Annotated in this window: 63 protein-coding genes and 3 tRNA genes; 34 read left to right on the forward strand and 32 right to left on the reverse strand. The window is 41.2% G+C overall.

Features of this window, described 5'->3' with window-relative positions:
* Positions 1-471 precede the first annotated feature (471 nt).
* Together guaA and CI957_RS02990 are read left to right on the forward strand one after the other, a co-directional pair.
* Positions 472-1,386 (forward strand): glutamine-hydrolyzing GMP synthase, encoded by a 915-nt coding sequence (gene guaA / locus CI957_RS02985; RefSeq protein WP_096711675.1) that lies wholly within the window; start codon positions 472-474, stop codon positions 1,384-1,386.
* On the forward strand, positions 1,383-2,423 hold the full coding sequence (locus CI957_RS02990) for an archaeosine biosynthesis radical SAM protein RaSEA (protein ID WP_128754192.1): 1,041 nt from the start codon (positions 1,383-1,385) through the stop codon (positions 2,421-2,423). The genes guaA and CI957_RS02990 overlap by 4 nt, the downstream gene beginning before the upstream one ends.
* A 4-nt stretch (positions 2,424-2,427) precedes the next feature.
* On the opposite strand, the gene argB is transcribed toward CI957_RS02990, so the two are convergent.
* Together argB and CI957_RS03000 are read right to left on the reverse strand one after the other, a co-directional pair.
* Positions 2,428-3,315, reverse strand: a complete 888-nt coding sequence (gene argB, locus CI957_RS02995) for an acetylglutamate kinase (RefSeq protein WP_096711677.1) — start codon at positions 3,313-3,315, stop codon at positions 2,428-2,430.
* Positions 3,316-3,418: 103 nt separating this feature from the next.
* Positions 3,419-3,721, reverse strand: a complete 303-nt coding sequence (locus CI957_RS03000; RefSeq protein ID WP_096711678.1) for a non-histone chromosomal MC1 family protein — start codon at positions 3,719-3,721, stop codon at positions 3,419-3,421.
* 242 nt (positions 3,722-3,963) lie between these two features.
* Here CI957_RS03000 and mptA point away from each other — a divergent pair, with 242 nt between their 5' ends.
* The gene (mptA, locus tag CI957_RS03005) at positions 3,964-4,917 is read left to right on the forward strand and encodes a GTP cyclohydrolase MptA (RefSeq protein ID WP_096711679.1); all 954 of its coding nucleotides are present in this window, start codon (positions 3,964-3,966) and stop codon (positions 4,915-4,917) included.
* A 14-nt stretch (positions 4,918-4,931) separates the two neighbouring features.
* Positions 4,932-5,243: a DUF2098 domain-containing protein gene (locus tag CI957_RS03010; protein WP_096711680.1), complete on the forward strand. Its 312-nt coding sequence runs from the start codon at positions 4,932-4,934 to the stop codon at positions 5,241-5,243.
* Here CI957_RS03010 and CI957_RS03015 read toward each other — a convergent pair whose 3' ends face one another.
* From CI957_RS03015 to CI957_RS11205, 6 genes are all read right to left on the reverse strand, one after another.
* The gene (locus tag CI957_RS03015; RefSeq protein WP_096711681.1) at positions 5,244-6,185 is read right to left on the reverse strand and encodes a DNA polymerase subunit beta; all 942 of its coding nucleotides are present in this window, start codon (positions 6,183-6,185) and stop codon (positions 5,244-5,246) included.
* Between the two features lie 48 nt (positions 6,186-6,233).
* A complete protein-coding gene (locus CI957_RS03020; RefSeq protein WP_164909025.1) occupies positions 6,234-6,683 on the reverse strand; it encodes an N-acetyltransferase in 450 nt (149 codons plus the stop codon).
* A gap of 175 nt (positions 6,684-6,858) precedes the next feature.
* Positions 6,859-7,134, reverse strand: coding sequence for a DUF1699 family protein (locus CI957_RS03025; protein WP_096711683.1), 276 nt, complete (start codon positions 7,132-7,134; stop codon positions 6,859-6,861).
* 167 nt (positions 7,135-7,301) lie between these two features.
* Positions 7,302-7,379: transfer RNA gene (locus CI957_RS03030), tRNA-Arg, on the reverse strand.
* Positions 7,380-7,449: 70 nt separating this feature from the next.
* Complete coding sequence (gene tsaA / locus CI957_RS03035) at positions 7,450-7,842, reverse strand: tRNA (N6-threonylcarbamoyladenosine(37)-N6)-methyltransferase TrmO (protein WP_128754194.1); 393 nt, start codon at positions 7,840-7,842, stop codon at positions 7,450-7,452.
* A 76-nt stretch (positions 7,843-7,918) separates the two neighbouring features.
* Positions 7,919-7,996: a 4Fe-4S binding protein gene (locus CI957_RS11205; RefSeq protein ID WP_096711911.1), complete on the reverse strand. Its 78-nt coding sequence runs from the start codon at positions 7,994-7,996 to the stop codon at positions 7,919-7,921.
* Positions 7,997-8,177: 181 nt separating this feature from the next.
* Between CI957_RS11205 and CI957_RS03045 the strand changes: the two genes are divergently transcribed.
* The 4 genes from CI957_RS03045 to CI957_RS03060 all read left to right on the forward strand — a co-directional run bounded on the left by CI957_RS03045 (position 8,178) and on the right by CI957_RS03060 (position 11,950).
* Positions 8,178-9,224: a radical SAM protein gene (locus CI957_RS03045; RefSeq protein ID WP_096711912.1), complete on the forward strand. Its 1,047-nt coding sequence runs from the start codon at positions 8,178-8,180 to the stop codon at positions 9,222-9,224.
* A gap of 204 nt (positions 9,225-9,428) precedes the next feature.
* Positions 9,429-9,740 carry a DUF2551 domain-containing protein gene (locus CI957_RS03050; protein ID WP_181079131.1) on the forward strand — a complete coding sequence of 104 codons (312 nt, stop codon included), beginning with the start codon at positions 9,429-9,431 and terminating at the stop codon, positions 9,738-9,740.
* 44 nt (positions 9,741-9,784) lie between these two features.
* Positions 9,785-10,651 carry a polyprenyl diphosphate synthase gene (uppS, locus tag CI957_RS03055; RefSeq protein WP_241645862.1) on the forward strand — a complete coding sequence of 289 codons (867 nt, stop codon included), beginning with the start codon at positions 9,785-9,787 and terminating at the stop codon, positions 10,649-10,651.
* A 303-nt stretch (positions 10,652-10,954) separates the two neighbouring features.
* Positions 10,955-11,950, forward strand: a complete 996-nt coding sequence (locus CI957_RS03060; protein ID WP_128754195.1) for a site-specific DNA-methyltransferase — start codon at positions 10,955-10,957, stop codon at positions 11,948-11,950.
* A 41-nt stretch (positions 11,951-11,991) separates the two neighbouring features.
* Here the strand turns inward: CI957_RS03060 and CI957_RS03065 are convergent, their stop codons facing one another.
* From CI957_RS03065 to CI957_RS03095, 7 genes are all read right to left on the reverse strand, one after another.
* Positions 11,992-12,963 (reverse strand): hypothetical protein, encoded by a 972-nt coding sequence (locus CI957_RS03065; protein WP_128754196.1) that lies wholly within the window; start codon positions 12,961-12,963, stop codon positions 11,992-11,994.
* Between the two features lie 147 nt (positions 12,964-13,110).
* Positions 13,111-13,470, reverse strand: a complete 360-nt coding sequence (locus tag CI957_RS03070; protein WP_096711687.1) for a hypothetical protein — start codon at positions 13,468-13,470, stop codon at positions 13,111-13,113.
* A gap of 526 nt (positions 13,471-13,996) precedes the next feature.
* Positions 13,997-14,084 (reverse strand) — tRNA-Leu (locus CI957_RS03075).
* Positions 14,085-14,222: 138 nt separating this feature from the next.
* Entirely contained in the window at positions 14,223-15,023 is an 801-nt protein-coding gene (locus tag CI957_RS03080) for a DNA-directed RNA polymerase subunit D (RefSeq protein ID WP_096711688.1), read from the reverse strand.
* Positions 15,024-15,074: 51 nt separating this feature from the next.
* Entirely contained in the window at positions 15,075-15,455 is a 381-nt protein-coding gene (locus CI957_RS03085; protein ID WP_013037689.1) for a 30S ribosomal protein S11, read from the reverse strand.
* Between the two features lie 14 nt (positions 15,456-15,469).
* Positions 15,470-16,024 carry a 30S ribosomal protein S4 gene (locus CI957_RS03090; RefSeq protein ID WP_105460023.1) on the reverse strand — a complete coding sequence of 185 codons (555 nt, stop codon included), beginning with the start codon at positions 16,022-16,024 and terminating at the stop codon, positions 15,470-15,472.
* A 12-nt stretch (positions 16,025-16,036) separates the two neighbouring features.
* Entirely contained in the window at positions 16,037-16,483 is a 447-nt protein-coding gene (locus tag CI957_RS03095) for a 30S ribosomal protein S13 (RefSeq protein WP_128754197.1), read from the reverse strand.
* Between the two features lie 314 nt (positions 16,484-16,797).
* On the opposite strand from CI957_RS03095, the gene CI957_RS03100 reads away from it, so the two are divergent.
* The 4 genes from CI957_RS03100 (at position 16,798) to CI957_RS03120 (ending at position 20,169) form a co-directional block, all read left to right on the forward strand.
* Complete coding sequence (locus CI957_RS03100; RefSeq protein ID WP_128754198.1) at positions 16,798-18,696, forward strand: PAS domain S-box protein; 1,899 nt, start codon at positions 16,798-16,800, stop codon at positions 18,694-18,696.
* Positions 18,693-18,944, forward strand: coding sequence for a hypothetical protein (locus tag CI957_RS03105; RefSeq protein WP_128754199.1), 252 nt, complete (start codon positions 18,693-18,695; stop codon positions 18,942-18,944). The genes CI957_RS03100 and CI957_RS03105 overlap by 4 nt, the downstream gene beginning before the upstream one ends.
* Positions 18,944-19,306: a response regulator gene (locus CI957_RS03110; protein WP_096711692.1), complete on the forward strand. Its 363-nt coding sequence runs from the start codon at positions 18,944-18,946 to the stop codon at positions 19,304-19,306. The genes CI957_RS03105 and CI957_RS03110 overlap by 1 nt, the downstream gene beginning before the upstream one ends.
* A gap of 335 nt (positions 19,307-19,641) precedes the next feature.
* Positions 19,642-20,169 (forward strand): DJ-1/PfpI/YhbO family deglycase/protease, encoded by a 528-nt coding sequence (locus tag CI957_RS03120; protein WP_096711693.1) that lies wholly within the window; start codon positions 19,642-19,644, stop codon positions 20,167-20,169.
* 39 nt (positions 20,170-20,208) lie between these two features.
* On the opposite strand, the gene CI957_RS03125 is transcribed toward CI957_RS03120, so the two are convergent.
* Positions 20,209-20,293, reverse strand: a tRNA-Ser gene (locus tag CI957_RS03125).
* 63 nt (positions 20,294-20,356) lie between these two features.
* The gene (locus CI957_RS03130) at positions 20,357-21,082 is read right to left on the reverse strand and encodes a peptidylprolyl isomerase (protein WP_096711694.1); all 726 of its coding nucleotides are present in this window, start codon (positions 21,080-21,082) and stop codon (positions 20,357-20,359) included.
* A 273-nt stretch (positions 21,083-21,355) separates the two neighbouring features.
* Between CI957_RS03130 and CI957_RS03135 the strand changes: the two genes are divergently transcribed.
* Together CI957_RS03135 and CI957_RS03140 are read left to right on the forward strand one after the other, a co-directional pair.
* Complete coding sequence (locus CI957_RS03135; protein ID WP_123151341.1) at positions 21,356-21,526, forward strand: HAMP domain-containing histidine kinase; 171 nt, start codon at positions 21,356-21,358, stop codon at positions 21,524-21,526.
* Positions 21,527-21,543: 17 nt separating this feature from the next.
* The gene (locus CI957_RS03140) at positions 21,544-21,753 is read left to right on the forward strand and encodes an ATP-binding protein (protein WP_096711695.1); all 210 of its coding nucleotides are present in this window, start codon (positions 21,544-21,546) and stop codon (positions 21,751-21,753) included.
* Between the two features lie 68 nt (positions 21,754-21,821).
* Here CI957_RS03140 and CI957_RS03145 read toward each other — a convergent pair whose 3' ends face one another.
* The gene (locus CI957_RS03145; protein ID WP_128754200.1) at positions 21,822-24,593 is read right to left on the reverse strand and encodes a PAS domain S-box protein; all 2,772 of its coding nucleotides are present in this window, start codon (positions 24,591-24,593) and stop codon (positions 21,822-21,824) included.
* Between the two features lie 128 nt (positions 24,594-24,721).
* Here CI957_RS03145 and CI957_RS03150 point away from each other — a divergent pair, with 128 nt between their 5' ends.
* The 9 genes from CI957_RS03150 (at position 24,722) to CI957_RS03190 (ending at position 33,053) form a co-directional block, all read left to right on the forward strand.
* Positions 24,722-26,224, forward strand: a complete 1,503-nt coding sequence (locus tag CI957_RS03150; RefSeq protein WP_128754272.1) for a homocysteine biosynthesis protein — start codon at positions 24,722-24,724, stop codon at positions 26,222-26,224.
* 2 nt (positions 26,225-26,226) lie between these two features.
* Entirely contained in the window at positions 26,227-26,613 is a 387-nt protein-coding gene (locus CI957_RS03155; RefSeq protein ID WP_096711699.1) for a 4Fe-4S dicluster domain-containing protein, read from the forward strand.
* 14 nt (positions 26,614-26,627) lie between these two features.
* Complete coding sequence (locus CI957_RS03160) at positions 26,628-27,341, forward strand: UPF0280 family protein (protein WP_096711700.1); 714 nt, start codon at positions 26,628-26,630, stop codon at positions 27,339-27,341.
* A 356-nt stretch (positions 27,342-27,697) separates the two neighbouring features.
* Positions 27,698-28,858, forward strand: coding sequence for a cell division protein FtsZ (gene ftsZ / locus CI957_RS03165; protein WP_096711915.1), 1,161 nt, complete (start codon positions 27,698-27,700; stop codon positions 28,856-28,858).
* 69 nt (positions 28,859-28,927) lie between these two features.
* Entirely contained in the window at positions 28,928-30,406 is a 1,479-nt protein-coding gene (locus CI957_RS03170; protein ID WP_128754201.1) for a dihydropteroate synthase-like protein, read from the forward strand.
* A gap of 11 nt (positions 30,407-30,417) precedes the next feature.
* Positions 30,418-30,870 (forward strand): hypothetical protein, encoded by a 453-nt coding sequence (locus tag CI957_RS03175; protein WP_128754202.1) that lies wholly within the window; start codon positions 30,418-30,420, stop codon positions 30,868-30,870.
* A gap of 46 nt (positions 30,871-30,916) precedes the next feature.
* On the forward strand, positions 30,917-32,107 hold the full coding sequence (locus CI957_RS03180; protein WP_128754203.1) for an NAD(P)/FAD-dependent oxidoreductase: 1,191 nt from the start codon (positions 30,917-30,919) through the stop codon (positions 32,105-32,107).
* Positions 32,108-32,109: 2 nt separating this feature from the next.
* Positions 32,110-32,457, forward strand: a complete 348-nt coding sequence (locus tag CI957_RS03185) for a gamma-glutamylcyclotransferase (RefSeq protein WP_128754204.1) — start codon at positions 32,110-32,112, stop codon at positions 32,455-32,457.
* Complete coding sequence (locus tag CI957_RS03190) at positions 32,454-33,053, forward strand: TatD family nuclease-associated radical SAM protein (RefSeq protein WP_096711705.1); 600 nt, start codon at positions 32,454-32,456, stop codon at positions 33,051-33,053. Before CI957_RS03185 ends, CI957_RS03190 begins: the two co-directional genes overlap by 4 nt.
* A 13-nt stretch (positions 33,054-33,066) precedes the next feature.
* Here CI957_RS03190 and engB read toward each other — a convergent pair whose 3' ends face one another.
* The 3 genes from engB to CI957_RS03205 all read right to left on the reverse strand — a co-directional run bounded on the left by engB (position 33,067) and on the right by CI957_RS03205 (position 36,618).
* Entirely contained in the window at positions 33,067-33,690 is a 624-nt protein-coding gene (engB, locus tag CI957_RS03195) for a GTP-binding protein EngB (RefSeq protein ID WP_096711706.1), read from the reverse strand.
* On the reverse strand, positions 33,687-34,664 hold the full coding sequence (locus tag CI957_RS03200) for a DHH family phosphoesterase (RefSeq protein WP_096711707.1): 978 nt from the start codon (positions 34,662-34,664) through the stop codon (positions 33,687-33,689). The genes engB and CI957_RS03200 overlap by 4 nt, the downstream gene beginning before the upstream one ends.
* Positions 34,665-35,142: 478 nt before the next feature.
* Positions 35,143-36,618 carry a BatD family protein gene (locus CI957_RS03205; RefSeq protein ID WP_128754205.1) on the reverse strand — a complete coding sequence of 492 codons (1,476 nt, stop codon included), beginning with the start codon at positions 36,616-36,618 and terminating at the stop codon, positions 35,143-35,145.
* A 309-nt stretch (positions 36,619-36,927) separates the two neighbouring features.
* Here CI957_RS03205 and CI957_RS03210 point away from each other — a divergent pair, with 309 nt between their 5' ends.
* The 8 genes from CI957_RS03210 (at position 36,928) to CI957_RS03245 (ending at position 46,541) form a co-directional block, all read left to right on the forward strand.
* Positions 36,928-39,675, forward strand: coding sequence for a UPF0182 family protein (locus CI957_RS03210; protein WP_096711709.1), 2,748 nt, complete (start codon positions 36,928-36,930; stop codon positions 39,673-39,675).
* A 182-nt stretch (positions 39,676-39,857) separates the two neighbouring features.
* Complete coding sequence (locus tag CI957_RS03215) at positions 39,858-40,469, forward strand: FmdE family protein (protein WP_096711710.1); 612 nt, start codon at positions 39,858-39,860, stop codon at positions 40,467-40,469.
* Positions 40,462-41,487 carry a 4Fe-4S binding protein gene (locus tag CI957_RS03220; RefSeq protein ID WP_128754206.1) on the forward strand — a complete coding sequence of 342 codons (1,026 nt, stop codon included), beginning with the start codon at positions 40,462-40,464 and terminating at the stop codon, positions 41,485-41,487. The genes CI957_RS03215 and CI957_RS03220 overlap by 8 nt, the downstream gene beginning before the upstream one ends.
* A 1-nt stretch (position 41,488) precedes the next feature.
* Positions 41,489-43,246 carry a formylmethanofuran dehydrogenase subunit A gene (locus tag CI957_RS03225; protein ID WP_096711712.1) on the forward strand — a complete coding sequence of 586 codons (1,758 nt, stop codon included), beginning with the start codon at positions 41,489-41,491 and terminating at the stop codon, positions 43,244-43,246.
* Between the two features lie 4 nt (positions 43,247-43,250).
* Positions 43,251-44,060, forward strand: a complete 810-nt coding sequence (locus CI957_RS03230; protein ID WP_096711713.1) for a formylmethanofuran dehydrogenase subunit C — start codon at positions 43,251-43,253, stop codon at positions 44,058-44,060.
* A gap of 9 nt (positions 44,061-44,069) precedes the next feature.
* Complete coding sequence (locus CI957_RS03235; protein WP_096711714.1) at positions 44,070-44,459, forward strand: molybdopterin dinucleotide binding domain-containing protein; 390 nt, start codon at positions 44,070-44,072, stop codon at positions 44,457-44,459.
* Position 44,460: 1 nt separating this feature from the next.
* On the forward strand, positions 44,461-45,768 hold the full coding sequence (locus CI957_RS03240) for a formylmethanofuran dehydrogenase subunit B (protein ID WP_128754207.1): 1,308 nt from the start codon (positions 44,461-44,463) through the stop codon (positions 45,766-45,768).
* Between the two features lie 2 nt (positions 45,769-45,770).
* On the forward strand, positions 45,771-46,541 hold the full coding sequence (locus tag CI957_RS03245; RefSeq protein WP_128754208.1) for a formate dehydrogenase accessory sulfurtransferase FdhD: 771 nt from the start codon (positions 45,771-45,773) through the stop codon (positions 46,539-46,541).
* Positions 46,542-46,550: 9 nt separating this feature from the next.
* Here the strand turns inward: CI957_RS03245 and CI957_RS03250 are convergent, their stop codons facing one another.
* Positions 46,551-47,324: a DUF364 domain-containing protein gene (locus tag CI957_RS03250; RefSeq protein WP_096711716.1), complete on the reverse strand. Its 774-nt coding sequence runs from the start codon at positions 47,322-47,324 to the stop codon at positions 46,551-46,553.
* Between the two features lie 9 nt (positions 47,325-47,333).
* Entirely contained in the window at positions 47,334-48,125 is a 792-nt protein-coding gene (locus CI957_RS03255) for a nicotinate-nucleotide pyrophosphorylase (RefSeq protein WP_096711717.1), read from the reverse strand.
* Between the two features lie 305 nt (positions 48,126-48,430).
* Here CI957_RS03255 and CI957_RS03260 point away from each other — a divergent pair, with 305 nt between their 5' ends.
* Together CI957_RS03260 and CI957_RS10585 are read left to right on the forward strand one after the other, a co-directional pair.
* The gene (locus tag CI957_RS03260) at positions 48,431-49,171 is read left to right on the forward strand and encodes a Nif3-like dinuclear metal center hexameric protein (protein WP_128754209.1); all 741 of its coding nucleotides are present in this window, start codon (positions 48,431-48,433) and stop codon (positions 49,169-49,171) included.
* Between the two features lie 9 nt (positions 49,172-49,180).
* A complete protein-coding gene (locus tag CI957_RS10585) occupies positions 49,181-49,330 on the forward strand; it encodes a hypothetical protein (protein WP_164909016.1) in 150 nt (49 codons plus the stop codon).
* Between the two features lies 1 nt (position 49,331).
* On the opposite strand, the gene CI957_RS03265 is transcribed toward CI957_RS10585, so the two are convergent.
* Both CI957_RS03265 and CI957_RS03270 read right to left on the reverse strand, forming a co-directional pair.
* Complete coding sequence (locus CI957_RS03265) at positions 49,332-49,859, reverse strand: tRNA (cytidine(56)-2'-O)-methyltransferase (RefSeq protein WP_096711917.1); 528 nt, start codon at positions 49,857-49,859, stop codon at positions 49,332-49,334.
* Between the two features lie 42 nt (positions 49,860-49,901).
* Positions 49,902-51,422, reverse strand: a complete 1,521-nt coding sequence (locus tag CI957_RS03270; RefSeq protein WP_128754210.1) for an AMP phosphorylase — start codon at positions 51,420-51,422, stop codon at positions 49,902-49,904.
* Between the two features lie 537 nt (positions 51,423-51,959).
* Here CI957_RS03270 and CI957_RS11040 point away from each other — a divergent pair.
* Positions 51,960-52,088 carry a hypothetical protein gene (locus tag CI957_RS11040; RefSeq protein ID WP_277749682.1) on the forward strand — a complete coding sequence of 43 codons (129 nt, stop codon included), beginning with the start codon at positions 51,960-51,962 and terminating at the stop codon, positions 52,086-52,088.
* Position 52,089: 1 nt separating this feature from the next.
* Here CI957_RS11040 and CI957_RS03275 read toward each other — a convergent pair whose 3' ends face one another.
* The 7 genes from CI957_RS03275 to CI957_RS03300 all read right to left on the reverse strand — a co-directional run bounded on the left by CI957_RS03275 (position 52,090) and on the right by CI957_RS03300 (position 57,417).
* Entirely contained in the window at positions 52,090-53,253 is a 1,164-nt protein-coding gene (locus tag CI957_RS03275) for an MFS transporter (RefSeq protein WP_241645864.1), read from the reverse strand.
* 225 nt (positions 53,254-53,478) lie between these two features.
* Entirely contained in the window at positions 53,479-53,604 is a 126-nt protein-coding gene (locus CI957_RS11045; RefSeq protein ID WP_277749683.1) for a hypothetical protein, read from the reverse strand.
* 23 nt (positions 53,605-53,627) lie between these two features.
* Complete coding sequence (locus tag CI957_RS03280; protein ID WP_096711722.1) at positions 53,628-54,203, reverse strand: FumA C-terminus/TtdB family hydratase beta subunit; 576 nt, start codon at positions 54,201-54,203, stop codon at positions 53,628-53,630.
* Complete coding sequence (locus CI957_RS03285) at positions 54,188-55,042, reverse strand: fumarate hydratase (protein WP_096711723.1); 855 nt, start codon at positions 55,040-55,042, stop codon at positions 54,188-54,190. The genes CI957_RS03280 and CI957_RS03285 overlap by 16 nt, the downstream gene beginning before the upstream one ends.
* 66 nt (positions 55,043-55,108) lie before the next feature.
* The gene (arsB, locus tag CI957_RS03290) at positions 55,109-56,164 is read right to left on the reverse strand and encodes an ACR3 family arsenite efflux transporter (protein ID WP_128754211.1); all 1,056 of its coding nucleotides are present in this window, start codon (positions 56,162-56,164) and stop codon (positions 55,109-55,111) included.
* A gap of 5 nt (positions 56,165-56,169) precedes the next feature.
* The gene (locus CI957_RS03295) at positions 56,170-57,024 is read right to left on the reverse strand and encodes a universal stress protein (protein ID WP_096711725.1); all 855 of its coding nucleotides are present in this window, start codon (positions 57,022-57,024) and stop codon (positions 56,170-56,172) included.
* 78 nt (positions 57,025-57,102) lie between these two features.
* Complete coding sequence (locus CI957_RS03300; protein ID WP_096711726.1) at positions 57,103-57,417, reverse strand: DUF6951 family protein; 315 nt, start codon at positions 57,415-57,417, stop codon at positions 57,103-57,105.
* Positions 57,418-57,671: the final 254 nt, after the last annotated feature.

Consider the following 57,671-nt stretch of genomic DNA (forward strand, 5'->3'; position numbering starts at 1 on the left):
GATATATCCTACAAGGAACCACTTAACTACGAAATCTTTCTTTAAGGATTTGAAACGAATATATGGAGAAATGCCAAAGAGGGCAGTTGTGGATGGGGGCCATGGTACACTGCTACAGCGAAACCCGGGATTCAGAGAACTGTAATATCCGGGGATATCAGAAATTATATCGAGCGATGGTCAAATCTTTTAAAAGGAGGATTAAGATGTTCGATAAATATTTCCCACATAAAGAGGGACTTGTTCAGCATATTAATAACTGGATACAGATGTTTAATCATAATTACATCAGAAATTATCAAAATCTAAACTCATATACGCCTTATCAATGGGAAAGATGCTTTTACTGAACAGTACCAAGTTACCGACCGGAAAACATATCTATATAAATTAAAAATTGCATCGGTACGATTAAGTCATACAAATCCCTAGTAAGCACAAATCATCATAAACCATATGGAGTTTCCTTTCATGGTAAAAACCGAAAAATTCATTCCAAAAGCAATCGAGAAAATAAAAGCCAAAGCGCAGGGCAAAACGATCATCGCCCTCTCGGGAGGTGTTGACAGTTCCGTATGTGCAATCCTTGCACACCGTGCAATTGGTGATAATCTGATACCGATCTATATAGACACGGGTCTTATGAGAAAAGGTGAAACCGAACGAATAAAGGGAATATTCGGTGACATGAATCTCCAAATCATCGATGCAAAGGATCGTTTCCTTGACAGCCTGGTGGGAATCAAGGACCCAGAAGAAAAAAGAAAAGCTGTCGGTGAGACTTTCATTCGTGTCTTTGAAGAAGAAGCACTCGGTGTTGAGGCAGAATGTCTGATCCAGGGGACCATATACCCGGATAAGATTGAATCCGATGGTGGTATCAAGTCTCATCACAACGTAGGCGGCCTGCCCGAACATATCAATTTCAAACATATTATAGAACCTATTGATGACCTCTACAAGGACGAGGTAAGGGAAGTCGCTCATGCGCTCGAACTGCCAGAAGAAATCTGTGAAAGAATGCCTTTCCCGGGACCGGGACTTTCAGTAAGGATAATCGGAGAAGTTACAAGAGAAAAGATCGAAGTTGTCAGAGAAGCAAATGCGATTGTGGAAGAAGAACTGCTTGAACAGTTCTTCCCCTGGCAAACATTCGCGGCAGTTTTGGGCAAAGGGACCGGCGTAAAAGGCGACCTAAGGGTACATGGCTGGATCGTTGCAGTGCGCGCAGTAGGTTCAAGAGATGGTATGACCGCAGAGGCCCTGGATTTACCCTGGGATACCCTCAGAAAAATCAGCTCGCGCATAACCGGGGAAATCCCCACAGCAGCAAGAGTTGTCTATGACATAACACCAAAACCACCTGCTACTATCGAGTTCGAATGAATCTTAATGATAGAATACTGGAAATTAGACAGCAGCAACGCATAAAAAAGGCTCCAAACAATGAGCCTGCTGCTGTCTGGACAGGCAAAGATCTTCTTCAAGGAGAAATAACAGATACCCTAACCCTTATTTTCAAGACCTGTGGATGCTGGTGGGGGATAAAAGGAGGGTGTACAATGTGTGGTTTTGTTTATGACAGAGCCTCCACACCTCCATCAGCTGAAGACCTATTGCAGCAGTACGAAAAAGCACTTGAGCGTTCTTCCGGATTGCAGGAATTCATAGTAAAAATATTCACATCCGGCAGTTTCCTGGATGAAAAGGAAATTGATGCACAAGTCAGAGAAACCCTACTGAATAAAATGGAAGTAGACGAAAGGATCAAGAAAGTAATTGTAGAAACCCGGCCCGAATTTGTAACAGAAGATACCCTTGCTTCCTGCACAGAAGTGCTAAAAAACACCGGATTTGAAATCGCTATTGGTCTTGAGACAAGCAGTGATTTAATACGCAAACGTTCCATAAACAAGGGTTTTACCTATGCAGGTTTTTCCCGTGCGGCACAACTTGCTCATGAGAAAGGTGTTACTGTTAAGGCATACCTGCTTCTCAAACCACCCTTTTTGTCAGAAATCGAAGGAATGAACGACATTATAGATACGATAAATGATATTGCCGGCCTGGTTGACACGGTCTCCATAAACCTGTGTAATGTCCAGAGAGGAACTTTTGTGGAACGCCTATGGGAAAGAAACCAATACAGACCGCCCTGGCTATGGAGTGTTGTCCGGATACTCATGGAGTCCAAAAAGAATCACCCTGATCTTGTAATCACATCGGATCCCGTCGGAGCCGGCTCAAAGCGTGGACCTCATAACTGCAGGGAATGCAGCCACATGGTTGCCGATACGATCAGGGAATATTCCCTCACACAGGATATCGCGATATTGGAAGACCTCAACTGTGATTGCAAGGAAGAATGGGAAAAAGTACTGGAACTTGACGGGTTAACCTTTGGCTGCCCCATCAAATCCTGAAAACTTAAAATACCATAGTGCCTATCCCGCCATCTGTAAACAGTTCCAGAAGGATGGAATGGGGCACACTTCCATTTATTATATGCACCCTTTCTACACCGTTTTCTACACTTGTGGATGCACTGCGCATTTTGGGGATCATACCGCCACCAATAATTCCCTCATCAATCAGATCCTCTACCTGAGGTGCAAGCACCCGTGAAATCCTTGTCGTAGTGTCTGAAGGATCCCTCATAAGTCCTGCCACATCAGTCATTAGAATGAGTTTTTTGGCCTGCAGGGATTTGGCAATATCTCCGGCAACCGTATCTGCATTGATATTCAGGGCATTGCCCTCATTATCCACAGCAATCGGAGAGATCACAGGTATGTAGCCCTGATTTGTCACTATATGGATCAATTCCGTATTGATTATTTCGGTATCTCCAACCCACCCCAGGTCCACACTGTGCTCTATATCCTCTATCATAACCCTCTGGGCAGGTTTTTTGCGAGCCATTATCATTTTCCCGTCTTTTCCGGAAAGACCCACACCTTTTGCACCGTGCTGACCAATCAGGGACACAATTTTCGTATTGATGCTGCCTACAAGGACCATACGGGCAATTTCCATGGTCTCGTCATCAGTAATACGCAAGCCGCCTACAAATTCGGGTTTCTTGCCCATCTGCTCCATTTTTTCAGTAATTTCAGGTCCGCCGCCATGTACGATTACCGGATGTATTCCCACGAATCTGAGAAGCACAATGTCCTCAACAATTGCACTCATTATTTCGGGGTCTACCATTGCGTGCCCTCCAACCTTTATCACCATAAATGAATCATAGAATTCACGAATGTAGGGAAGGGCTTCAATCAATATATTTTCCTTCTTATACGAGCCTTCTGACATAAAGGCTACATAGGAAAACAATGCTTTAAACTTTTTGTAAAGAAAAATAGATAAACAAGGGGATAACCCCTATATGAGTATAATAAGAAAGTAATAGAAATAATCAGACTTGCTCAAGTTTGATTATGCCTGGTTTTTCTTTTCTTACAAAAGGCTTGTTGATTTTGTCAGGCATCCAGTCTGGTTTGTTCTTGGGAGCATCAACTTCCTCTTTCCAACCATAGAAAACATGGACTTTCTTGGTCCCCCTTTCACGGAGCATAATTTTTTCAGGGTTTTTCTTGGTGCCTTTACCACGGTTTGCAACTTTAAGAGCTGCCTGTCTTGGTTGCTTTCCTGTAAATACTCCATGTTCGTTTCCTTTTTCATCCCTTAATACAAAATTTCTCGGTTCTGACTTAGACATTTAATCACCTTGTCCACCGTTACCGGTTATTGATTAGTTGTAATGTTGTTGTATATATAATTAACTTTTAATGTTGCCTTTTGATAATGATTTGAATGAAAACCGACCAAAAGGGTTAATGCACAGTAGTAAACACATACAATAAATTCGTCAACAAAACATTTACATGCGATGAATAAGTTTCAATTATAGTTTCAATTACAATCAATTTATTTTACTTAACCCGTTTAGAGGTCATTTAAATGGAACTCCCAGTATTAGAATTACCAGATGTTCAGGCAAATAAACCAAAAATACCGATAAACCTCACCAGAGTCGGTGTAACCGACGTGAAAAAACTGGTCGAGATCAAGAGAAAAGATAAAAGACCAATAGTCCTTATATCTACTTTCGATATTTTTGTTGATCTGCCTTCCGACAGGAAAGGAGCAAACCTTTCACGTAATTTTGAAGCTATAGATGAGGTTCTCGAAAAGGCAGTCAATATGCCTGTTTATGAGATAGAAGAACTTTGCGGAGATGTTGCACAAAATCTTCTCACAAGACATGAATATGCCACTCAGGCAGAAGTGATCATGAAAAGTGAGTACGTGATCAAACGTGAAGCGCCTGTGAATAAAATGCAATGTCAGGAAGTTGTCGATATATTCGCAGAATCCTTTGCAACCCGTGATGAAGAAAACAACATCGAAGTCAAGAAACTTATTGGTTCAGAAGTTGTAGGAATGACCGCATGCCCCTGTGCACAGGAAATTATGCGGGATAAGGCCATGAAAGAGCTTACAGAACTTGGAGTGAATGAGAAGACCATATCCCTTTTCCTCAAAAGGATGCCAATGCCCACCCACAACCAGCGAGGCAGGGGTATAATTTCTATCCAGACAAAGTGTGATGTCGAAGTGTCTCTGGAAGAGATAATAAAGGTTATCGAAAACTCCATGAGTTCAAATGTCTTCGAATTATTGAAGCGCCAGGACGAAGCTTTTGTGGTAGAAACCGCTCACAGAAATCCAAAATTCGTGGAAGACTGTGTGAGAACAATGGCACAGAAAGTTGTAGAAAAGTTCCCCCACCTACCCGATGATGCTGTAATAACTATTAAACAGATAAATGAGGAAAGCATACACAGGCATAATGCATTTGCCGAAAGGGTTGCGGATTTCAGTGATCTCAAAAATGAGATTGCAAATAGTTAAAGAAGGCAATATAAATGGAACAAATACAAACATCTGACATCGACGGTCACCCCCTTGAAAAAGGCATGGTGGTGAGATATCTCAATACTGGAACTCTGGGAGAAATCGTCGATATAAAGGAAGATGATGAAGGCACATGGGCCCTGATGAATACCACAGACCTTTACTACAGGGTCGATACCTTGAAAGTATCAGACGAAAAAGTAGGAAAAAGGGGAGAAAAAGAATACAGTGCAAGCGATGTAAAGGATTACCTGCTCAGCCAGGACGAGGAAGCCTCTTCAGGAAATCTGGAGAATGTATATCAGTCCACTGGAGGGGGCTGATTACAATAAACCCTCTTTCTCAAGCAACGTAAGGGAGCGCATCCATTCACCCCGGGGCTCCCTTGAAGTACCTACTACAAGCCTTTTTTTATGTCCCAGCTCCTCAACCACTCCCCTTGCTTCTATTCTTTCTCCTGTTAATGCCTGACCCGAATAGGTGTGCGTGTATGAAAGGATATGGTCTATCTCCTCATGATCAATTTTATACAACGCAGGATTATCAAAAGCAAATGTCGCATCTGTAACAGTAGCTTTTATTTGTATATGCTTGGTATCTGTCCCCCTTTCCAGGGGCTGATGTATCTGATCCCAATCTCTTGTGAAGAGGAGATCAAAATAGGTACCATTTACCATTCCACGATTTCCTTTTCTCAATTCATGCAGAAGAAACTCATCATATGAAATTTCAGGAGAGCGTTTTCTGTAAATACGTTGCCACATATTCTCATCGATTGCCTCAATAAGGGAACTGGATAGTTTTGCCCTGTTTATGGCATCACGTGCCTTAAACCAGTCCGGCCCGTAAATCACAAAATCAATATCAGACATGTCATTTTGTAAACCAGGGAGGATTGAACCGGTAACTCCCTGTTTGCTCATAGGTATACCAGCATCAGAAAGAACCGTAACAATTGTTTTGATTTGTTCATCCGAGTCAACTACTTCAGGCACCCGATCTACAGGGCTGAGAATTTCTGAAATCCGTTCCTGTGGAATTATATGTACATCAGCTATCCAATCCGGGTGATGCTTGCGCATGTAATCAAAAGAATCGGCGAAATCGTATTTCCTGTACTTCATTCCGTTTGCAAATCGATTCCCCTCCTCATCCGGAGCATACCTTAGTATTCCCCTTATACCGTCGGGGTGGAAATAATCGACTACCGAAAAAAAACAGTCTTCATCTGTACGTACAAAATCCCTTAATCTGGTCCTGATCATCCATAGCCTTCCTTTATTAAATGCAAGAGTGAAATCATGATAAATAAATTACAAATACCTGAGCAAGGCAATTTCATTGCAATCCGGGAATTTTGGACATTTTATGCAACCTACCCATACCTTATGCGGCAGTGATGCCTTTTCAACTTTTGAAAAACCCTGTCTTTCAAAAAATTCCGGCACGTAAGTAAGGGTAAATGCTCTTTTCACCCCGATGTTTTTCCCCTCTTCGATACTGGTATCCAGTAGCATCGACCCAATGCCCATTCCAGTGTGTTCGGGTTTAACAGCAAAAGACAGGATTTCGGCCAGATCTTCCCATACAACCTGAAGAGCACAGCAACCAATCACTTCACCATTTTCCTCATAAACATAAAAATTCCTTATGTTTTCATATAGTTCCCCCACAGAGCGGGGTAACATAATCTCTTTTTTCGCATAGCTGTTTATGAGGTCTTTCATGGGAGTTACATCCTCAATTACAGCCTTACGAATTATACCCGGTAACTGCTTATGGATATTAGATTCCTCCGAAATAATAGCATGAATGGTACGAATGAACAAAAGATAAATAAAAATATCGAGTCAAAATTGTAATAACCCTGTCTGGAAGTTGCAGGTGACAGGGCTAAAGAATATAAAAATTGCAAATAATACTTATAAAAAACTATAATCACTCTTCAGAATCGATTTCCTTATACATTGAGATACCAGTACTTTTCAGGTCACCTTCAAGTAACTCAACATCTTCCATTTCAAGGAATTTAATTGCCACATCTGACAGAGTTTTCCTGTAGGATGAAGGCAATTGCAGAGCCCTTAAACCCTTGCATCTGGTGATAATCTGCATAATATCCGTATTGCTCGGCCTGAAAGAAAGATGTACAACTTCTTCATCTTCTTTAAGAGTTTCAATCTCATATTTGGAATTCAACATCCTTATTCTCATCAACTCACCTCTATGAATTAATCGATATTGCGCAAATACATATAGTATTCTTTGTATAACAATATATAATTCGTACTTCATAGTATTTAATTGCAATAGAGAATAGAAGAATTTACAAACTTAGGTATAAAAAGAAATACAATATAATAAATTACATAATAAGAAAATGGCGGGCGTGAAGGGAGTTGAACCCCTGACTTACAGCTTAGGAGGCTGCCGCCATATCCTGGCTAGGCCACACGCCCGCTTGACACATGCTGAATGTAAAAACAATCATTTATACTTATTGGTAAAACTGAATCCCAGAAAATTCTTTCAGTCAAATTTGATGGTATACGGTTTAATGTCAAGTACAGGAGTGCCATCTATGGCGTCCAGGCCTTCCACTTCCAGGGTTAATCCGTCGACTGAAAGAAGGTTTACCGTTGTTATCCCTATACTATTTGGCCTATGGGGACTGCGGGTGGCAAATACCCCCACCAATTTACCATCGGTTCGACGCTTTTGCTTTAATTTATAGCCTTGACTTTTGTCAAACTGAAACAATATCTGGATTTTCTTAAATTCATCAACTCCATCCAGGGCTTCTCCAAAATCAGGATAGATTTCAATAAAGGAAATTGATGAATACATTTTTTCATCAAATACAGGTTCCTTAAAGGTACTTTTCACATAACCAACAGATTCCGGAAAACATATGTTTTTCATGTCTCAATCATACCTGCTATCAAATAAAAATATAACGGAAACATTTTTGAGATTTACCTGCAGGATTTATGGCTGCTTAATCCATCAACAAAAGAGCCTTATTTGGACAATGAGAAACACATTGCTCACAAGCATTACACTTTTGTATGTCTATTTGAACGCATCCGGAACTATAAAATTTGCATTCTCAATGCAAATAGATATACATTTTCTACAGCCTTTGCAGCCGAATACGGCTACATGTGACCCAGGTACCATGAAATGATGACTGATTTCATATTAGTTAATCGATGGGTAAAGAAAAAGTTATATACTTATATATTCATGCAAAAGCAATGGCAAATATCCAGCAAGCAGAAGCAGGCTCTTTTTACAGTTATCTTTCAACCGGTTGCAAAATGTGCCGCGATGGTGCAAAAATGGTATTGTACATAACCGGTCGTTGCGGTAAGAATTGTTTCTATTGTCCGCTATCAGAAGAGAGAAAAGGCGATGCCGCATATGCCAATGAAAGGAAAGTGCAATGCGATGATGAAGTAATAGAAGAAAGCATGCGTATGCAGGCCCTGGGAACAGGAATTACGGGTGGTGAACCACTCCTTGAAATGGGAAAGGTCCTGCATTACATCCATCTACTGAAAAGCACATTCGGACAAAAGTACCATATTCATCTCTATACTGCCTTACCCGTAGATGAAAAAGCAATTAATAATCTTGTTGAAGCAGGACTGGACGAGATACGTTTTCACCCTCCTCTGCAGGAATGGGAGAATATTAAAAAAAGTAAATTTAAGACGGCAATTCTCAATTGTAAACAAGCAGAGCTGGAAACAGGAATCGAAGTGCCTGCCATAGAAGGTATTGGAAAGTTTGCTGATTTGTGTGATAACGTTGATTGTTACATCAATTTCAATGAACTGGAATTTACAGATACAAATTACAGGGAATTGCATCGCAGAGGGTACCGGTTAAAGGATGATATATCAAATGCGGTAGCAGGTTCACGAGATAGTGCATTAAAAGTCATAAAACTTTTTAGAAGGGGGCATTTCTGCTCATCTGCATATAAAGACGCTATACAGTTAAGGAAACGTCTTATTAGGATTGCAGAAAATACCTCTCGCTCATTTGACGAAATAACCGATGATGGAACAATCATATTTGGAATAATACATACCAAAAATACTGCTAAAATACTTGAGCAATTGCAGGAATTTGAAGTTCCTGAAGAAATGTATGAAATAAAGGAAAATATAATTGAGATCGCATCCTGGATACTTGAAGATATTGCAGATGATATCCGCGACATTAGTGATAAAATTGAAATTATTGAAAGATACCCTACCTCAGATGGCCTGATTGTGGAAAGCATGCCTGTTTAAAGTGCAAAAATACCCTTGAACTTAAAATAAAACAATATGTTTTTATGTTAAAATGAATAATAAGGGGCAGTTCAAACCTTAAAAGGCAGGCAAACAGGTATCCCGCATCAGAAAAATAAAAGGTCTTGAGATTGTTTCTTTTCTGGGATACATATTACAAGTTAGCATAAATATATATGCAAAAATAACATAGTTTAGATAGAGGTGTTCGTGCTGGAAACCATTGAAAACCGGGTAAGATCAAGGCTGATAAAATATCTTGGCCGGGATGAAACAGGGATACGCAAAGTGGTGCTTAAACTGTTCCTTGACGGCGGGAAATATACCACCAATGATATCTATAAATACCTTCATGAAAAGAATTTTGATATCAGTTACAGGGGAGTTTCAGCTATGGTTGGGCTCATGAACACACGCCTGGGAATCCTGAGTATTGATGTAACCGGCGATCACAATATCTATTTATTAAAAAATGATTACAGGGATATCGTACGTTCAGTACTTGACAATTATTAACATCACCTGTAGCTCTGATAATGATGTGGCGGATATTACCTGAAATGTTGTATAAAGGATATGAATTTTTTCTGGAAAAAAATATCCGTAATTCTAAATTACCGCAGCATATAGCTATTATAATGGATGGAAACCGCAGATATGCCAAAAAACTTGGTAAATTCACCTCATACGGCCATGCCCGGGGAGCCAATATTACTGAAAAAGTCATTGAATGGTCCTATGAAAGCGGCATCAAGGAATTGACAATATATGCTTTTTCTACTGAGAATTTCAACAGGAAAAAAGATGAGAAGAAAAGTATACTAAAACTTATAGGAACCAGACTTGAAGAGATGTGTGTTGATGAAAGGACACATAAAAGACGCCTAAAAGTACGTGTAATTGGAGACAGAACCCTTTTGCCAGGGGACCTCTTGCAGAGTATTGATAAAGTCGAGATGGCAACAAAGGACTACGACAGGCTAAAACTTAACATTGCAATTGCTTATGGCGGAAGACAGGATATCATACAGGCCATACGTGAAGTTGCCAGGAAGATAAAAACAGGGAATATCAAAACGGGTGAAATAACTGAAAAAACCATATCCAGACACCTATATCCGGAAGAAAATTCAGCCGTATCAAATGTTGATCTCATAATTCGCACAGGGGGAAATGAAAGGGTTTCGAATTTCCTCCCCTGGCAAGCATGTGGAAATGAATGTGCAGCCTATTTCTGCGCCCCATACTGGCCGGAATTCAGGAAAATTGATTTCCTTCGATCCATCCGTACATACCAGCAGAGACAGGAAGAGAGAAGCAGAACACTTTCCAACAGGACAATGCATTTTATCCATAATATAGAGAGAAAACTGGATGTAAGAGATGTTGATGCTCAACCAAAAAAAATACCTGAAAAAAACAGATAAAATTCATAAAAGGCCGGTATCATCAGAAACCATGACGGGAGGGTGATGAAGACCGGCCAGCCTTTTTATTGTTAATTGTTCCTACAGTGGTCCAGTTTTTCATAGCGTTTGGTTCTCTCGATAAGTCCTTTGAAGAATTCATCCATACTTATCACCTCAATAAGAAATAAGAATATAAGCTATTTTAAGGACCTCCAAGCAAGGTGAAAGTAATATAAATGACTCAAAAACAGCCATTTTTTAGACAATATTTATTTATTCTTCCAGATAGGTTATGAAAATACCTGGCGTAAGGAGTTGAAAATGAAGCCCGCTGAAATTTATGGGAATGTATTTTACAATGAGGATTGCATTACAGGAGCTGCAACTCATATCCCCGATGGATCGGTAGATCTGATAATTACCGATCCTCCATATGGGATAAAAGGGGACAAATTACACCAGCATTACAATAGGAATGAAAAATTTGTAATTGATGGATATGTAGAAATCCCGGAAGATAAATATGCAGATTTCAGTCTGACCTGGATTAAAGAAGCAGAAAGAATTCTAAAACCGGGTGGCTCCATCTACATTGTCTCCGGATACACAAATCTCTATCATATCCTCCATGCTCTGTACCAGACAAATCTGGAGGAGATCAATCACATAATATGGAAATACAATTTTGGTGTTTACACAAAAACAAAATACGTATCCTCCCATTATCATATTTTATACTACCAAAAACCCGGCAAAAGGCGCACCTTTAATCTGGAATCAAGATACGGAACCTGTGAAAAAACAGAAGATGGGAGGTCACTGAATTACAGGGACAGGGAAGATGTCTGGATAATTAACAGGGAGTACAAACCCGGCAAAATTAAAAATAAGAATGAATTGCCCTACAAACTCCTGAAGAAAATTATACAATACAGTAGCAATGAAGGCGACCTTGTTTGTGACATGTTCCTGGGCGGATTTTCAACTGCAACCGTTGCAATCGGCCTGAATAGGCGTTGTACTGGCTTTGAAATATCCGAAACGATGTTTAGAGCAAAAACCCGGGAAATTGGACAAAGCAGTGTCATTAAACCTGGATTTATGATCCCGGAATTACGCAAACCTATCATCAAGAATCTGGAAAACCAGGGAAACTCCTGGACTTCACAGGAGGAAGACTACCTATTTACAAGATACAGGGAATTGCGCCAAAGTGGACAAAACAAAAAAGATATTATAGAGATAATTGGCGAAGAATTGGGCAGAGGTAGATGGAGTATCGAGAAAGCAATTAAGAAAATGGAAAAAAAAGATTAAAACAGACATCCACAATAAAACCAATCTGGACTTAACCCGGATCACAATTTAATTCCTGTTGTATAATTAATTGATTTTGACGTAGGAAATACAAAAGAAAACACATTATTTTTTAGCAGAAAAGAATCCAGATTAGTACTATCTTTAAAAATATCGCTTAGAACAATACTCCTGCGAACACCTTTTATTTCGATAAATTTACGCGGGAATGTAGGGGCATGCCAACCTGTAATATGTTCTATCAGTTCAAGCATCGCAAGAATACAGGCTCTTTCTTTTTCAGTAGATGTCCACTGGCATTGATAACCGGAAAGACCCAGATGATAAGACCTAACCTGACCCCTTGAGATATTCAACCCGGTTTCCTTAAGGAGAGGAAACAGCCAGTCGGATAATAAATATTCAAACTTATACGTATCAATTAATTCGAAAGAATCCAGAAATGCCGGTGAACTGAAAAAATTCATCACCCATTCATGAACATTCGACCTGAATCTGTGACGCTGTCCATTTACATAAGAGGAATCCGCAAGCCATACAAGACTTCTGGTCTTTATACCCAGACCCGCTTCTGATTCAAACAGCCAGAGAAGAAAGTGAATGGTACTTAACGGATACTTTCTCCTGTAACTTTGGAGATGGATGCCCCTTAGAAGATTTGGATTCAGTGAACTGGAATGACCTTCAAGGCAGTCCTGACAGCTGGATCCTATTATGTGATGCCCAATGGAGAAGATACATGGATGATATATGTCCAGATCCACAGCAATATATTTTCCTTCAAGCAACTTATTATGGAAATTTTCTACAGTAGATGAAAAACTTAATGTTTCATAGTCATAGACACCAACTATGTCCCATCCAAATTTTGTTTTAAGAAAAGAGGCGCTCAGAAGGGAGTCAAGATCGTTGCCAATAATCATACCCTCAACGTTCTGCGGATTATAGAATGGATAAAAATTTCTAACAATAGTAGAAGGGACATTGCATCCCGTATCCCTCAAAACAGACATATAAATCTCCTTTCCATCATATAAATCAAAAACTTACGCCCATAAATAAATCAATTCTCGATTATTGAATATATAAAGTGAGTTCAAGCACTAATACTTTATCAATTTATTGCCGATTATTGGGAGTTATGCAAAGAAAAGATGAAATCAGGGTGAAAGATTACAAACTTCGGCTGGTTCGCAATAATCCATATTTGCACAAAAATCCGGTTTTAAATCCAGACCTAACAGGAAAGTTCCCATAGAGTTGTTCGATTCAATACCCATCCTGGATTTGATATAGGAATCACTTAACCTTGAGGGTAATGCAACCATAGCTTCTGAAACACAGGAGATATTCTCAACTTCAGGGAAAGGTTTTGCCTGAATTAACATTTCAAGTCCTAAACCCGGTGATTTGAGGGCTTTGAACCTATCATTATAAAACACTATGTTACCCATCACACAGCAATCCTTGCATTTTTCAAGTCGTGCAAGCTCCAGAGGATCACTGATATCTTCACCCACAATTTCATCCCCGTATATGAGTTTCAGATTATTTTCTGGCCAATCATATTCCTGGTTTGTCAGGAAAGAGACAAGAATCTGTGAGCCAAGTGTTTTTTTTACCCCGGTATTATTTTTAATTCCAAGGCTGGCGGAGGATTTCTTTTCATCAGAAACCTCAAGCCCAAAAATATAATACCTGTCAGCCTGATTCAGTAAAAGAGTTTCTTCGATGCCTTTTATTGACTTTAGTGTATTCTCTATTTTACCCCAGATATTCTTTATTGAAATGAATAAATCCCCCTTTGACTATAGAGCGATATTTAATCAACTAATTTTGTAATAACTCAATTCTATTTAACTATTGTGCAAAACGCAGACCTATCAAAACCACACCAAAAGATAAAGGAGGGTTTAAGTTGGCCTGCAGTAAACCCTAAACTTATCGTTAAAATAACACAGTTAAGGAGCGCCTATGTAATATTATGGGAAATAAAAATCAAGAAAGGTGAATATGCAAATGTTTTTAATGGCTTAAAAAAGTATTTGGTGCGAGGGAAGGGATTCGAACCCTCGAACTCCTACGAGACTAGGCCCTCAACCTAGCGCCTTTGGCCTGGCTGGGCAACCCTCGCACGCTGTTGTTTTTCGCCATAAATGGGTCAATGCTATATATACTTTGCCCATATGGATGGCCAACAAAAATTCCAATTATGAACTTTTGCTTCTGCTATTAGATCCTATAAAAGGATAATAGGAAAAGATGTCTCCTATTACAATTCACCCAGGATGTCATCAAGGGTTGAAGCTTTCGTCCTGATAGTATTAACTGCATTCATAATTAACTCTTTTGCACTATATGAACCATCGGATTCAAGAGTGAAAATAAAAGATGTATCATTCTCACGAACCGAGATTGCATCAATCCCACAGACTTCTACACACTGCTTGCAGAGAGAGCAATTCAATAGCCTATCATTCACAACTTCTGCAGATTCCTCACCAAGGGCCAATATATCGCGAGGACAGGCCTCAACACACTTTTCGCAGAGATCACAATCCTCAATTTTGATCACTGGCACATTTTTGTAACCACAGGCAACTCCTGCCTGCCATTTAGCGTGGTCGTGACCGTAACCCATCTTTGCAATCGCTTCAAGGACAAGTTGCTGCCCGCCTTTAAGCTTAACAACAGGGATGTTGGAATCAGCAGCTTTTACTTTAGGATCTGCGGATACAAGGTCCCCTGAATAAACAGTCTTTTCCTCACCCATTGGTGCTTCTACACTCAATGTGAGGGAAACCGTACAGGCCGGACACCCCTCTTCACAGGAACACTCTTCATGAGGAGTAAACTCATCGAAACTTGTCACAAGAGGTACCAGGGCCAGTCTCAAAGCTATCTGTTCATCATAAAGGACTGAAGTATTGTTGTAAATATTGACTTCATCGATTGCGAGAGTGGGGACATCGGCAAGCATAGCCCGCCTCAATCCGTTCGCAAAAGCTGCATCCACATCCGACAAAATAAATCTGGCAGATCTATCAGACAGCTCAAGTATATCGATTTCCATTTTCGGGAACCTCGTGAAATTACAAACCTGTCTATATGTGTTACACTGCAATTAGACGCGCCTGCCGCCTATTGGACGGGTACCGTCATGTGGCACAGGCGTTACATCCTCAATACGTCCAATCCTGATACCTGCACGTGCGAAAGCCCTAATGGCTGCCTGTGCACCTGGACCGGGACTTCTCTGCTTGTTACCACCGGGAGCACGGACACGAATGTGTACACCTTCGACACCTTTATCCCTGAGAGTATCTGCAAGCTGGCCGGCCATCTGCATAGCAGTATAAGGAGAACTTTCATCCCTTGCAGCTTTGACTACCATCCCACCGGATGATTTTGCTATTGTTTCAGCACCGGTTATATCGGTAACTGTGATTATAGTATTGTTAAATGAACATTTGATGTGAGCAACAGCCCATATTCCATTTGCCATAATTCAAACCTCCTTCATTCCTCCACAAGGGAAGATGCAACCTGAGCGGGTCTTTCCGGGTGTGACTCGGTTGTCATAGGTGATGTATCGTAGTAATCGATCATCATCTCATCCTGCTTAGACACCAGCATACCAGGAACTGTCAACTTCTTACCACCAATTGCAATATGACCATGGGTAATAAACTGTCTTGCCTGCTTGGGGGTTCTGGCCAAACCAAGTCTATGGACAAGGGTCTGAAGCCTTCTTTCAAGGATAGCTTCTGTGTTTAATGCCAGAATGTCATCAATCTCGGCATCGCCTTTGATCATGGAATAACGAATTAATTTAGATAGAATCTGGTCTGCTTCAGTCTTTGCATGACCGGTAAGTTCAGCTTCTGCAGAATCAGCAAGCAATCTACGGGCATCTGCCCTGTAACGTCTGAGAATACTGTGTGCCTTCCAGAGTTCTTTTTTATTCCTGAGGCCGTATTTTTTAATCAGGTCAACCTCATTTGCCATACGGGAAGCTTGCCAGGGGTGCTTCGGGGTGTCATAACTTTTTCTTTTCTTTCCGGGATAAACCATATCAAATCACCTTCATCTTGTTTTGCTGACACCTATTGTGGACCCACCGCGTCCTGCGGATTTGGTTCTCTGTCCACGTACCTTCAAACCTCTTTCATGGCGTATACCACGATAAGCACGAATCTTTTTGAGATCGTTCAAATCTTCCCTTATGGTCAGGTCAATATCCTGTCCGAGAAGATGTTTATTTTCGCCTGTCAACAAGTCCTTTTGCCTATTAAGCATCCACACAGGAAGGTGGCTTTCAAATGTTTCGATAGCTTCATTAAGCCTGGCAATACCCTCATCAGAAAGATAACCAATGGTTTCTGATGGATCTACTTCTGCACTTTCTGCAATAAGTCTCGCAGTCCTTCTGCCAATCCCCTTGATACCAGTGAGTGCATAAAGGACCTTCTGCTTACCCTGCAAGTCAGTATTCATTATACGTACAAGATGTCTTATTTCTTCGTCTGCCATTATAAACCTCCTTAAGGACACATTCTTGCGTCCCGTAGCCCTGGAACTAAGGTCCAGCACTGCCCTTTTACAGGCTGTGTAAAAACCTATGATACAGACTTACTCGGCCCACTATGACTTTCTCTTATATAATGTTAATGTCTGGAATGATATCAGGATAGAGGTCAGATCGATGTTAGACAATATTTGTGTTAATGGGCCTTCCACATAAAAATAGGTTGTGATCAAAAATAGTAGATGTCCATTTATTATAAGTGATAATTATAAATAAAAAACAAACAAACTATTTGTATATACAGAAGGAATCGATAGCCATGACCACCAAAAAACATACTGATACTAAATCTGAAAAAGATAGTGGCCTCCAGATATTGGAATGTCTTGACAGTTTTTACGATATCCTGGTATATTCAGAGAATACGGACAAGCTGATAAAAGATATTACCGAACTCCTGGCAGGTAACTGTGATGGAAATCGATATTCTGCACGTATAACTTTTGAAGACAGAATATTTACAAGTGCCAATTTCCTTGAGGCCGACCTAAAATTTGAGCACACCATCAAAGTCAATGGAAATACAAAAGGCAAACTGGAGTATTTCAAAAACAAACCATCAGGTGATACAGGCTTTCGGGATGAAGAAAAAAAACTGGTGGAATTGGTTACAAAGGGTTTAGGCAAGGCTATAAAGAGCAGGAATGTGGAGAAACAACTCATCCGTTGCGAAAAAAAATTCCATACCTTTTTTGACAACGCAGCTGATGCAATTTTTATCCATGATCTGGAGGGCAATTTTCTGGAGATAAATGAAATTGCCTGCAAAAGACTGGGATACACCCGGGGAGAATTACTAAACCTGACACCCATGGATATTGATATTCAATCAAATGCCAAAGAAGTACCCGAAAAAACAGACAAAATTCTGAAAAAAGGTTCATTGATATTTGAAACTGTCCACCTGACCAGAGACGGCAAAAAAATTCCCACGGAGATAAGCAGCAAAGCCATTGATTATCATGGAGAAAGAGTGATACTCAGTATTGCACGGGACATCTCCAGAAGGAAAGAAGCAGAAAAACAGATTGGAAAATTACAACACAGACTGCAGAATGCAATGAAAGAAGGTAAACTCAGCTGGTGGGAAATGGATATTCCCAGTGGCAAAGTAAACTTTGACCCAGGTAAAGTTACCAGACTGGGATATTCCCTGGATGAATTTAAGGATGCACATTATACTGATTTCATGAAACTTCTGCATCCCCGGGACAGAGAAATTGCAATGGAAGCAATGCGTTGCCATATGGAAGGAAAATGTCCCACGTATGAAGTGGACTACCGGATAAGAACAAAGGATGGTAAATGGAAATGGTATCATGACAGGGGTGCAATTACAGAAAGGGACAAACACGGAAATCCGGTTATCGTAAGTGGTATTGTAGTAGACATCACAAAACGTAAAAATACAGAAATAGAGATGGAAAATGCAAAAATAGAAGCTGAAACTGCCAACCGCACAAAAAGTGAATTCCTTGCGACAATGAGTCATGAATTGCGCACCCCACTTAATTCCATAATCGGATTTTCGGATATACTACTGGATCAGGTTTTTGGGGAACTGAACGAAGAACAAACCAAGTATGTGGGAAATGTGCTTAAAAGTGGCAAACATTTGCTCGAGCTCATTAACAGCATCCTTGACATATCGAAGGTAGAAGCAGGAAAAATTGAACTCCATTACGAGATGTTCTATTTGGATGATGTTTTCAGAGAAGTTAAAACAATCATTTCACCACAGGCAGCCAAGAAATCCATAAACCTACAGATAGACCCAGCCGAAAACATTCCAAAAATAAGAGCAGATAAAGGAAAGATTAAGCAGATTCTTTATAACCTGCTAAGTAATGCGATAAAATTTACCCCGGAGGGAGGCAACGTGAGAATTATTCCTTCCACATCTGAAGACATGGTGCATGTAGCTGTAGAGGATACAGGCATAGGCATTGCTGAAAGTGATCGGGACAAATTGTTCAAACCCTTTGTCCAGCTTGATTCCACGTCAAATAGGGAATATGAAGGTACGGGGCTTGGGCTTGCACTTATAAATAAGTTCATAGAACTTCACAGCGGATCACTTGAAGTGGAAAGTGAAGAAGGAAAAGGCAGCACATTTACTTTTTCCATACCTGTTGATCCTCCGGAAAAAACGAATTGATACCGGAAGACAAAGTTGAAAAGAAACTGCCTGAACCGAAAGTTGACGAGGAAAGCTTTGTCGCTACACCCCACAATCCTAAAGGAGATGGTCCATTAGTGGTGGTTGCTGAAGATGATCCAAAATCAAGAGAACTTATGCTTGCGATGCTGAGTTCGAAAGGATACCATGCAATCGGAGTGGAAAGAGGAGATCAGGTAATAAAAATATCAAGGAACTCAAACCACTTGCCTTCACCCTTGATATAATGATGCCCGGTCAGGACGGCTGGAACGTACTTGATAAACTCAAAAAGGACAGCCATACACGGGACATACCTGTTATCATAACATCTATACTGGACAAGGGCAAAATCGACAGCATGTGGGCAGTTGAAGATTATTTTGTTAAACCTCTTGACAAAACCGATCTTATCGAAACACTTGAAAGAGTCAGGAAAAGCATGAAACCAGAAGAGACAACGATTCTTGTGATAGATGATGAGGAAAAAGATAGAGAACTTATCCATTCCATGCTGGATTCGGAAGGTTTCGGGATACTGGATGCTTCCGGAGGAAAAGAAGCAATAGAAATTATCCAAAAAAAGCAACCTGACATTAGTACTGTTTGACCTGATGATGCCAGAATTCAGTGGCTATGATGTTATTGAATATATCCAAAACCATGATCCTATTTCGAAGAGTCCATTATTGTCTGTACTGCACAGGAACTTACCAACAAAAGCAGAAAAATGCTTGATGATAATGTTGCCTGCATTATGCATAAAGGAATGTTCCGGCGCCAGGAACTCGTACAACTGATTAATAATCTCAAACATAGAGATAATTAATTCGCCAGATTTGCAGAAACCAGAACTAACTGAGAAGTCGAGGATATTTGTTGCATTGGTATTGTAATCGGTAATACCAAATAGGATACAGCAGATATCGTAATACGGTGATCGATATGGATAATAAAAAGAAAATATTAATGGTAATCGCCCAGAAAAATTTCCGTGATGAAGAATTCCTTCAACCCAGAGAGATCTTTGAAAATGCGGGATTTGATATAACCGTTGCAACAAATCAAAATAAAGTTGCCAAAGGTATGCTTGGAGGTAAAGTCAAACCCGACACGACCATTTCCTCTGAAAAGGCCGATAGTTATGATGCCATTGTCATTTCAGGAGGCGGGGGGGCAAAGCAATATCTATGGGATAACAAGGAACTGCACGAAATTGTCCAGGATGCCTACAAACAGGACAAATTGATCGCTGCTATCTGTGTATCACCGGTAGTGCTGGCAAAAGCAGGAATACTGAAAGGTAAAAAGAGCACCGTATTCAGCGATCCGGAAAGTGTAAAACAGATCAAAAGGGGAGGAGCTGACTATAAGGACAAAGAGGTTATCAGAGATGGCCATATAATCACTGCCAGAGATCCAAAAGCTGCTCGCTCATTCGGCAAAACTGTCACGGAATTCCTGAAAGAATAATCTACCTTCCTTTTTTTGATTGTTAAAAAAATAAAAAGACGCTGAGGGGGAGATTCGAACTCCCGGGGCGCAGAGCACCACCGGTTTTCAAGACCGGCGCCGTAGGCCGCTTGGCTACCTCAGCACAATGAAAAACAATCACAAGCATCGGGTGAACAGCGCTTATGATATAAAAGATTGGCGAAGATTACTCTTCACCTGATTCATAATCTTCGCTTTCTGCTTCTTCCTCTTCTGCAGATGCAGGGGATCCTACCGGATAAGTCTCGACAAATTTGACTTGTTCCATTCCGATGTTTTCGATTATCTCAGAAGCAATCCTGTTCTTTGACATGAGCCAGCGCTGGTTGAAACTCAGTGCAACAGGGATGTTGATAATGGCAGTCTTATCCTCAACTTCAACTTCGATTTCTGGTACACCTGTGTAAAGAGAAAGCAAACCATTTATTTTGTCAACATCACCTTCGAGTTTCTCATCAATAGTGTATTCATAGGTTACTTCTTTGCCTGCAAGGGGATGATTGAAGTCAACACGTGCACGTCTTCCGATGACCTTGGTGACCACACCACGTTTTCCTTCTATTTCTACACCCATCCCAGGAGTTGCTTTACGGTCCTCGAACTTATTCAGGGAAATGGTCTCGACCTGCTTGGGGTCATGTTCTCCAAATCCTTTTTCAGGAGGAATGACAAGTTCTCCCTTGTATCCAACATCCTTGCCAACAAAATCCTCGTCAAGCCCTTTAATGGTATGACCGGCACCTACAACTACCACATCACCGCCATATACTCCACGTGGATTGAATATCTGGTTTTCCTTGGCCAGTTCCTCATCGGTAGTGTCAAAAATCAGACCGCCTTCGAATTTACCAGTATATGATACTTTTATGAAATCTCCGTTCTCGATTGCCAATATAATCAACTCTGAATTTAGCTTTTAATATGATATGTTAAAGGTCTGTCCCGTATAGCCTTCTGCCTTTATATAACTTTTTGGAAACTAGACGACAGGATGGACGGGTAATACGACTATATGGGTCATTTATGCAAGAATATTGCAACAAAACATACTATATATATTTCACTCATAAAGATGGCGAAAAAGACATACATTGAAAATAAAAATAATATAACCATTATAATATGTGTGGACTAGGTTGATGTTGGTGAAATCATAACGGATGCTATGGATAAAATGAAAGTCCACACAGAAGGAAAAGATGTCGATATAGGCATTGATATTCAAATTAAATCATCCCTTCTCTATGGCGACAGGAACTGGTTAACATACGTTTTCCTGAATATACTGGACAATGCCTCAAAATTCACACAGGATCCGGTAGAAAAATTACCCTGAAAGAGGAAGAAGAATATATGCACATAAAGATAAAGGATAATGGTATAGGCATACCAAAAGAAAAACTTCCGCGTATTTTTGACATATTTTACCAGATAGCTGGGTCCACAACCCGCATCTATAATGGTGTTGGCCTGGGATTCCATATATGCAAAAGGGTAATCATATTCATAACGGAAGTATATAGGCAAGGAGTATGGAAAGATTGGGTACTACAGTTTATGTGAAATTACCCAAAACATGAATTTCTATTGTGTTCAGGGTCTTTTTTTATATATGCCCAGAAAACACTACCCTACCCTTGTGGGTTATCTTCCACTCCAACACTGCCACCATGCAAATCTACAATTCTTTTTACTATTGCAAGTCCAAGACCTGTACCCTTTATGCTTCCTTTTTGTGCCCTGTTAAACCTGTTAAATATGTATGTTTTATCATCATCAGCAATCCCAGACCCCCTATCCTTAATCATTACTTTAAATGAAGAGTCGTTTTCCTGCACCCCTATATGAATTGAACTTTCCGAAGGGCTATATTTGATTGCATTTGAAAGCAGATTGATAAAAACCTCCTTGATTATAGGATTGGCTTTTAGAGGATATGGCTGTTGCAGATCGTATATTATATCCATATTTTCATTTTCAGCCAGAGGGGACATCTCTGAAATGCAGGAAGTTAGAATTTGACCCAGGTCCATCTTTTGCAGTTCAAGGGTTTCAGTAGATTCAAGTTTGGACAGGTAAGCTGTGTTTTCGATCATATCGATCAAGCGTTCTGTGCTATCCCTGATCTTTGATAGGAAATGAATCTTTTTTTCTTCCTTTTCTTTCTTAATGAGTATGTCTGTGAAACCTTTAACGATATTTGCAGGATTTAAAAGATCATGGCGCATTATATCGGTAAAAAGGTCCTTCATTTCATTAGATTTCTCCAATTGGTCTGCGTAATCCTTAAGGGCGATTTCAGCCTGTTTTCTGCGTGTAATGTCCTGTGCAGTAAAGATTACTTTTTGAGGAGAATCTTTCAAACCCAGTGGCTGGGAATTGAACTGTATACAGATGTGTTTTTTATTGCATACCCAGTGCAATTCTGTGGAAAATTGTTTTTCAAGAATACCTGCTCCTAGGTCCTTATCAAGATACTTCGAAGATCCTTCGGTACATATGGAAAATAGAGATTTACCAACAATATTTTCTCTCGAAATACCAGTAAGTTCGTTCATGCCTTTATTAATATCAATCAATTCCAGATCTTTATTAAGCACACCGATACCTATAGGAGCATTGTCATAGAGGGCAGAGACCCAGGAATTGGCAGTTTGGAGTTCGGAGGTACGTTGGTCCACAAGTTCTTCCAGATGTTTGCGATAATTTTCCAGTTCCAGTTCGTACTTTTTACGTTCGGTAATATCTCTTACTATGCTGAGCATGATATTATTTTCTTTATCAAGTACAGAAGAACTGATCTCAACATCAATAACTGAATCATCCATGTGTTTCATTTTCGATTCGAAACGTGTGGATCCTTCATTCAATGTATTCTGGATTGCTGATTTTGACTGTGCCATATATTTAGATTCCTGAGGATAAAGATCAGCAAATTTCATCGATAACATATCAGAATGGGAACAGCCAATTATTTTGCAGGCACTTCTATTGGCATCTATTATGGCACCCTCAGAAGAGTGGATTAAGATAGCATCATTTGATCTGTCAAAAAGAGAACGGTAAAGGTGCATTGTATTATCAAGCATCATATAGGTCTTACCACGTTCCTTTGCATTGAATATGGAATCAAACAATATCCTGAGGAGACCATCACTATAGGATGGCCAATTTTTGTTTTTTGTGGCCGAAACTACACCGATAAATCCTACTAACTGATTTTCGACATGTACAGGCATAATCTGAGCCGATTCAATATCCAATGTTGTCAAGAGTCCTTTCAGATTTTTTTCAGAATCTGGAAGTTGCTCTATAGAATTCACGTAATAGGGCTCATTTTTCTGGAATTTCTCAATTACAGTCGGGAATTGTGCAGTTGACAGTGAGCTTAATTTATCCATTGCCAGTTCGCATCTTCCTTTTAAGGGTGGCACACAAGTGTAATGTGTTAGATGCATATTATTTTCGCTATGGTTTAGTTCATATATAAAAATTGAATCTGCATCAAGAATTTCCCTGATCTTTTCCAGAATTGGTTCTATAAGCAGATCAATATCTTCAAAAAATGGGTCTACCAACTGATTACACGCTCTTGCTAGGAAACGAAACGCATTGGACTGTTTCTGAGAATGGATTTCCGCCTCTTTCCTCCTGTTTATATCATTAGCTATACCATTAATTCCCAAAAAGTTTCCCATTTCATCATATATTGGATCTATACGGTTCTGGAACCAATGCAATTCTTTATTGCCATTCTGGATACGTATCTGTGCTTTAAGGGGTAAATTATCCACTGATTTTATTTTGTTAAATATATTCAACCACTCATCCCTATCACCCAGACATACATAATCTGCAAATGGCCGGGAAAGCATTTGTTCAGGATGCAAACCGTATTCTTGAACCTTGGGTGAAACATAGACAATTTTTCCTTCACTGTTAAGGGAATATGGAATTTCATTTGTACTGCCCAGAAGGAAATCATAATCATAACGGGCTCTTTTCACTTCGATTTCCTTATCAATAAATATAGATAAAATCTTTGCAATGAAATCAAGTTTTTGTTTTTCATCAGAAGTGAAAGGTTCGTAATTATTTTTCAATGAAAGATCCTTATAAAATAACTCCAGCCATAACGCATGGCTTTTCTCTTCATTTTTGGGTATATTTGAAGAGGAGATTTGATATTTACCCTGCTTAAAACCAGGAGACTTATAAGAATAAGGACCAAATAATATCCTTGCAGACGCCTTCTCCGGATATCGAAGTATTTGAGGAAGGACTTTTGCAATTTCTTCCATCTTTTGGTCAAATGACATATCCTCTGCCAGGATTTCATAGAACATATTGTCAAATAATGAATTATGTACGCTAGTACCCCTTAACACCATACCAACTCCCATTTGCCATATATTTCATCAAATATAATAACTCTTTGATTCACAAAAACAAAAAAGAGCTATATCCAATAACCAGAAGTAATATATAGGTACTCTAATATTACCAAATGATATTAACAGAGGTAGATTTCATGGTAGAAAAATCCATAGAGGAGATAAACAGGAGAATAAAAGAGGGTAATGTCAATGTTGTGACGGCTGAGGAAATGGTAGGTATAGTAGGAGAACTGGGCACAAAAGAGGCTGCTAAGGAAGTTGATGTAGTTACCACAGGTACATTTGGAGCAATGTGCTCCTCAGGAGTCTGGCTCAATTTCGGTCATTCAGAACCACCAATGAAAATGAATAAGGTTTTTTTGAACGGTGTGGAAGCCTATTCAGGCGTAGCTGCAGTAGATGCCTTTATAGGCGCAGGACAACTTTCCGAAACTGAAGGTTTCGATTATGGAGGGGCCCATGTAATTGAAGACCTGATACGTGGGAAATCCATTGATCTTCATGCCACATCTTATGGTACCGATTGTTATCCCAGAAAAACACTTGACACTACACTCAACATATATGACCTGAACCAGGCAATCATGATCAACCCCCGTAACGGATATCAGAAATACAATGTTGCTACTAACGGCATAAACAGAACGATTTACACATATATGGGTTCGTTACTTCCCAACTATGGAAATGTAACCTATTCCGGCGCTGGTGTACTATCACCATTATCCAATGATCCTGATTACCAGACAATAGGAGTTGGCACCCCTATCTTCCTTGGTGGGGCAAAAGGACATATTATTGGGGAAGGAACACAGCACAGCCCGGAAACTAATTTTGGTACATTGATGCTTAGGGGTGACCTGAAAGATATGAGTGCCGATTATATTCGTGCGGCAAATTTCCATGAATACGGCACTTCCCTCTACGTTGGGATGGGCATACCTATACCTATCCTGAATGAACAACTTGCACAATCAACCGCAGTTACAGATAAAGATGTAGTGACAAACGTACTGGATTACGGGGTGCCAAGTCGGGACAGGCCTGTTATCAGAAAGGTCAATTATGAAGAACTACGCTCCGGTAGCATCGAAATAAACGGCAAAGATACACCCACCTCCTCTATGTCAAGTTTCAAAAAATCACGTGAGATTGCAGAGGAACTGAAAAAATGGGTCGCAGCTGGAGATTTTTTTGTAAACACCCCCTCCCAGAGACTTCCTGCAAAAGCCACATGCAAACCGATGAGACAAACAACGAGAAACCCTCTGGTACAGGATATAATGGCAAAGGATGTAGTAGTCATCGATGAGAATGCAACTTTCCATGAAGCAGCTAAAATGATCATGGAAAATACTTTTAGCCATTTGCCTGTTGTTTCAGAGGATGGAAAACTGGTAGGTATTGTGACTGCATGGGACATATCCAAAGCTGTTGCTGAAACGGGATGTAATTATGTGAAGGATATAATGACAAAAAAGGTCCTCACCTCCAATGCCACCGATCCCATAGATATTGCAGCACGCAATCTGGACATGAAAGAAGTATCAGCAATGCCTGTGATAGATAAGGACAGATATGTAATCGGTATAATCACGAGTAATGATATCAGCAAACTGTTTGCCAGGAGGCGGTGAGGATGATGATAAAGATCAGCATTTCGTCCAATGTCATAGGTGAGCCCATACTTGCAGAATCAATAATTGAAACCAGAACTGCCCTGAACATTTCGCAGGCACATTTCGATTCCACATACGGAGAGATAATTGCCGAGGTAGAAACTGATGATTTCAAGGCTATAAGAAAAGCACTGGAATCAAAGGGTGCTGAAGTAACAGTTCTAGACCATCCGATAGTCAGGGATGAGGAAGAATGTGTAGAATGTGGAGCCTGTATATCGGTTTGTCCCGGACATGTATTTTCCTTTGATGAGGAATGGGGTATTGTCCAGGACATAGAAAAATGTATACAGTGTGGCACCTGTATCAAAATGTGTCCGCATCGGGCCCTGAGCCTTGAGAAATAATTATCTTGCAAAACATGAAAGAACATTATCGTCTCAAGGAAACTATAGTTAGCATCCATGCAGATGATGTCAGCCATGTGGAAGCAGCCAAAGAAGCTATTGGCTTCCACAGGTCACTGCTTGAGAATTATATTCGAAGGGACCCTTATTTTCAGATTACACTGGAACCCCATTCATGCCCCAAAGATGCTCCTGAAATAGTCAGAAGAATGACAGATGCTTCATCTACAATGGGACTTGGTCCTATGAGTGCCGTGGCAGGCACGATTGCTTCACTTGCTGTTGAAGCAATGGTAGATGCAGGAGCAAGTTTTGCACTGGTCGATAATGGAGGAGACATAGCCTATGTAACAGACCGGCAGATTGTCGTAGGTATATATGCAGGAGAATCCGCCGTAAAGGATATTGGTTTTGTGCTTGAACCAGTTGACAATGTGACAGGTGTATGCACGTCATCGGGTACTGTCGGTCCATCGATTAGTTTTGGGATGGCAGATGCTGCAGTTGTTTTTTCCGAAGATGTATCCCTTGCTGACTCTGCTGCAACCGCTCTTTCAAATGCAACCGATCCTGGCAGGGAAGCTGTGGAAAAAGCATTTAAAGTTTTAGAAGGGATTGAGAGTATAAATGGTGCCCTTGTTGTTCAGGGTGAATATGTTGGTATGTGGGGAAACCTACCCAGGTTTAAAAAAACCCGTGTAAATTACGATTGTATCACAAAAGGGTGATATAAATGAATACCCTTATATACAACTATTTATAAATAATGAATCAGACAAAATGTAAGGATTCAGTCAGACCAAAAGTGGATGCTTGGCCGCTGAAAGTCGGACTTTATTCAAGCAAGTGTCGAACGCCTCAGGGCTACAATAACGAAAAAGATACAGTTCAATTTCCAAAGAACAGTTGGTACTGATCATTCACATGTAGCTTGGCGAAATCCCCGTCCGTAATTGAAATATGCGGACGGCATGAGAGAATAAATCGGAGATAGAGGTAAAGGTTTCTTCGCATATCGGGGATGCTGGATACCTTGTCATTACTTAGGAGATCGTAAAATCACGAATCATCAGAGGGGATGAATGTGCAGTCCATAGTGCAAGATGCATTGAAACTATCAGAACAGGAAAGAGAGTATCGCCAGAACTTTGAAGATGAAGAAGATTTTGAATTCGGGCTTCCCAGGATAACCATTGTTGGTTGCGGAGGCGCCGGAAACAACACCGTCAACCGTCTGTATAATATCGGTATCGAAGGTGCCGAAACTATTGCAATAAATACGGACAAACAACATCTTGATCACATACGTGCTGACAAGAAGATCCTTGTGGGTAAAACCTTAACTCGTGGACTTGGTGCGGGTGGCTTCCCGGAAGTCGGTGCCAAAGCAGCAGATCTTGCCCGTGGAACCCTTGAAGAAGTATTCAAGGAAAGTGACCTTGTTTTTGTAACTGCAGGTATGGGAGGAGGTACCGGTACCGGTGTTGCCCCCGTTGTGGCTGACATAGCAAAGGAACAGGGAGCAATTGTAGTAGGCATGGTCTCCAGTCCTTTCAGGGTAGAAAGGGCACGTGCTGTAAAAGCTGAAGAGGGAATAGAGGATTTCCGCCACGCAGCAGATACTGTTATTGTACTTGACAACAACAGGCTTCTCAACTATGTACCAAACCTCCCTATAGAGCAGGCATTTTCAGTAATGGACCAGCTAATCGCTGAAACCGTAAAGGGTATCACTGAAACGATCACACAACCATCTCTTATCAATCTGGACTATGCAGACATCCGTGCTATTATGGGATGTGGTGGCGTGGCCGTAATGCTTGTCGGGGAAAGTAAGAATCAGGATAAGAGTGAAGATGTAGTCAGGGCAGCTTTGAATCACCCACTTCTTGATGTCGATTACCGCGGCGCCACGGGTAGCCTTGTACATATTACCGGAGGACCGGATCTAAGTCTCAAGGAAGCTGAAGAAGTTGCAGCATCCCTGACATATGAATTGTCCTCAAATGCAAATGTAATCTGGGGAGCCAGAATTCGCGATGACTATGAAGGAAAGATTCGTGTAATGGCCATTATGACCGGAGTGCAGTCAGCACAGGTACTTGGACCTCAATATCAGGCCGATATTGTAGAAAAGAATACCGAATCACGTTATAAAAAGGTTCCAAACGGAAGCCGTCAGGTAGTCGAACCAATGAATCGATCTTCTGACAATGGCGGTTCTATTATAGACATAATTAATTAAAATCTGGAAAGATGCCTCAAAAGCATCTTTCACAGATACTTATTTTTAATATCCAACCGATTATTCCCCATGAAAATTCTTGTAGCTACAGGTCAGCTGGCGGAAAACACAGTTCGTCATGCGGTTGGTTCTGAGACAAGTGTACTTATTGTGGATACGGAAATAGCTGCTTTCATTACCCCACAAAGGTTAATTCATTCCTATGAAAACAATAATTTTAAACCCGGGCAATTTGATATGATCCTTATTCCTGGTCTTGTCCCCGGTGATTTCACAGAAGTTGCAAACAAAATGGGCTGCCCTGTCTACTTAGGTCCGAAACACGCCTATGACCTGGGTTACGCAATACGGTTTGCCGGAGATGTGCAATTTTCAGATAAAATCCCTGCATGTGAATTACTCAAAGATATACGCCAACAGGAAGCATACAAAAAATTGAACCAGATGGAAAAGAGTGCTTTTGCTCCTTTAATATTCAATGGTACGAAAATAGGGGGCAATTCCCAAATGAAAGTCATGGGCGAAATCGTTGATGCGGGAAATATGGATTGTGACCTTCTTCAGAGTAAAGTGGCAGAATTCACCCGTAAAGGTGTTGATATCATCGATCTGGGCATGGCCATTGATACACCCACTGAAAGTGTCCATGAGGCCATTTTCAATGCAAGAAAAATGACCGGACTGCCACTAAGTGTGGATACCCTGGACCCTGCCCATATATGTAGTGCAATTGAAGCCGGTATTGATATCGTCCTCAGCCTCAATGATACAAATATTGATGAGCTGGGAGACGAGATCGCTGCAAAGGGATGTGCTGTTGTGATTATCCCGGGCAGTGGCAATAAATATGATACATTGATGCAGAATATCAAACGAGCAAAGGAATTCGGAATTGAAAACATAATTGCAGACCCTGTGCTTGATCCAATTGGCCACGGATTTACATCTTCTGTAGAAAGGTACAGAAAATTCCGTGATACTTACCCGGACATCCCTCTTTTCTTTGGAGCTGGCAATGTTACTGAACTCATGGATGCTGATTCAATAGGTATAAATGCAACACTGTGCGGAATAGCACATGAGGTCGGCGCAGCCATTCTTTTCACACCCGAATATAGTGATAAAACCCAGGGTTCCATTGCCGAACTAAAAACAGCCTCTTCAATGATGAAACTGGCAGAGGAAAGGCACAGTTCCCCAAAGGACCTGGGAATTGACATGTTCATGATCAAAGAAAAACGAAAGCGACCGGATATTGATATGCCCGATAATGCAACTGCTGCAAAGAGTAGCCCCAACTGGCAACTGGATCCAGCCGGAGCATTCCATATAGGAATTGCACATATAAATGATGGAAAAAGGTACATCGTCGCAGAACATGCAAAGGAAACTATCATCGGTAAAAATGCTGCAGAAATACTGGACATGATAATAGATAAAGGACTTGTCACAAGCCTTGAGCATGCTGGTTATCTTGGAAGGGAACTGGAAAAAGCTGAAATTGCGATTGAATTTGACAGGAGTTATGTACAGGACGATGATTTTTAACAGGTGATATTATGAAACTTGATTCAAAAGATAAAAAGGAAATTGCTGACATATTGGCCGGGAAATACTTTTCGCAGAATGAATGGAAATGGGTAAACCTTGCAAAGGACATGCCCAGAATACAGAAAGCCTATGAAGAAATTAAGGATCAGTATGATTCCTACCCCTACATGAGCAAGGATTGGTATGTAGAAAATTCTTCTACGAAAAGCCTGCACATGTGTAGTCGCTGGGATGAACTCAGGGATATGGTTGATTTTTTGAATGCTTATGTAGAACAATTTGATTTTTTGGTCGGAGCAAACCACAAGATGCTGTGCATAAGTTCTACTGAAGAATTAAGCGACAGACAAAAGACAGCTATCTCCGAGGCCAGGAAACTCAGGTATACTGTTTTTGTATTCATTGCAAGAGTCCCCGATGAAATGGAATTCGAGCTGTCCCAGATAGGGGGCGGCATGTGATTGATGAAATAGGTTTATAAGCAATACCAAAGTAGCAATTATTCCCATGCATCCCGATGAAATATATGATGTGGTAGTTGTCGGAGCTGGTCCGGCGGGCACCACAGCTGCAATGTATGCCGCACAGGGCGGTGCATCCGTTTTACTGGTTGACAGGAAAAAAGACATAGGTGTACCCCTCCAATGCGGCGGGTTTATGCCCCATGCCGATACCCTGCAGGAACTTGTGCCCGATGCACACCTTCCCCACACCCTGCTTGATTATCCGAAAAATTGTGTACATTCCACCAGCACCTATCAGCGTTTTATTGCACCGGATGGCTATTCAAAGGGGTTTGAAGTAAAAGCCGATTCTATTGACAGGAGAAGGTTTGACAGATTCCTGGCATCCCGGGCAGCTGAGGAAGGCGCCGAGTTGATGGTGGGAACCAATGTAACAGATGTTAACGGAAATGCAATTGAAGTGGACGGGGTCTTTGGACCATCGACAATCAGGGGCAAAGTCCTGATAGGTGCAGACGGTCCAAATTCTATTGTTGCAAGAGCCCACGGTATGAAACGGGAACATGATCCAATGGGAATCGGAACTGCTTTTGAATATGAACTTGCAAACACCGCAGCGGACAGAGATGCCGTAGAGATGTATTTCGGAAAAAACTACGTTCCAGGTGGATATGCCTGGATTATTTCGCAGGGAGGAAACACTGCAAACATCGGTGTGGGTATCCGGGAAGTGCTTTTCGAGAAGAATATGTGTGCCCGGGATTATCTGGAAAAGTTCATGTACAAACATCCCATTGCCAGCGATAAACTGCAGGATGCAAGGATACTTTCCGTGGTTTCCGGAGTGGTGCCGGTAGGGGGTGCTCCCGAGAAAACTGTCTCAAACAATGCAATGCTTGCCGGTGATGCTGCAGGTCAGTTGATCGCTACCAACGGAGGGGGAATTCCCACGGCGATGATAGGGGGAAAACTAGCAGGAGAAACGGCTATAGAATATATTGCAGGTAAATGTGAACTCTCCATTTATGAAAGGAGATGGAGGGAGCAAATGGGACTGGAGATAAGAACTGCTGTTTATATCCGGAAAATGATGGACAACCTGATGAGATCTGACAGATTGATGTCAAAGGCCATACGGACGATCTCACCACAACACATGAAAGCAATACAGTGTGGCAAACTTCCCGATCCTGTGAAAAAAACACTCACAAAACTGAATTTCGGATTGGGTTAATCATGGATATTTTTGTGTATGGGACTCTTAAAAAAGGATTCTCCAATAATCATATAATCAGGGATTCTGTATTTATTGGAAAAGATATTACAGCTGATCAATATTGCATGTTCGATCTGGGTAGTTTTCCAGCTGTTGTGAACAATGGTAATTGTTGTAATATCAAGGGAGAAGTATATTGTATTGACAGAAATATGTTAAATAGCCTTGATATACTTGAAGGCAAGTTTTTCACAAGAAAAAAAGTAAAACTGGAAAGCAACAGAGAAGCCTGGATGTATTTTCTTGATAATTCTGCATGTAATACCTCTAACTTTCCTCTTATTCCCGATGGAGCTTGGAATAAATGAAAACTGATAAACCCTCTATATGCTATGAGGCCCATGGTAACCTGTACCTGAACATAACCAATCAATGCAGTGCAGACTGTTATTTTTGTATTCGCAACCAGGGAGAAAGATTATACGGATATAACCTGTGGCTTAAAAAAGACCCTTCCGAAAAAGAGATAATTGCAGAACTGGAAAAGCATGATCTGAAAAAGTATAAAGAGATCGTTTTCACAGGATTCGGAGAGCCTACAGCCCGTTTTGACGTGCTGCTTGCTGTCACCCGCTGGTTGAAAGCAAAGGGAACATATGTAAGACTGGATACCAATGGACACGGCCAGCTTATAAATCCCGGCATCAATGTGGTTGATTGTCTTGTGGATGCCGGATTGGATGCAGTTTCAGTCAGCCTCAATGCAGAATCCGCAGAAGTTTATGACAGGATTTGTAAACCATTCTACCAAAACTCTTATGCTGCTCTGCTGAAATTTGCGGAAGAATCAAAAAAAGCAGGCCTTTATGTACGTTTCAGCGTGGTAGATGTTCCTGAAATTGATACTGATAAATGCAGCCAGATAGCCAGGGACATGGGTGTGGATTTCCGCATAAGGGGCTAACAATACCCTATTTTCAGATATATTTTAGCAAGGAATCCCTTTTAGCCGAATGGATGCGCTTCCTTATAATAGAATTTAAGGCCTGCAAATCTCCTTTTTTAACACTTATCGGTGCTACCCTGTCAATCCACTGCCTCCATGGTGGGAAAAGCCCCAATCTTTCAATAATAGCATCGAGGACCCTATCTTTATCCTCTTCCCTGATCTTATCCATTTTATTTACAACTATCAGGGGTTCAAGATCCATTTCTGTAAAAAAATCGAATATTTCTATATCAATGGGAAGCTCGCCCCGTTGATCCCAGCGATCCACAACCTCAACAAAAGAACCTGCATCAACTACTATAGCAGCGATGTTAATCCGCTGATTTCCTTCTTCTATATAACGTACGATCTTATCCTTTACGATATCCTGTTTGCGCTCTTTTACACCATTCATAAATCCAAAGCCGGGAAGATCTGTAATCACTAATTCCCCTTTCTTCACATGAGTGGGTTTCAGGGTGACACCAGGTCTTTTGCCGACCTTTACTTTGCGTCCTGAAAGGGCTTTTACAATAGAAGATTTGCCTACATTGGAGCGACCGGCAAATACAATTTCAAAATCATTGTTTTTGGGAACTGCAGTAGGTTTCATAAATCTCCCTGCTTTGTCTCAGCCATATTAACTCTCCGGTCAAATTCCTGAAGGAATGCATCAAGTTTTTCTTCCGGAATACGGGCCCCGGCAGCCATTGGGTGGCCGCCGCCACTACCGCCATACTGGGGTGCAATATCTCGCAAAAGGAGGTTGATATCCACACTGCTGTTACGGGAGCGCAAGCTTAGATCATAAGCAGCTTTATTATTCCTGTGTTCGGCTGCAATCCCTATTCCTTTTCTTCCATAGGAGGCTGCATAGATTGCGGATTTGGAAAGGTAACCTTCGGGATCAAGTACATAAGCTACCGAATGAAGCGGATGGACCAACTCCTTTACACGTATCCTCAACTCTTCTTCAATTCTTGATGCTTTTTTTGCATAGGGGATGAGATTGGGTATTTCAGAAGGAATTAAATCAGTAGAAAGAGGGTCAATGATTTCTCTTTTAAAATCATAGTTTCTACCAACATATTGCAATGCCTGGATCAATGTTCCTGCCTGGAAATAGAGACTTCTTTTGTCCCAGTCCCTTGTCCATTTCTTAATTTCAGGAGTATTATCCCTGTAATCACCTATGGCACCATACACAGCAATCCTGCGGATATCCCTTTCCAAACGAGATTTAAAAACCTTGTATGTAAGTTCTGCGGCACATGTGTTCAGGTCATGGTGAAACCAGGGTTCATCCCAGCACATCCTTGGAAGAGGATGATGATCAATATAGGTAATATCTGTATGACTGGCAATATCATTAATCTTATTGTAGAGATTTACACATGAGCGTTCATCCACGGCTATGTCGCAGATAATGATATTATCATAATCTTCAGCCATATCAAGTCTATTATGCAGACTCACTGGACTGGTAAAATAGACCCTGGCATCAGGGTATGCACTTTTGGCTATGGCTCCCGAACATACTCCATCCGAATCACCATGTGTGAATATAATTGTATCAGTTTTTTTCATGTCTGTCCATATCAATATCACTACAATTATTAAAAATTGAGGGAATCATATATGATTTCCATTGTTACATTCACAAAATCTTTTATTAACCTCACCGAACCAAAGGAAGAAGTATTATTTGCCCCATTGATGGATTCGTAATCTGGTTTTACTGGTTCATTTATTTTGCAAGGCCATTGAAAACTTTCATGAAAGGATAACCGATTGATTAGTACCCAAACAGCAGTCCAGCTATAGGACTATTTGATTTTATTGTATAACCACTAACATTAACCTCTTCACCCCAATCGAGAGTATCTTCCTCCGGGTCTTTCTGATCGATATACTCTGCAGAAACTGCCATTGCAGCTATATTTACTGCAAGAAGGAAAACCAGAAAAAAGAAAAATCCTGAAAGACAAGGATGTGAAGTTGCGCTCCATACTATTCCTTCAATTTTTAGAGCAGGAGTCTCCTTCCGTAAGGGAGGGTAGTTGACTTATCGCTTTATCCCAAATACATATATTCCTGTTAATACGAAAATTACCATCAATGCACCAAATCCGGGTTGGACTTTGGTGTTTTCATTCGTTTCACCGGAACCGCCATTTGATTCGTCATCACTGAAAATACTATTATCGTCTCCACTATCATCGGATATTTGTGAATCAGCCTTGTTTGACGCATCAGTTGCTGCATCCTGGGTTGAAGTGTTGATGATATCAAATTGCAGGATATTGGAGACCCTTTCTCCTTTGTAATTTTCCATGTCGATAAAAGAAGCTCTAGCAGCTGGTACTGTGAAATTACCCTCATTTCCTGCACGAATAATATAATTGTAACTTTTTGATTTACCTTCTGGAATAACCTGATCCAGACTGGTTTCTCCTCTTACAAAGGTAACATCATCAGGTATTTCAGATACTGCCTTCACACTCGCATCCCTGTTACCTTTATTGCTTACCTTAACGGTAACTTTCACCTCATCAGAGGGTCTGATTGTTGAACTCTCCGTACTCTGCGTAATTGTTATTACTGGACCATCAACCTGAATTTCAGGTTGGTTAGATTCATATTCATAGATTTTCCCGTTAGATGCTTTGAAAGAAGCAATTGTAGCAGGCGCTTTGAATTCTCCTGATTTGGTGGGTTTCATTGAGTATTCGAAAATTTTAATGGTTTCTCCTGCATCAAGAGAAATATTCTTATTAAAAACTACATCATCAAGCAGTTCCATATGATCGATGATTTTATCTTTTACAGTAATATTACTCACTTCATAAAGACCATTATTACGTATTGAAACTAAAACCCGGGCCGTTTCATCCATATATATTTCTTCAGGTATGGATTTGGTTATCATTAACTCAACCTTAGGAGCAATTGTTACAGTTTCGATCTCCTCATTTTTATGCAAATCCCCGTTGATATCATATCCTTCTACTGTAGCAACAATATCTAAATCCGTTTCCTCCCACAGATGAGGAACCTTTAGAGTTAACTCGTATTCCTCTGTAGTTTCATCGATCTCAAGCGAAGATATGCTTTCTGTAAGGTCCCCTTCAACAACATCCATCCCTGCCGGGTCAACACTAAGCTGAACATCTTCAGCTTTCGCTGAACCATCATTTTTGATTTTCAATATAACTTCTATTTCGGCCTTGGAAGTTATACGGGGGTCGTATTCATCCCTATCTGTTTCGATACTAATGTCAAACTCAGGTTTCCCTCTATTATAGATACTAATTTCAGCGGTGGGATCTTCCATATTTCCAGTCCACTCATCAATATTAACCTTTACTTCATTCGCATGAACCCGTATATCTTTTCCCTCTTCAGTATCCCTGTATTCAAGATTATCGCCAACAAGCAGTGCTCCATGTTTCAAGGCTTGGCCATTTTTTGATATGCAGATATAGACGTATCCATTCTTTTGAAAATCCTCAGCAGTAATAGTATAACCATTATTCTCCACGGAATCTCCCCAATGAAGGGTTGCAGAATCGATACTTTTGTCCCACTCGATATCATCAAGTGTGTAAGCAGATGCTGTAGTGGCCCCAGCACATATTAACAGGAGGGATAAGAAAATTCTTGAATACATGGATATACCTCTTTATTTGTGGGAATGTATATAAGGCAGATTATATTTACTTTGTGTATTGGCTAAATGTACCAATATTCATATAATTATCCCAATTATGTGGGAAAAAAGGTTTATAAACATGCAACTTCTTCTCTAAATGAGACTTTTATATGAGTCAGGTTACTCATGGGGTTTATTATGAAAGATATGAAAATTATATTCCTGTTAATTCTGGCATTATTTTTGGGGATAAGTCCCCTGGTAGGAATTTACACGGATTACCTATGGTTTGATATGATAGGATATACATCCGTATTTACAACAATATTACAATGGAAATTAATTGCAATAATTCCCGGTTTTATAATTGCATTCTTATTTCTTTATATAAATGCAAAATTTGCAAGAGATTCGATTGATAAGATCCTTACAGAGAAGAACATTACATCAGAAAAAGTAGATTCCCAGATAATCCTGGTGTCAATTGTGGCTGTATCATTTATTTTTGGCCTCATATTCAGTGGAAACTGGAAAACTATACTGTTATATTTTAACAGTACATCTTTCGGATTAGAAGACCCCATTCTTATGAATGACATCGGGTTTTACGTATTCCAGCTACCTTTCCTTCATATGATAAGAGGCGTTTTTCTCGGTCTGACAATTCTTTCTCTAATACTGGTACTGGCTCTTTATTTTTACAGGCTTGAACCTTTATTCAGCTCCGACAAAATTGAAATAGAAGATTCTGAAGAACCTTATTTTTTGAATCAATCAATTGATTTAAAGCAAATTATGGATAAATTGCCTACAAAAGTTCTTGTCCATATTTCTGCAATACTTGCATTCCTGTTTGCATTAATTGCTTTTGGATTTTTCCTTGAAAGATATGAAATATTATTCTCCCAGCAGGGGGTTGTCGCAGGCGCCGGGTATACCGCTGTCAATGTAAGCTTGCCGATTTTCACCATTCTGACTGTATTGTCAGTGCTGACCTCAATTGCTTTACTGGCCAACGTCAAATTGAAAAACATAAAAATACCTTTTGTGGCTATAGCTCTTATAGCACTCTTTATAGTGGCCAGCTCTTTTGTACCGGGTGTTTATCAGCAATTCAAGGTCGAACCGACTGAAATCCAGCTTGAAGAACCCTATCTGGAATACAATATAAATTATACAAGAACTGCTTACGGACTTTCTGATATTGAAGAAAAGCCGTTCAAAGCCAATATGAATTTGACTTCATCAGAGCTGGAAGACAATTCAGAGGTAATTGATAATATAAGGATATGGGATCGGCGTGCCCTGGAGCAGACCTATAAACAGCTTCAGCAGATCCGAACCTATTATACTTTCAACGATGTTGATACAGACCGCTATCATGTTGAAGATGGATACAAGCAGTATATGATATCGGCCAGGGAACTGGATACCTCTCGCCTATCCCCTGAAGCCAAGACATGGGTCAATGAAAAATTGGTATATACCCATGGTTACGGGATGGTTATGAATCCGGTCAGTACAAAAACCGAAGATGGCAGACCTGAATTGGTCTTACAGGACATTCCTCCAAGAGGAGAATTTGAAGTTGATAGTCCAGGGATATATTACGGGGAAATCAACAGGGATTACAATATAGTAAATACCGGAAAGGATGAATTTGATTATCCAAAACAAGGGCAGAATGTATTTACACAATATGAAGGTAAAAGTGGAATACTACTGGATTCATTTGTAAAACAGCTGATATTCGCATATACCTTTAGTGAACCGAATTTTATCCTGAGCCAGTATATCGATGATGAATCCCGCTTGTTGTACCGTCAACAGATTGAGGACAGGGCACAGGAAATAGCACCATTCCTCGAATATGACAATGACCCGTATCCGGTAATCCATGAAGGCAAGGTCTACTGGATAATGGATGCTTACACTACGGCTAACAAGTATCCTTATTCTGAAACCTATTACGGAGCACAGTTTAACGGTATTAATTACATCAGAAATTCAGTGAAAGTTGTTGTAGATGCCTATGATGGAACGGTTGATTTCTATATGATAGAGGACGAACCGGTCGTAAATACCTACTCTAAGATTTTCCCGGATTTGTTTAAGTCATTTGATGAAATGCCGCAAGGCCTGCAAAAACATATCCGCTATCCCAAGAATTTCTTTAAGGTCCAGATGGACTTATACGAAAATTACCACATGAAATCTGCCCAAGAATTCTACAATAAAGAGGATTCCTGGCAAATACCAAGGGAAGTTTACAGGGGAAGCAGTATTGAAATGGAACCCTATTACATGGTCACCAAATTACCCGATGATGGTGGATTGGAATATGTGTTGCTGCAACCGTTTACACCCCGTAACAGAGAGAATATGATTGCCTGGATTGCAGCCAGATGTGATAAGCCAAACTATGGACAACTCAAGCATTACGAATTGCCAAAGGGAGAACTTGTCTATGGACCTACCCAAATTGAATCCAGAATCGATCAGGACCCTGATATTTCTCAGCAACTGACCCTCTGGGGTCAAAGTGGTTCCCGTGTAATTAGGGGAAATCTGCTTGTAGTTCCAATCGGTAACTCGATATTGTATTCAGAACCCCTGTTCATAAGTGCTGAACAGTCTGAAATTCCGGAACTAAGGAGAGTTGTTGTTTCTTCGGGACAAAGAGTTGTCATGGGGGAAGACCTGAAAGAATCCCTGCAAATGCTAGTTGAAGGCCGTGTTGACAGGGAAGAAGGAACCGATCAGCCGGAAGTATCCCAAACCTCCCGGGAGCTTGCACAAAAAGCACTGGACCATTACAATCAGGCCCGGGAATATCTGAAAGAAGGCAATTGGACCGGTTACGGGGAAGAAATAGATCAGATGGAAGATGTACTAAACCAGCTTTCCCAGAGCCTGGCTGAAGACAATTCCACAGCAACAGAATAAAAGGAAGAATAGCTTCTTTGCAGATAGTTATTGCAGCCTTTAGCAAGGCTGCATAGCCTCTTTTATGGTAGGTCTGCGGGTTGATGCACATCGATAATTATATATAATTTTCATCGCTATGTTCTTTAGGCATCCGGACGCTTATAAGCATCTCACCGGCCTTCTTTATTAGAGGTTTTTATATGGAAACTATGGATGAGATCCTAGAGAAGATAAAAGTGGAATATCCAGAACTATTTACACAGGTCGAAAAGGTCGTCCCATTCCACGGTTTTTTGAGCAGTGGTGCTTTAATAGGAATCCACATGCTAAATATTGCAAAAAGGGTACTTGATGTAAAGGAAGGAGAAAGGATATACGTTCAAAGTGAAACGTATAATTGTATACCGGACCCTTTTCAGATACTTGAAAGTGCCACAACTGGCAATAAACGTTTGAGAGTTCACGATACAGGAAAAATGGCTGTGATCGTGAACAAACAAGCTCCATCGGGAATTGCTTCTGTTAAAGGAGTAAGAATATATCTCGACCCGGAGAAGACTAAAGATTACCCTAAATTGCATGCCTGGTATATGAACACAAAGAAACTTCGCCACGAAGAAGTTGTTCCTGTGCTTCTTGAAGCCGGTGAGAATGTCTATTCCTGTGAAATGGTAGATATAGATGTGCCGGTAAAAAAGAAAAAGACAATAAAATTATGCCAGAAATGCAATGAAAGTTTTATTCAAAGAAACAATGAAGTTCTTTGTGATGCATGTAATGATAGCCAAACGGAGACTATACAATATGAATGAAACAGTGATTTCGACAAAGGACAACAAACAGGTGATATACATTCCTGAGAAGTGTATCGGCTGTGGAACTTGTGTCATGGTGTGTCCAAAAGAGACACTGGTCATCGGTTCAGTTGGACCGGTTGCCAGAGGACTCATCGACAAAGAGTTCCTGGAGACCAGACCGAACACATGTATAACATGTGGAATGTGTTCCAAAGTCTGTCCTACAGGTGCTCTTGAAATGAGAGAAGAGGGAAAGCCAGTAGAGGAAAAAACCTTCCTCATAAATGCTATTAAACCAACCACTGTCAATGATGATTGTGTACACTGCGGACTTTGTGAACAGGTATGTCCACAGGGTTGCATTGAAGTGAATCAGTGGCTCTCCAACGATAATGAAGCAAAAATAGATGGTACAACAACAATCAATCAGGAATGCTGTGTACATTGTGGATGGTGTGAATCCGTTTGTCCGGTTGATGCCATAGAAGTGGAGAAACCATTTGAAGGAACCTGGTTCAGGGACGAGGACATCTGCCAGGCGTGCCGTACCTGTGTGGATGTATGCCCATGCAATGCATTATTCAATCCGGAATGGGAAGCCGGGGAACGTGTTGACAAAGTAGCCCAGAGGCCGGATGCATGTATCTACTGTGGAGCATGCGCAGTTTCCTGTCCAGTACAGGCAATTGATGTCAGGAAAACTGCAATTACAGCTGAAATGGAAAAGAAGAAAGTATTCGAGAAAAAACTCCTCGACAAACCTTCCCCCGAGCCAACACTTACTTCCAAACTTGTCACCGACGAATATGACTGTCTTGGCTGCGGAAACTGTGTAATTGTCTGTCCTGTGAATGCCTATGCAAACAAAGAACTTGCTGCGGGGCACCTCAATAACATGGATGAAAAAGCATTGCTGGAAGTCAAGAACGGAGCAGTTAATATAATTGATCAGGACGTTTGTGGCTCCTGTGGCGCATGTGCCATGATCTGCCCGACAAACGCTATATGGCTGGAGAAGAGAGAGGTGGAATAATATGGCAGCTACTATTGCAATAAAAAATGGACATGTTTTTGATCCCCTCAATGAGATAAATGGGGACATCATGGACATCTATATCAAGGACGGAAAAGTAGTCCCTGAATTATCTGATGCGGAAATGAAAAACGCAAAGGTCGTTGATGCCACTGGTAAAACTGTAATGCCAGGCGGTGTGGATTCACACACCCATATTGCGGGTGCCAAAGTAAACTCCGGCCGTCTGATGCGGCCAGAGGACAGTTATAAGTGGAATCGTCCAAAGACCTCAATAACCCATGGCGGAACCGGGGAAACCGTACCTTCTGTATATCTTGAAGGATATGAGTATGCCCAGATGGGATATACAACAGCTTTTGAAGCTGCAGTCCCGCCTATGGAAGCACGTCACACCCATGAAGAGATGCATTCCATCCCAATGCTTGACATGGGAGGATACCTTGTTCTTGGTAACAACTGGTTCATGATGCGCTATCTCAAGGAAGGCGATCTCGAAAAGGCTGCTGCATATGTGGCCTGGATGATGAGGACACACAAGACCTATGGTATAAAATGTGTGAACCCTGCCGGTGTGGAGAACTGGGGATGGGGTAAGAATGTCAAATCCCTGGATGAGACCAACATCCATTTTGAAATTACACCAAGGGAAATCATCGAAGGACTTACCGAAGTCAATGAAATGCTCGGTATTCCTATGCCAGTACACCTGCACGCCAACAATCTGGGTCATCCGGGATGTTATGAAACAACAAAGGAATCCCTTACCATTCCATCAAAAGTCAAACCCAATCAGGATATGGGAGTAGAATGGGCAGAAACCAAGATCGATCCTACAAAGGATAAATCCATCTACCTGACTCACTTGCAATTCAATGCTTTTGGCGGAACATCCTGGAGAGACTTTGAATCCGGTGTGAAGGATATTACAGATTATGTTAACAGTCAGGACCATGTGGTAATTGACAGTGGTAGTGTACCTTTCGGTGAAGCCACATGTATGACCGGTGACGGTCCGTCTATTCATGATATCGCAGTCCTTACAGGCGGTAAATGGTCCAACTGTGATGTAGAACTTGAATGTGGTTCCGGTGTATGCCCGTTCACATATCTTAAGAGCAACCCCGTACACAGTGTCCAGTGGGCAATGGGACTTGAATCTCTGCTTCTGATCGATGATCCATGGAAGACCATCATGACAACCGATAATCCTAACGGTGGACCATTCACCAAATATCCGAATGTCATGACCTGGTTGATGTCAGAGGCTTACAGGAATGAAACATTCAACGAAGTCCACAAATGGGCAAATGACAGAAGTACACTCGGTGGTGTCAGCCGTGAACTGTCGCTCTATGACATTGCAACCATTACCCGTGCCACTCCTGCAAAGACCAATGGTATGGCACACAGGAAAGGAAGTCTTGCTGTTGGAGCAGATGGTGATGTAACCATTTATGATATCGATCCAACCAGGTTGGACGTTACAGCCAACTACAATGACCTGCTCACCAAATTCAGGTATGCCGATTATACTGTCAAGGGTGGAGAAATTGTAGCCCATAACGGCGAGATAATGTCGATTCCCGAAAGAAGGACCTACTACAGTGACATAAAGGTCGATGCAAACGAGGAAAAGAAGATGCTTGAGGACGTGAAGGATTGGTTCAGGTACTACACCCTTGGTTTCGAGAACTATCCGACACCTGAGAAATACCTCGTCAACCCAACCCCCATCAATGTAAACATGGAGAAGTGATGTCATGACAGAGGTAGTACTTACACCAAACACTGAAATTGATATTAAGATCGAAGCCGATGTAATCAAACCAGATGAGTTTGCAGGCAAGAGCAAGGAAGAAATTGAGCAGTTGATTGTCTGGCAGGGACCGGACAAATTGCCCTTGAAGAATTTCTTTGATGTGAAAGGTCAGGGTGGAAGCTCTGCTGAAGAGACTTCCATTGTGATTAAAGGGGATGTAGCCCGCGTAAAAATGATCGGAGCGGAAATGACCGCCGGTAAGATCACTATACAGGGTTCCATCGGCCTGAAAGTCGGAGCTGAGATGAAAGGCGGCGAAATTGTCGTAGAAGGGGATGCAGATTCCTGGGCAGGAACCGAGATGAAAGGCGGTTTGCTCCATGTAAAGGGCAACACAGTCGATCACCTGGGATGTGCCTACCGCGGCAGCTGGAAAGGAATGACCGGTGGTCGTATCGTTGTTGACGGAAATGCCCAGAGCCAGATCGGCGGAGGATTAACTGGTGGCGAGATCATCGTTAACGGTAATGCCGAAAATTTCTGTGGTATACGCCAGTCCGGTGGTCTTATTGTCATCAGAGGAAATGCTATACGTGCAATTGGTGCCGAAATGAGCGGTGGGACAATTGTGGTCGAAGGCCATATTACCAATTTCACTCCCGGTATGCAGTATGAAGACGAGCAATATGATCTCTGTTTCGAAGACATCGAATGTGGCGGAGTATTCAAAAGATTCACAGGTGACTTTGCCATATCCAAAAAACCAAAAGGGATCCTGTATGCTGGCAAGGAAGCAAACCTGGAACTCTGAGGTGATATTATGAAAGCATTACTAAATACCGGAAGTACAATTTACGAAGGACAATTTGCCAAGGGTGGCGAAAAATATTCTGAAGGTTACATGAAGGAATGTGCCCTGTGCTGGATCTCCCCCTTAGATTTTGAAGAACTGGGATGTCCTGAAAAGGTTAAAGTAACCAGCATGGATGGTAAACATACCGTAGCTGTATACACAAGATGCACTGACAGGGTAATGTGCGGTAACATATTCATGCCCCGTGCTATCTGGTCCAATGTGGTAATCGACCCACACACCTTCTCCACAGGATCACCGATCTACAAGGGAAGTCCTGTAGATATAGAACCCACTGACGAGGAGGTTCTTACAGCCGAGGATATTGTATTGAAAGTATATGCAGGAGGTAAGTGAAATGTTCAAGAACATATTCTGTCCCGTCTGTGGTGCTTCTTGTGATGATGTACAGGTTGAACTGAAAGATAACAGCATCACTGTCAAGAACGCATGTAAGATGGGCAATGCAAAGTTCCAGGAGGTCGTAAGCGACCACCGTATCAAAAAACCCATGGTAAAAAAAGATGGGGAATTCGTGGAAGTCAGCTGGGAAGAAGCCCTGACAAAGGCCGCAGAAATTCTCGCAGCATCTAGAAAACCCATGCTCTTTATAGGAAGTGAAACCTCCTGCGAAGCCCAGGAAGTTGGTCTGCATATAGGCGAATATCTTGGTGGAACAGTAGACTCCAATGCGACAATCTGTCACGGCCCAACTGTAATGGGTATCCAGGAAGCAGGATGTGCCGCAGCAACTGCGGGTACAAAAAAGAACCGCAGTGACGTAAGCATCTACTGGGGTACCAACCCACTGGAATCCATGCCCAGGCATATGTCCAAGTATGGTATTTTCCCCAGAGGTTACTGGACCAAGAGAGGACGTTTCGACAGGAAAGTTATTACTGTAGATCCAAGAAGAACCCCTACAGCCGATGCTTCAGACCTTCATGTCCAGCTCAATCCCAACAGTGACTATGAACTGTTCAATGCTCTTTTGACAATCCTTAACGGCAAAGAGCCTCACCATTCCGTTGAAAAAGTAACCGGTGTTCCGATTGCTGTCATGGAAGAAATGGCGGACATGATTCTCGATGCCAACTTTGCCAGTTTCTCCGTTGGTCTGGGTGTAAGTTCATCATATGGAAAACACCGCAACATCGAAATGGCGCTTAACGTGGTCAAAGAACTGAACAACAACCACGGTACTAAAGCCAGTATCGGTGCCCTTCGTGGTCACTGCAATGTTGCAGGATTCAACATGGTTGCATCCTATCTCTACGGTTATCCCTTCGGTCTTGATTTCACACGCGGCTACCCCAGATACAACCCCGGTGAAACCACCTGTGTGGATATTCTCAGGGAAAAGGACACGGATGCGGCAATGGTTGTAGGTGCCGACCTTATGGCACATACTCCGGCAGACTGTGCATCCTATCTTGCAGAAATTCCAATGGTATGCATAGACATTGCTCCAGGCCCAACACCAACTGCAGCGGATGTAATACTGCCTGGTGTAATTGATGCCATGGAATGTGACGGTACATTCTACAGGCTGGACAACGTGTCTGTCTACTTCAAACCCTTCACGTCCTCTCCCTTTGACTTTACGAAAAGCAATGAGGATACCCTCAAACAGCTTTTTGCCAAGGTTAAGGAAATGAAGAGCTAAGTATGAATGAAAAAGATTGGCACTTCGATAATAAACCGGAGACAGAGATTACGTGGAAAAAGGAGGAGCGGGATGATACCGCTCCTTACATTTCCATAAAATGTATCGAAGTGAAAGGTGAATCTTGCCCTGAAGAAATCTATGTGGATGTTGTGATTGAGGAAAATTATGAAGTTTTCCTGAATGGCAACTTCATATCCTCTTTTTTGGCAAGTCCCAGACAACTCAAGGAAATGGCCGCTGGCCACCTCATATGTGAAGGACATATTGAAAATATTGACCAGATCATTTCTATTGTTATAGATAAAAATAAGTTGTTCTGCAAAACAAAACCATCATCCTTAGATAAGACCACTCCTAACCCTGAAATGAAGGTCAAAAGCAGTACCCTGTTCGATCTTATCGACTACATTTTTGAAAAGGGCAAGATCTGGAGGCGTACCGGTGGTGCCCATTCGACTGTAATCGCAACATCTAAAGGAGAAATCCTCACATTTTGTGAGGATGTCAGCCGGGCATCAGCAGTTGATAAAGCAATCGGTAAAGCTGCAATGGGGGGTGTGGAACTTGATAACTGCATAATGGCAACTTCTGGCAGATTGTCCGTTACAATGGTAGGAAAAGGCGTCAATGCCAGAATTCCCCTCATGGTAAGTAAAGCTGCACCAATGGATAAGGGAATCAGGCTCGCAAGACAAAATAATATGACGCTTGTGGGATTTGCACGCAGGCCCAATCTTTACATCTATTCCAATCCTGAGCGATTGATCTAAGGATAATATTTACTGAACAAAAGATATCTTTGTACCACAATTTCTGTGAAGCTGCTTTGTCCCGCCAGCCTGGCTAACTATTCTTAACATTGTTGGTGCATCATCAATTCTTGTACCCATTACAGCAGTAAAGCCTTCCTCAAAGAAAGGTTCTGGATACAGGGGAGTAGTAGGTCCAAGCAGAATCGCGTTAGATGCCTGGCTTACTGATTCCATCAAAGGACCAAGGGAGTTGTTCAAAAGAGTGGTACCTGTGATTATAGCAACATCTGATGATGCTATTGTTTCTTTCAGCTCTTCCTCGGGTACAATGGTTATCCTTTCATCTTTTATTGGCCTTTTTTCCGCCACATAAAGGGTTGAGGCTTTTTTTAGTATACCGGGAATCATGGGGGCAAAATGGCCCACCATTGCTACCCTGTCATTATTTTTAATAATATCCAATACACTGGTATCTGACGATTCGTAAGAAGAAATCTCTTCCCCGGTTTTTTTGATGAAAGCATTGAGTGCACTGGTCGCAACTGTTCGTTTTAGGGAATTGGATGATTTACCCATCTCAAGAACCCGGGGCAAAGGGTTATTATGAATTTTACCTGCGGATGAAAGGATTTCACAATGGGCTGATTGAGGAATCTGAGTTGCAGCAACACCGCCGTGGATACCAATTCTGGCACCACTGTAAACCACTCCCAGAGATATTTCATCTACAATGCTTTCAGGAAAAGTATCAGCATTTTCTTTAGCAAGCCTGTCAATCAATCCGGTTAGTATATCACCCATTGGAACACCTCAAATTCTTTCAATTCTGGTGGTCAGATCAAGAGGTTGAGCATAATAAGGTGCAGTGGAGACAATAATATCCACATAAGGAGCATATTGCGGAATCTCATCCGATTTAATACCACCCACAGCAATCTCAAGGCCGGGATTTATTGTTTTAAGTTTGGTAACAAGCACAGCCATTTCTTCGGGAGAATAATGATCAAGTAACAGGACATCGGCAATTTCAGCGTATTTGAGTGCTTCGTCATTATCACGTGGTTCTATTTCTATTTTTTTCACTGCCTTGAGATTCTCAAAAGAATCTGCCACATCCAGATGGTTCTGTGTCACAAGAATGGAATCACTCAAGGAATTACGGTGGTGAGTTCCTCCGGCTACCTTTACTGCCTTTAATTCGTATTTCCTGAATCCCGGATGGGTTTTGCGACTTGTGGCAATCATTATATCGGGATTTTCTTTTCTTGCAGCCTCTACGAAATTATGAGTCCGCGCTGCAATCGCACATACTATTGAAAGGAAAGTCTGAGAGACACGCCAGAGTTTGAACAATATTCTGAGGTTTCCTTGTGCGGAGAATATTACAGCCCCTCCTTCGAAATATTCACCGTTCTCAACCCTGTAGGTCACATCCAGTCCTTTGTTTTTGTAGAATTGTTCCAGATCATCAGCACATGCTCCAATTCCCTCATCCCGTGACAGAATGTTCAGGGTACCTCCACCATTTATCTGAAGCAATTCTGTGGTTTCATCCCCGTAAGGACAGTCTTCCTGCAAGTAATGTTCAAAATTCTCTATCATACTAAACCAACCTTTAATTTACGCCAGCCTTTCAAATCCTAAGTGTATAAAAGTTCCTGGACATCCCTCATTTTGCCAGCTGCATAGAATATAACACTTTCCGAATAGAATAAAAAGGTTTGGAGACTACCGATAAATGATGCATGTAACGATTTTTAAGAGAGGTAACATCTATTCGGCCAGTGTTTTTTCCGACAGAGACAATCGGCTATTTCCTATGCGTTATGTACATACATACATATCAATAAAAAGCTATCGATCTAAAACCCGACAGTTTAATATTGGGACAAATTAATTTCAGAAATATGAACCTTTCAGAAATTGTCAGAAAATTGGAAGTAATTGCACCTCCTGAACTTGCAGAAAAATTTGATGAAGGCAGGATTGGATTGACGCTGGACCTGAAAAATGAAGTTAATCGAATAGCTGTAGCCCTGGATCCTACTGAATATACGCTTAACCGGGCAGCAGATATTGGAGCAGACCTGCTTATTACACACCATACCCTATTATTCCATTCGATTAATTCAATATCCTGCAAGCTGGCCACAAACCTGAAGATCGCGCTGGATAACAATATTTCCCTCTATGCAATGCATACCAACTATGACCGCGCAGAAGGAGGAGTGAATGACATTCTTGCTGAAAAGCTGGGTCTTAAAAATATTGAGAAACTGGACATGGGATGTATAGGAGAAATGGATCCTGTCTCGAAGGATGTTTTCATCAATCACGTGTGCAGGTCCCTGAACACCCATGTACAATACGTCGGTGAAAAAGAGATGATTTCCAAAGTTATGGTCTTCGGTGGGAGTGGATTTAAAGGACCTTTTCTTGATATTGCTAATTCAATGGAGGTAGATGCCTATGTGTCCTCCGAACTCAAACATGATGTGATCCGCAGTTTTACAGATATGCTGCTGGTGGATGCAACCCATTATGCCACCGAAAATCCTGCAATGCAAGCACTTGCAACCCGTTTGGAAAATGACCTGGGTATCGACACCGAATTTATTGACCACAATCCCCTGATACGCACTTCCTGAAGTGATAATATGGGTTCAGATGAAATATCGGATGATGAACTGGAAAACATGCTTGCAGAATCATCCAGAAAAAGGGATCGCAAACACCGGGGATTTGGTGGATACGAGCGCAATAAGATATACAGGGGTGCCGAGGTAAAGGACAAAAAGGAAGACTGAATCAGGGATTTTCGATTATTTTCTTCCCGTGATCCATTGGTACAACATGAAGTTGTGCATCTTTAAATTCATTCTTCAAGGGCTCATCTTCTGCGATCCTGTCCAGAGTAACAGCTACAGCGGCCACTTCTGAATGAGGCTGGTTACCCACCGCAACATTCCAGTCAGCCAGTTCATAGACCTCAAAGGGGACTTTTTCCGCACCGACAACGATCATGAGTTTTTCACATTCCTGCATAGACGCAACGGCATCTGGCAGATTGATACCATACATTGAAAGATGGCAAACCTTCCCGCCTTCTGATTTCCATTTTTTAATCTCGGTCTTCCATTTTACATCATTGCGGATATAAAATTCTCCTCCCCAGCGTTGGCACAGCTGGGTCACGCTCCGGGTAATAGAGGGATCGTTACTTGCAAGGAGTATCCCTTCAGCACCGAAAGCCCTTGCTGTAAGGGCCACGTGGGTTGTGATACGTTTATCTCTTTGAGGCCTGTGTCCCAGACGCAGTATTACAATTCTTTTCATGGGCAAAAATAGGAAAAAGGATATTAAAGCGTAATGGCCGCTTTACACTTCCTTAAAGGATTGTACTCGTTCAAGTAGCATACCTTCAACCACTATAGGGGAGTCTCTTTGGGCATTCCGCAGAGCTGTTTCCAGTTTATTTTTCTTTTCTGCGTGAATGGTAAGAACCGGTTCGCCTTTTTTGACCGGTTCGCCCTGTTTCTTATGAATCAGCACACCCGCTCCCTTATCATTGGGTGCACCGGCAAGCCTGGCGATCTGCACCACTCGCTTATTCTTGAATTCAAGCACATAACCATTTGCAGGCGCAGTGATCTCAGCTGTATATTCACCGACAGCAATGTCCTTATAACTAATACTGGGGTCACCCCCCTGTACTTCGATGATTTCTCTCATTTTATCAAGAGCTTTGCCATTTTTAAGGGTTTCCATGGCAAGTTCATTGCCCTGACCACGGGCAGCCACTCCACCCATCTCAAGCAGCATTCCTGCAAGAACCATACTTTTTTCGATAAGACTGTTAGGTCCTTCACCTGTTTCCAACACTTTGAGAGCCTCTCGTACTTCAAGTGCTGGTCCCACAGTCCGACCAATCGGAGAAGCACCGTAGGTAAGGGCACAGTCCACATTCATTCCGAGTCGCTCACCCAGATTGATAAGATCACGAGCAAGTTTTCTACCTTCCTGCACGTTTGCAATCTTGGTACCGGGGCCGGTGGGTATGTCAATAACCACATTATCAGCACCAACAGCTCCCTTTTTAGCCATTATTGATGCCAACAGCTGACAGTGTGGATCAATGGAGAGGGGGTATTCTACTTTGATAAGTTTGTCATCTGCAGGGGCTATGTTGGTGGCACCACCCCATACCAGAACACCTCCAACCTTTTCTGTCATTTCCTTTACCTGGGAAGCGGAAAATTCAACGGGTGCCAGAACTTCCATAAGATCGGATGTCCCCCCTGCACCTGTAATTGCACGGGAACTTGTTTTTGGAATAAGTAGCCCGTTAGCTGCTACAATAGGTACTACCAGAAGAGAAATTTTATTACCCGGCACTCCTCCGATAGAATGCTTATCCATGATCGGACCCTTCGCAAATTCAAGTTTTTCTCCTGTATCTATCATCGCCCGGGTAAGCCATTCGGTTTCGTCATCCGTCATATCATTTATATAAGTGGATGTCAGGAAAGCAGCTAGTTCGATTTCACTCAAGTTCTCTTCCACAATATCTTTGACAAGGCCATATATCTCTTCCTGAACAAGTTTTTCCCCATCCATGTTTTTGCGGATCAATCGTGCAGATTTGGGTTTCTCTGCAGGTTCGATCTCTACAATTTCAGTCCACTCCCTCTGAAGCTGTTCTTTAACTTCGTGATACAGTCCGATCATTCCCGGAGATATCATATCTTCTGTAAAATCCACAATTGCTGTAACTGTAACATGCCCTGTTACACGAACCCGGTCTCCTTCATAAACACCCAGTTCTTTAGCATCTATGGAGTTAAGTATAATTTTGTATTTTCCGACTTTGATATCGATTGGCTGGACTTTAAGTTCCATTCTTACACCTTATATGAGTTTTATATTATATTACATCGATAATTTATTTAACTTTTCAAGAAGATTTTGTTTATCCAAGTTATCTACTTTTCATTTATGCTTATTCAAAGCAAATCTTAATGGAATCATATATCGAAAAAGCTATATAAACTTCTGCAGGAAAACAAATCTTAATATATAATAAATGAACTGTACCACGCTTACACATGGAGATCCCTACAAGTGTCCATATCACCCATTGGATGTTTTTTTGTGATAATAATTACCATGTGTGTACATTGATATTATATCACGCTGGGTGGACATTATACTAATAAGTGTTGTAGATCTACATCCAATAAACAAGGATTGAATCTGCTTCCTGCAGGACAGCTTGATGATGGGCATATATTAAAAGCAATATTTGGTAACAAATCCAGATAAATATCGTCGACCATGCCGTTTTTATTTCTTGGTATCGGCATATATGTAAATTATATACTAAATAAAAATGGTTCTATATGGCTGATATGGGGGATTTATATTGTCGTTTTTTCAATGGTTGGACATCCAGAACCTCTTGAAGACAATATAAACCTTGATAAAGGAAGACTTGGAGTAGGAATTGTTACTTTTGCTCTTGGAGCACTCTGCTTCACATTGGTACCTTTCACGATTGTGCAGTGATTCAGGTGTCTGTTGTATAGATTTTGTGTCTCATTATGAAGGTAGATATAGCAACACAAAAACCCAGCAAACTTGAGATTATAAAGACTACAGCAAGGTTGGAATTTAACAGTATTACACCAAGTACCGCAGGTGCTGCAGTTTGGCCGACATACTTCATTGTATTAAACAGTGACACAACACTTCCCATTTCATCATCAGGAGCCACCTGAGTGATAAGTGCGTTTAGCAACGGTTGAACCATCCCAAAACCAACACCAAAAACCAGCAATAACATGAATACCAGTGGTATAGAGTTAGCACCAGACATTCCCACGACTGCAATACCTAGTAAGGTGAACCCAATCCCAAGTATGGTATATTTTGGATATTTTGATGCCAGACGTTTTGCTTGGGATGCAAATATCACCACAGAAGCACCCTCTACACCAAGAGCCAGACCTGCACCCTGTGATGTAAAACCAAAATTATCTTTCAATATAAATGGGACATAAATTACAATTGTGTATAAAAGGAAGAATACTGCAAAACTTAAAAACACTGTATATGCCACTCTGATATCTTTGAGAGACATGAACATTTTTTTAAAACCTGTTCTTTGTTCTGGATTGGCCTTCATGTTCATGGTTTCGGGCAAGACAAGCATTGCTATAAATGCAAGAGGAATAGTCAACCCATAAAACAGGAAGGAGTAATTCCACCCGAAAACTGCAAGGGTTCCCCCAATAAATGGTGCCGACACCGAACCTACGGCTGTGGTCATGCTCATTATGCCCATAGCATGAACTCTTTCAAGTCCATCATAGAGTTCGCCTATCATGGTCATTACCACAGGCACCATGCCTGCAATACCGATACCCTGGATAAATCTGAATACAAGAAGTATTGGAAGGTTTGGTGCAAAATAACCCGCCAAACCAGCTACTCCATTTATTAAAAGACAGGGTATGAGCACTTTTTTGCGACCTATTCTATCTGTCACCACACCTAACAGTACCATGAACAATGCGGTAGAAATCGTATATACACCAAGCACCCATCCAACCGCTTCACGGGATGTATTAAGCGGCTCGACCATTGATGGTAATACAGGCCCCATTAGTGCACCGCCAGCCATACCGAAAAAAGCAACAAGACATATGATAGAAAGCACCAACTCATCCATGAATCCCATTATAATCAGTCCTATCAGTATTGTATTTTAACCGGGATATCATTATTTATAGATCCCTGAATTATCGATAAATATAATATTTATTGGGTAATAAAGTGGCTTCAATTTATACATTTGCCCGGGGAAAGAGAAAAACGGCAAAACTACTGTTTCTGCCAATGTAGCCACATCTCTTGCAGGTGCAAGAAGCCAATTCACAGGTGTTTTTGATCCGGATCAGTTCACCCGTATATTATTCCATGCTTCTGTGATCCAGGGGTTTGTTACAGGAATCGTAGCGGGCCAGATGAGGGAAGGACAGGTGTCAGCAGGCTTAAAGTACTTCTTATTGCTGACCATCATAGCACGGACCACTTTCACCTTCCTTATCTGAGAGCCTTTTCAAGATTTTCGTTTACCTTTTCCCTGATATTCCTGAAAAGGTCTTCTCCCCCAGTATCTATTCCCACAACCAAGGGGCCGAATTCATTCATTTCAAGTACCCATATTGCTTCTGGCATACCCAGATCAAGCCAGTGGACATCACAAACCTTTGTTATGGAATTGACCGCCAGTGCAGCGCATCCTCCCGTATAGGCAAGATAGACACATTTTCCTTTCATTGAATCGGCGACATTGTCCATTCCACCCTTACCTATCAACATTCTCACATTGTGCTTTTTCAGAAGTTGAGGAGTCATTGCAGACATGCGTGCACTGGTGGTCGGGCCGGCTGCCACAGGTTGCCATATTCCAGGTTCCTTTTCCTGAATAAGAGGACCACAATGATAGATAGTAGACCCGTCCAGATCAAAGGGCATATTTTCCAGAGGGGTTTCCAGAATACGTTTATGAGCCTCATCACGGGCTGTGAGGACTTTGCCTGATATGTAAACTATATCACCAATTCTCAAGGGTGATATGTCCTCGATGGAAAGAGGGGTTTTCAGATGATATTCCATTTGCCATTACCTCCAATAACAGCTGTGGCATGCCTGTTGGCCCAGCACTGGATGTTGATAGCCACGGGCAGGGAAGCAGTGTGGCAGTGGGCTGTCCTGATATGTACCGCCAGAGCCGTCGTATCGCCACCTGTACCCATAGGACCAACTCCGAGGGAATTGACTTTTTTCAGCAGAGCATTTTCCTTTTCATCCATGTCATTTACCGGCTCCAGCAAAGCGCACTTGGCAAGCAGAGCGGCTTTGTCAAATGATCCACCAACACCAATACCCAGGATCACAGGCGGGCAGGGCTTTCCCCCGGCATTCCTGACGGTTTCAAGGACAAGACGGTCGATTGAATCACCTTCTGTGGGATTAAGCATTTTCAGTATGCTCATATTTTCCGAGCCTGCACCTTTGGGAACGGCTGTGATCCTCAATTCTTCTGAATTATTTAAATAATATTTTATATCCGGTAACCCATCTCCAGTATTATCCCCACTATTAATACGTGTCAGGGGATGTACGGCATTGGGCCGCAGAGGTACAGCAGATGTGGCCTTCATCACCCCCTCAATAAGAGCTTGTTCAATATCTGGAAGGGGTGAGAGTTTGCGGCCGATTTCCACAAAAAGAATGATAATTCCGGTATCCTGACATATGGGCACAGAATGTCTGCGAGCAATCCCTGTATTTTTCAGTATTGCCTGCAAATGGGAGCGTGCAATCTCACTGCTCTCCTCCTGCTCAGCGTTTTCCAGACAAGCAACCACATCATCAGGCAATTCAGTCTCTGCCCTTTGTATGGCCGAGACTGTTGCCTGCACAATGTCTTCATATTTTATTCCTGATTCCAAGAAAAATCACCTGCATTATAAAAAAAGGAAGATGACTACGCTGCATTATAATTTTCAGACCAGCTGTCACATTCCCTCTTCAAACTGGAATTTGTGCCTGTTCATTTTCATTATCTTTACAAGTGATAACATTACAGGTACTTCTACCAGTACACCTACTACAGTTGCCAGCGTTGCTCCTGAAGTTGCACCAAACAGTATTAATGTGGTGGCTACTGCCAGTTCAAAGAAGTTACTTGGTGCAATAAATGTAGAAGGTGCAGCTTCATAGAAGGGGATTTTCAGTCTTTTTGCAGCATAATAGCTGATTGCAAATATAAAATATGTTTGCACTATGATAGGTATAGCAATCAGGACAATATGTAAAGGATATTTGATTATCATTTCACCCTGAAGAGTGAAAATCAAGACCAGGGTTATAAGGAGTCCCGCGGGTGTAATCCATTCTATTTTATTGATGAGATTGTTTTCAAACCAGCTTAGGCCTTTGCTTTTAATGACATAATGTCTGGTTAACATTGCGAGGACGAGAGGGAGCGCTACATAGAATAGTACAGAATAGAATATGGTCAGTACAGGTATTGGGAAGTCAGTGGTCTGGCCAACAAGAAACGCTCCCAGGGGAGCAAACAATATCAATATAATCAGGTCATTTACAGAAACCTGTACAAGAGCGTAATTGATATTACCGTTTGCTAAATATGTCCATACCAGTACCATTGCGGTACAGGGTGCAAGTCCCAGTATAATTAAACCCGCAATATATTCCGCTTGAAGATTAAGCGGTATAAGACCAGAGAAAAATATACTGATAAATATCCAGGCAATTATGGTCATTGTAAATGGTTTGATTGCCCAGTTTACAAAAACGGTCAGATAAAGAGGTTTTTTATTTTCTTTCACTTTTAGTATTTCTTCAAAACTTATTTTTAACATGATGGGATACATCATGATCAAGAGGACGATTGCAATTGGAATAGACACATTTGCAATTTCATATTGACCAATTGTATCTGCAAATTTGGGGAACAGGGAACCTATTGCAGTACCCAGTACAATACAGATGGCTACCCATATGGACAAATATTTGCTGAAAAAATCAAGTTCTCTTTCTTCTTCCATTGTTTTCACCTGTTATCTGCAGGAATTAGCAATATTGGTTTGACAGTATTTCGGAGGAGGTTTTCGGCAGTACTTCCCAGAAGAATATCCTTTAATGATTCGGTTCCATGTGTGGTTATCATTATCAGGGTGATTCCCATTTCTTCTGCAAGTTCATCCAGTATTTTTGCAGGTTTGCCTTCCTTTACAACATAATTGACTACCAGCTTTTTCTCCAAATCATTACCGATCTCATAGAGTTTATCAAGACTTCCCTTTTTCTTATGTTCAAGTTGAGGCTTATTTTTTGCATTTTCTATAATATGTACAAAGACAACTTCATGGATGACATCTGTCATTTGCCGGAGCATATCAAGTATTTTACTTGAATTATCCGAGAAGTCTAACGGAACCATTACTTTTGAAAACTTTGCAGAACATGCCTTCGCATATAATTCTTCTTCACCGTTTTCAAGTTTATTGTATTTCTCAATGAGCAGAATCTTATCGGACCTTCGGGAAATATAGTTTGTAGTCCTGCCTGTAAGCTTTCCTTTTATAACTCCCGATGTGGTTGCACCCATAACAATACAATCTACGTTTTCTTCATCTGCAACTTTAATTATAGTTTTATTAACATCGCCTTCAACAACATGTGTGACTGTATCGATTCCCATTTCTTCCAGCAGTTGCTTGTATTCAGCAATTTTTTTCTTTGCATTTTCCTCGAACATGGGAGCAAGTCCCTGGGATTTAAAAATGTCCACAACATGCAACAATATAGCTTTCTTCAAGCCTGTGTTTTTCAATTCTGCAATACAGGAGAGCAGTTTCTCACTCTCAATCGTAAAATCAGTAGGTATAAGTATAGTTTGAATCATGTTTTCCCCAAATATTATCTACTTAATAGACAAGGAGATCTTGATATAATATCAGATATCTATTTACAATACGATAATTTATTGGAAATCGATGCTGACTCTTCCGGATTTCTTTGCCAGGGATTCAGACAGAATTCCCATTTCCATCCTGCACACATGTAATATTCCACAGGGCACAAGACAATTGGATGAGCAGTTCAATTCCTGGGCCTTTGATATCACATAATTGTCCTTGATATCAAGTGTCTGATCAATGGGTACTTCCATATGCGACATCTTTTTTATTTTAGCACAATCCGTTTCGATGTCAATAATTATGTTTTTTCCTTCCTTTTTCCCAACAACTTTATGTTCAAATCCACATATGCTTGAATTAATGGTAATTTCAGCCATTCTTTATCTCCGTTGTGTGACAACTAATATATCGAATATCGCTAGTTAATTGGTTGTTATTTCTTGTATATATATGTATTTCAACGAATTTTGAAATACCAGCATGTAAATAGATTTTTTGCGTGTACTTTAATTGATTCATCCTATTTTAAAGAAATTTTTATCTAAACCCTGTAGAGGTACAGACGATCTTGAAAGCTCTTTGGTTGATCGATTCAGTGTGGATAAAGGGGCTACATAAGTATCAAAGTCAT

Origin of the sequence: Methanohalophilus sp. WG1-DM (assembly GCF_004104135.1) — an archaeon.
In the GTDB taxonomy this organism is placed as follows: Archaea; Halobacteriota; Methanosarcinia; order Methanosarcinales; family Methanosarcinaceae; genus Methanohalophilus; species Methanohalophilus euhalobius.

Excerpts from the sequence above, each read along its gene's own strand:
- guaA (WP_096711675.1), top strand. The coding sequence starts at position 472 with ATGGTAAAAACCGAAAAATTCATTCCAAAAGCAATCGAGAAAATAAAA.
- CI957_RS02990 (WP_128754192.1), top strand. The coding sequence starts at position 1,383 with ATGAATCTTAATGATAGAATACTGGAAATTAGACAGCAGCAACGCATA.
- argB (WP_096711677.1), bottom strand. The coding sequence starts at position 3,315 with ATGTCAGAAGGCTCGTATAAGAAGGAAAATATATTGATTGAAGCCCTT.
- CI957_RS03000 (WP_096711678.1), bottom strand. The coding sequence starts at position 3,721 with ATGTCTAAGTCAGAACCGAGAAATTTTGTATTAAGGGATGAAAAAGGA.
- mptA (WP_096711679.1), top strand. The coding sequence starts at position 3,964 with ATGGAACTCCCAGTATTAGAATTACCAGATGTTCAGGCAAATAAACCA.
- CI957_RS03010 (WP_096711680.1), top strand. The coding sequence starts at position 4,932 with ATGGAACAAATACAAACATCTGACATCGACGGTCACCCCCTTGAAAAA.
- CI957_RS03015 (WP_096711681.1), bottom strand. The coding sequence starts at position 6,185 with ATGATCAGGACCAGATTAAGGGATTTTGTACGTACAGATGAAGACTGT.
- CI957_RS03025 (WP_096711683.1), bottom strand. The coding sequence starts at position 7,134 with ATGAGAATAAGGATGTTGAATTCCAAATATGAGATTGAAACTCTTAAA.
- tsaA (WP_128754194.1), bottom strand. The coding sequence starts at position 7,842 with ATGAAAAACATATGTTTTCCGGAATCTGTTGGTTATGTGAAAAGTACC.
- CI957_RS03045 (WP_096711912.1), top strand. The coding sequence starts at position 8,178 with ATGGCAAATATCCAGCAAGCAGAAGCAGGCTCTTTTTACAGTTATCTT.
- uppS (WP_241645862.1), top strand. The coding sequence starts at position 9,785 with ATGTTGTATAAAGGATATGAATTTTTTCTGGAAAAAAATATCCGTAAT.
- CI957_RS03060 (WP_128754195.1), top strand. The coding sequence starts at position 10,955 with ATGAAGCCCGCTGAAATTTATGGGAATGTATTTTACAATGAGGATTGC.
- CI957_RS03065 (WP_128754196.1), bottom strand. The coding sequence starts at position 12,963 with ATGTCTGTTTTGAGGGATACGGGATGCAATGTCCCTTCTACTATTGTT.
- CI957_RS03080 (WP_096711688.1), bottom strand. The coding sequence starts at position 15,023 with ATGGAAATCGATATACTTGAGCTGTCTGATAGATCTGCCAGATTTATT.
- CI957_RS03085 (WP_013037689.1), bottom strand. The coding sequence starts at position 15,455 with ATGGCAAATGGAATATGGGCTGTTGCTCACATCAAATGTTCATTTAAC.
- CI957_RS03090 (WP_105460023.1), bottom strand. The coding sequence starts at position 16,024 with ATGGTTTATCCCGGAAAGAAAAGAAAAAGTTATGACACCCCGAAGCAC.
- CI957_RS03095 (WP_128754197.1), bottom strand. The coding sequence starts at position 16,483 with ATGGCAGACGAAGAAATAAGACATCTTGTACGTATAATGAATACTGAC.
- CI957_RS03100 (WP_128754198.1), top strand. The coding sequence starts at position 16,798 with ATGACCACCAAAAAACATACTGATACTAAATCTGAAAAAGATAGTGGC.
- CI957_RS03110 (WP_096711692.1), top strand. The coding sequence starts at position 18,944 with ATGATGCCCGGTCAGGACGGCTGGAACGTACTTGATAAACTCAAAAAG.
- CI957_RS03120 (WP_096711693.1), top strand. The coding sequence starts at position 19,642 with ATGGATAATAAAAAGAAAATATTAATGGTAATCGCCCAGAAAAATTTC.
- CI957_RS03135 (WP_123151341.1), top strand. The coding sequence starts at position 21,356 with ATGGATAAAATGAAAGTCCACACAGAAGGAAAAGATGTCGATATAGGC.
- CI957_RS03140 (WP_096711695.1), top strand. The coding sequence starts at position 21,544 with ATGCACATAAAGATAAAGGATAATGGTATAGGCATACCAAAAGAAAAA.
- CI957_RS03145 (WP_128754200.1), bottom strand. The coding sequence starts at position 24,593 with ATGGGAGTTGGTATGGTGTTAAGGGGTACTAGCGTACATAATTCATTA.
- CI957_RS03150 (WP_128754272.1), top strand. The coding sequence starts at position 24,722 with ATGGTAGAAAAATCCATAGAGGAGATAAACAGGAGAATAAAAGAGGGT.
- CI957_RS03155 (WP_096711699.1), top strand. The coding sequence starts at position 26,227 with ATGATGATAAAGATCAGCATTTCGTCCAATGTCATAGGTGAGCCCATA.
- CI957_RS03160 (WP_096711700.1), top strand. The coding sequence starts at position 26,628 with ATGAAAGAACATTATCGTCTCAAGGAAACTATAGTTAGCATCCATGCA.
- CI957_RS03170 (WP_128754201.1), top strand. The coding sequence starts at position 28,928 with ATGAAAATTCTTGTAGCTACAGGTCAGCTGGCGGAAAACACAGTTCGT.
- CI957_RS03175 (WP_128754202.1), top strand. The coding sequence starts at position 30,418 with ATGAAACTTGATTCAAAAGATAAAAAGGAAATTGCTGACATATTGGCC.
- CI957_RS03180 (WP_128754203.1), top strand. The coding sequence starts at position 30,917 with ATGCATCCCGATGAAATATATGATGTGGTAGTTGTCGGAGCTGGTCCG.
- CI957_RS03185 (WP_128754204.1), top strand. The coding sequence starts at position 32,110 with ATGGATATTTTTGTGTATGGGACTCTTAAAAAAGGATTCTCCAATAAT.
- CI957_RS03190 (WP_096711705.1), top strand. The coding sequence starts at position 32,454 with ATGAAAACTGATAAACCCTCTATATGCTATGAGGCCCATGGTAACCTG.
- engB (WP_096711706.1), bottom strand. The coding sequence starts at position 33,690 with ATGAAACCTACTGCAGTTCCCAAAAACAATGATTTTGAAATTGTATTT.
- CI957_RS03200 (WP_096711707.1), bottom strand. The coding sequence starts at position 34,664 with ATGAAAAAAACTGATACAATTATATTCACACATGGTGATTCGGATGGA.
- CI957_RS03210 (WP_096711709.1), top strand. The coding sequence starts at position 36,928 with ATGAAAGATATGAAAATTATATTCCTGTTAATTCTGGCATTATTTTTG.
- CI957_RS03215 (WP_096711710.1), top strand. The coding sequence starts at position 39,858 with ATGGAAACTATGGATGAGATCCTAGAGAAGATAAAAGTGGAATATCCA.
- CI957_RS03220 (WP_128754206.1), top strand. The coding sequence starts at position 40,462 with ATGAATGAAACAGTGATTTCGACAAAGGACAACAAACAGGTGATATAC.
- CI957_RS03225 (WP_096711712.1), top strand. The coding sequence starts at position 41,489 with ATGGCAGCTACTATTGCAATAAAAAATGGACATGTTTTTGATCCCCTC.
- CI957_RS03230 (WP_096711713.1), top strand. The coding sequence starts at position 43,251 with ATGACAGAGGTAGTACTTACACCAAACACTGAAATTGATATTAAGATC.
- CI957_RS03235 (WP_096711714.1), top strand. The coding sequence starts at position 44,070 with ATGAAAGCATTACTAAATACCGGAAGTACAATTTACGAAGGACAATTT.
- CI957_RS03240 (WP_128754207.1), top strand. The coding sequence starts at position 44,461 with ATGTTCAAGAACATATTCTGTCCCGTCTGTGGTGCTTCTTGTGATGAT.
- CI957_RS03245 (WP_128754208.1), top strand. The coding sequence starts at position 45,771 with ATGAATGAAAAAGATTGGCACTTCGATAATAAACCGGAGACAGAGATT.
- CI957_RS03250 (WP_096711716.1), bottom strand. The coding sequence starts at position 47,324 with ATGGGTGATATACTAACCGGATTGATTGACAGGCTTGCTAAAGAAAAT.
- CI957_RS03255 (WP_096711717.1), bottom strand. The coding sequence starts at position 48,125 with ATGATAGAGAATTTTGAACATTACTTGCAGGAAGACTGTCCTTACGGG.
- CI957_RS03260 (WP_128754209.1), top strand. The coding sequence starts at position 48,431 with ATGAACCTTTCAGAAATTGTCAGAAAATTGGAAGTAATTGCACCTCCT.
- CI957_RS10585 (WP_164909016.1), top strand. The coding sequence starts at position 49,181 with ATGGGTTCAGATGAAATATCGGATGATGAACTGGAAAACATGCTTGCA.
- CI957_RS03265 (WP_096711917.1), bottom strand. The coding sequence starts at position 49,859 with ATGAAAAGAATTGTAATACTGCGTCTGGGACACAGGCCTCAAAGAGAT.
- CI957_RS03270 (WP_128754210.1), bottom strand. The coding sequence starts at position 51,422 with ATGGAACTTAAAGTCCAGCCAATCGATATCAAAGTCGGAAAATACAAA.
- CI957_RS11040 (WP_277749682.1), top strand. The coding sequence starts at position 51,960 with ATGGTTGGACATCCAGAACCTCTTGAAGACAATATAAACCTTGATAAA.
- CI957_RS03275 (WP_241645864.1), bottom strand. The coding sequence starts at position 53,253 with ATGGATGAGTTGGTGCTTTCTATCATATGTCTTGTTGCTTTTTTCGGT.
- CI957_RS11045 (WP_277749683.1), bottom strand. The coding sequence starts at position 53,604 with ATGATGGTCAGCAATAAGAAGTACTTTAAGCCTGCTGACACCTGTCCT.
- CI957_RS03280 (WP_096711722.1), bottom strand. The coding sequence starts at position 54,203 with ATGGAATATCATCTGAAAACCCCTCTTTCCATCGAGGACATATCACCC.
- arsB (WP_128754211.1), bottom strand. The coding sequence starts at position 56,164 with ATGGAAGAAGAAAGAGAACTTGATTTTTTCAGCAAATATTTGTCCATA.
- CI957_RS03295 (WP_096711725.1), bottom strand. The coding sequence starts at position 57,024 with ATGATTCAAACTATACTTATACCTACTGATTTTACGATTGAGAGTGAG.
- CI957_RS03300 (WP_096711726.1), bottom strand. The coding sequence starts at position 57,417 with ATGGCTGAAATTACCATTAATTCAAGCATATGTGGATTTGAACATAAA.